Annotated in this window: 10 protein-coding genes and 3 pseudogenes (2 of these 13 running past the window's edge); 4 read left to right on the top strand and 9 right to left on the bottom strand. The window is 71.2% G+C overall.

The window, feature by feature from the left end:
- From ABH926_RS35735 to ABH926_RS35715, 5 genes and pseudogenes are all read right to left on the bottom strand, one after another.
- A protein-coding gene (locus ABH926_RS35735) for a hypothetical protein (RefSeq protein WP_370370381.1) crosses the window boundary here: on the bottom strand, nt 1–628 show its 5' portion. It extends 8 nt beyond the left edge of the window; only the first 628 of its 636 coding nucleotides appear in the window; it begins with the start codon at nt 626–628; the stop codon falls past the left edge of the window.
- An 87-nt stretch (nt 629–715) separates the two neighbouring features.
- Nucleotides 716–1000, bottom strand: a complete 285-nt coding sequence (locus ABH926_RS35730) for a hypothetical protein (RefSeq protein ID WP_370344817.1) — start codon at nt 998–1000, stop codon at nt 716–718.
- Nucleotides 988–2088, bottom strand: a complete 1101-nt coding sequence (locus ABH926_RS35725) for a nitric oxide synthase oxygenase (protein ID WP_370370380.1) — start codon at nt 2086–2088, stop codon at nt 988–990. The genes ABH926_RS35730 and ABH926_RS35725 overlap by 13 nt, the downstream gene beginning before the upstream one ends.
- A gap of 207 nt (nt 2089–2295) precedes the next feature.
- Nucleotides 2296–2697: a hypothetical protein gene (locus ABH926_RS35720; protein WP_370361008.1), complete on the bottom strand. Its 402-nt coding sequence runs from the start codon at nt 2695–2697 to the stop codon at nt 2296–2298.
- A gap of 389 nt (nt 2698–3086) precedes the next feature.
- Nucleotides 3087–7733, bottom strand: a pseudogene (locus tag ABH926_RS35715) (SDR family NAD(P)-dependent oxidoreductase); the annotation flags it as partial.
- Between the two features lie 299 nt (nt 7734–8032).
- Here ABH926_RS35715 and ABH926_RS35710 point away from each other — a divergent pair.
- The 4 genes and pseudogenes from ABH926_RS35710 (at nt 8033) to ABH926_RS35695 (ending at nt 39146) form a co-directional block, all read left to right on the top strand.
- Nucleotides 8033–14284 (top strand): type I polyketide synthase, encoded by a 6252-nt coding sequence (locus tag ABH926_RS35710; RefSeq protein WP_370370379.1) that lies wholly within the window; start codon nt 8033–8035, stop codon nt 14282–14284.
- 40 nt (nt 14285–14324) lie between these two features.
- Nucleotides 14325–19460 (top strand): annotated as a pseudogene (locus ABH926_RS35705) (type I polyketide synthase); the annotation flags it as partial.
- Between the two features lie 254 nt (nt 19461–19714).
- A pseudogene (locus ABH926_RS35700) lies at nt 19715–36703 on the top strand (SDR family NAD(P)-dependent oxidoreductase); the annotation flags it as partial.
- Between the two features lie 103 nt (nt 36704–36806).
- Nucleotides 36807–39146, top strand: a complete 2340-nt coding sequence (locus ABH926_RS35695) for an AAA family ATPase (protein ID WP_370370378.1) — start codon at nt 36807–36809, stop codon at nt 39144–39146.
- A gap of 61 nt (nt 39147–39207) precedes the next feature.
- Here the strand turns inward: ABH926_RS35695 and ABH926_RS35690 are convergent, their stop codons facing one another.
- The 4 genes in view from ABH926_RS35690 to ABH926_RS35675 are tightly spaced (at most 2 nt apart) and all read right to left on the bottom strand, a layout consistent with a single transcriptional unit that may run on beyond the window.
- Complete coding sequence (locus tag ABH926_RS35690) at nt 39208–54777, bottom strand: SDR family NAD(P)-dependent oxidoreductase (RefSeq protein WP_370370377.1); 15570 nt, start codon at nt 54775–54777, stop codon at nt 39208–39210.
- The gene (locus ABH926_RS35685; RefSeq protein ID WP_370370376.1) at nt 54774–56060 is read right to left on the bottom strand and encodes a methylaspartate mutase; all 1287 of its coding nucleotides are present in this window, start codon (nt 56058–56060) and stop codon (nt 54774–54776) included. The genes ABH926_RS35690 and ABH926_RS35685 overlap by 4 nt, the downstream gene beginning before the upstream one ends.
- Nucleotides 56047–56514 carry a cobalamin B12-binding domain-containing protein gene (locus ABH926_RS35680; protein ID WP_370370446.1) on the bottom strand — a complete coding sequence of 156 codons (468 nt, stop codon included), beginning with the start codon at nt 56512–56514 and terminating at the stop codon, nt 56047–56049. The genes ABH926_RS35685 and ABH926_RS35680 overlap by 14 nt, the downstream gene beginning before the upstream one ends.
- A gap of 2 nt (nt 56515–56516) precedes the next feature.
- A protein-coding gene (locus ABH926_RS35675) for a type III PLP-dependent enzyme (RefSeq protein WP_370370375.1) crosses the window boundary here: on the bottom strand, nt 56517–57671 show its 3' portion. 90 nt of this gene lie beyond the right edge of the window; 1155 of the gene's 1245 nt are visible here — the last part of the coding sequence; its start codon lies beyond the right edge, outside the window; it ends in the stop codon at nt 56517–56519.

The following is a 57671-nucleotide window of genomic DNA, read 5'->3' as shown; positions in this document are numbered from 1 at the left end:
GTACGGCCACCGCCGTGGTGACGTCCTCCTCGAGCGCCTCGGGTGACGACCAGCCGGGTGAGCGCCACAGCAGCAGGCGTCGGCCTTCGGCCCGCATGCTGAACGGTTCGGCGACCCCGGTGAGCAACGCCGGCGCGTCCGGGGCGAGGACCATGCGGTCGTCGGTGCGGTCCGGCGTGTAGGTCTCGAAGCGCTCGTCGAACGCCGGGGTGCCGGTGCGGATCCGGTGCTGCGGCGGTGCGTCGATGACCCAGGCCGTGGCGAACGCGGGCCCGTCGCGGACCTCGACGCGCTCGACGTCGTGGTCCAGGCTCACGAGCGCCACGCCGTAGCGGTGGGTCTCGCCGTTGTAGTGGCAGGTGTACGAGCCCGTGGACACCGGCATGTCGTGCACTGTGCCGATGAGGTCGTCCTCGAAGTTGTGCGCGGTCCCGTAGTGGAAGGGGGGAGCGTGTTCGGCGGCGATCTCGTGCTCGATGTCGGGCGAGGCGGTGAACCCCTCGGTCTGGACCAGATCGCGGGCCAGCGCGTGCGCCTGACGGCGGGCCCGCCAAGGGCCGATGCGCGGGGCCGTGACGATGAGGGTCGCCAGAGCGAGGAACAGGATGATCGGGAGGGCGTATCTCATGTCTCCTCCTGGGAGGATCTCTCCTGCAATAGTACGCGGTATGTCCGGAATCAACGGGTTCGCGCGGCGCTCGAATACTCGACGAGATTACGTGGAATTTCGCGAAATAGACCCGGGCCGATCTCGATCCGGCGCCCTTGAGCGCCCGACCCGGCCGTACAGCAGGCTGACCAGGGAGACGGCGCACCAGACGCCTTCGAGCATCGTGAACCCCCACTGGTGCTGCGCGACCGCGATCTCGCACAGCACCCCCGACCCGGCGGCGTTGAGCACCAGGTAGCCGAGGGACTTCTGGCCTGCCTTCCCGAGCTGGTTCAAGGTGAACGCCGCGAGGATGCACAGCGCCGCGCCGATCTGTATCAGCTCTCCCACGAGGCTTCTCCCACCGAGGGGGCTGCCTGCGGAAAGAAGTTCGGGCACACCAGCGTCGGCTCGTAGCGGCGGTCCCAGACCGGAGTGGCCGATCCGCCGATCGGTGGGACGATGAGCTCCCAGTGCGCCGCGGTGTCCCGGCCGGCAGCCTGCTCGCGCTGTTCGTGCCGGACGAACTGCCGGGTCGCGAAGTGGTGGTCGATGACTGACACACCGGCCTGCTCGAAGGAGTGGATGACGGCCGCGGTCAGCTCGACCAGGGCGCGGTCCTTCCACAGCGTGCGATCTGTCCTGGTGTCCAGGCCCATCCCCCGGGCCACTTCCGGGAGCATGTCGTAGCGGCCGGTGTCGGACAGGTTGCGGGCGCCGATCTCGGCGGCGGTGTACCAGGCGCTGAACGGCGCCGCGGTGTAGTCGACACCGCCGATGCGCAGGCACTGGTCGCTGATGCTGGGGAAGGCGTGCCACTTCAGGCCCAGGTCGGCGAACCAGTCGAGGGTCGGGTGGGTCAGCGGTATCTCGTGGACGACGTCGGCCGGCAGGTCGAACAGCCTCGGGGGTTCGCCGGGCATCTGGATGACGATCGGCAGGACGTCGAAGCGTCCGGGCTTGCCGCGGTCCCAGCCCATCGCCGTGAACCGCTCGGTGAGGTCGGCGGTCTCCGGGTCGCCGAGCACCGAGCCGTCGGCCTGGCGGTACCCGGCGTACCGGACCAGCTGCGAGTTCCAGATCCGGATGCCCTCGCGACCGGGCTCGCGAGGCGCGAAGACGGTCATCAGCAGGCGCACCCGGCCGCCGTCGAAGGCTTCGCGCAGCTGCTGGACCAGCGCGGCGAAGACCTCCTCGGCGGTGGTCAGATGACGCATGTCGCAGATCGCCAGCGCCTTCCAGTAGAACTTGCCGATACAGCGCGGGGTGTTGCGCCAGGCGATGCGGGCTCCCCAGCGCAGTTCCTCGACCGTGTGCCGGTAGCTGCCGGTGGCCTGGATCTCGGACCGGACCTGGTCGATGCGGTCCGGGGCAAGGCTGATTCCCTCGGAGCGCAGTTGCAGCAGGAAGTTCTCAGCCTCCGTGGTGATGTCGGGCATGGAACCGCGCTGGGGCTTGTGGCCCGCGGCGGGGCAGGACGGCGAAAGAACGTTGTCAGCACTCACGTCAACCTTGCCTTCTTACAGCGAGAGCATTCGGTAACCCGGAAGTTACAAGGAGTTCCGGCCTCGCGGAAGATCGCTCATAGCGATCGCATAGGTCGCATATGACAATCAAAACCCTGCGGGAGTGATAGTGAGGTCATCTCACGGCAGGGACCAGTACGTGCCGCCCGTTCCGTCGACGTGGACCACGTGCCGACCGACGCGGACGATCTGCGCGCTCGCGCTGAGCCACGCGCCGCCGGCGCAGCCGTCATCCGGCAACGGCCGCCAGACCTCGAAGAACGTACTGCCGTCAGGATTGGTGCCGGTCTCGATGAGGTGGTCTCCGGCCACAGCCAATCGCCCCACGTCCTCCCCCGGCGCGCCGACCTCGTGGCGGAAGCTCACGGCCTCGCCGTCGAAGGCGGTGGTCCCGGCGAAGCCGCGGCTGTCCGCGTAGAACTCGCCGATCTGAAGCCAGACCGCCGGCCCCTCGTCACGCAACGGACCGCCATTGCGGCCTATCCCGAGCCGCGTCCAGGCACCGCGTGCAGGAACGTTCATGTGAGTAAGCCTTATCCACGCATCGTCTTAACACCCTCGCGAACAAGAAAGCACGCGATCACGAGTGCCGCGACCGGGTTGCTCCACCACCACCCCCACCAGGATTGGGCCCCGGCGCCAGCCAGCGCGACGAGCGCCAATGCGGCCCCCGCAGCGCTGAGCACACCATCACCGCGCAACGCCGCGCTTCCCAGCTCACGCACGCGACCACGGCTCGACCCACCTCGGAGGTTCTCTCGGGTAGCGCAGCAGTCATGGCGGCCCAGCCCTGTACGGAACGATATGCGCCGGGAAGCCATGCCGTGTCCCACACGCCCAGCCCGATCGCAACGCGCGGCAGATCGTCTTCGCTCCCCTGAATTCGTTGATCCAGGCCCGGCGAACGTGGCTCACCGTGCCTCGAGTTCGTCGTCGAGGATGTCGAACAGTTCCTTCGCGGTGGCCTGGTGGAGGTCGCCGGTCCCGGCCGGCCGGTCCGCCGCCGCCCAGACCGCGGCCAGCGAGCGCAGGCGCGCCGCGATCCGGGTACGTTCGGCCTCGTCCGGTCGTGCCGAGGCCAGGGCGGACTCCAGCGCGGCGAGGTGTTCGTCCACGGACCTCGGTGCCGCCTGCGCCAGGAGCTCGGCTCGCAGGTGGTCGGTCAGGGCTCTGGCCGAGGGGTGGTCGAAGATCAGCGTCGCGGGCAGGGGGTGGCCGGTCGTGGCGCTGAGCCGGTTGCGGAGCTCGATCGCGGTCAGCGAGTCGAATCCGAGGTCCAGGAAGCCCTGGTCGGGGTCGATCGCCTCGGCCCGCTCGTGGCCGAGCACGAACGCCGCGGTGCTGCGGACCAGTTCCAGGATGGCTCCGTCCAGTTCCTTTCCGGACAGCCGGGTCAGACGGGACCACGCCGTATCCGGACCGCCTCCGCCGCTGCCGACAGTGCCGTCGTCAGCCTCGGCACGCCGCCCCGGGGCCCGGACGAGCCCGCGCAGCATCGCCGGGATCCCTTCCGGACCGGGTCGCACGGCTGAGGTATCCAGGTGCATCGGCACCGTCATCGGCCGGCCGCTCAGGAGAGCGCGGTCGAACAGTGCCAGCCCCTCCTCGACGGACAAGCCGAGCACGCCGGAACGCGCCATCCGGATGACGTCGGTCTTCGACAGCAGGGCCGCCATCCCGCCGGACGACCACATGCCCCACGCCAAGGACAGGGCTGGAAGATCCCGGGCGCTGCGATAGTGCGCGAGGGCGTCCACGAACACGCTCGCCGCCGCCCAGTTGGCCTGGCCCGGAGCGCCGAGCGTGCCGCCGCCGGAGCCGAAAAGCACGAACGCCGTGAGGTCGTAGTCGACAGTGAGCTCGTGCAGGTCCCACGCCACATCGGCCTTGGGCCGCAGCACGTCGTCCATGCGCTGCGGAGTCAGGGCCGTCAGGACGCCGTCGTCCACCACGCCCGCGGTGTGCACGACGCCGCGCAGTGGCGCGGCCGCCGGCACCGAGGCCAGCAACCGCTTCAGCGACTCACGATCGGTCATGTCGCAGGCGGCCACGGTGACGTGCGCGCCGAGTTCGGTCAGTTCCGCGTGCAGGGCGGCCGCGCCGGGGGCTGCGATCCCCCGGCGTCCAGCCAGCAGCAGGTGCCGCACGCCGTGCTCGGTCACCAAGTGCCGGGCGATGTGCCCGCCGAGTACGCCGGTGCCGCCGGTGACCAGGACCGTGCCGGCGTCGTCGAACCGGACCGGCAGCACCGCTTCGGCTTCCGAGGCCTCGCCCCGCGCCAACCGGGGAACAAGGATCCCGCCCTCGCGCACTGCCAGGCCCGGCTCCCCGGCGTGCACGGCGGCGAGCACCGCGGCCACGGGGACGTTCGCACCGTCGATGTCGAGCAGGGCCAGCCGCCCGGGATATTCGAGCTCTGCCGTACGGATGACGCCCCAGACCGGGGACTGGACGAGGTCGGCGATCCCCTCCCCCGGGACTGTCGCGATAGCTCCCTTAGTGACGAACACGAGCCGCGAGGAGGCGAAGCGCTCGGCGGTCACCCAGGACTGTGCCAGTGCCAGTGCCCGATTCGCTGCGGCGCGGGCGGTCGAGGCGACGTCAGGAGGCTGTGCCGGTGAAGTGACGCAGGGGACGAAAACGAACTCCGGCGCCGGTCCGGCTTCGGCGGCCGCGGTCAGCGACGGCCAGTCCGCATGCCGCCGCACGACACCGTTGACCGACTCGATCGCCGCGGCCAGCCCGAGGCCGTCCGTACCCAGGACCGCGCATCCCGGTACCACCGGAAGCGGGTCGCTCCCGGTCCACGGACTCCAGTCGACGTGAAACAGGTGGTCCTGGTTCGAGGTGGGCTCCAGGCTCTGCGGGCCGACGGACATCCCGACATCGGTCCAGTACCGCTGCCGCTGGAACGCATACGTGGGCAGTCCGACTCGACGCGCACCGCTGCCCGCGTAGAACTCCGACCACCGCACCTCGGCTCCATGGGCGTACGCGAGCGCGACGGCAGTGGTCACCTGCCCGGCATCCGCACGATCCCGGCGCAGCACCGGAACGAAGGCGGCGCCATGGGTATCGGCCGCGTCGGCCAGGCAGTCCCGCGCCAACGCGGAGAGCGACCCGTCCGGACCGAGCTCGACGAATCGAGCGACGCCCTCGGCTTCCAGGCTCCGGATGCCCTCGCTGAACCGGACGGTCTCGCGCACGTGCCGGACCCAGTAGTCGGGAGTGCACAGCTCGTCGGCTCCGGCCAGCCTCCCCGTCACATTCGACACGACGGGGGTGTCCGGCGCCGAGTAGGTCAGCTTCTCGGCCACGGCGCGGAAGGCGGCGAGCATCGGGTCCATCGAAGGTGAGTGAAAGGCGTGGGAGACCCGCAGTGGCCTGACCCGGTGCCCCTGCCGCACGAGTCGGGCCGTGACGACCTCGACCGCGTCCCGTTCGCCCGAGACGACCACCGACCGCGGGCCGTTCACCGCCGCCACGGCCACATCCGGCGGCAGCACGGCCCGGACCTCGTCCTCGGCGGCGGCGACCGCGCACATCACCCCGCCGGCCGGCAGCGCCTGCATCAGCCGGCCCCGGGCCGCGACGAGCGTGCAGGCGTCGGCAAGCGACCAGATGCCCGCGAGGTGCGCGGCGGCGAGTTCGCCGATCGAGTGCCCCGCGAGGAAGTCCGGCCTCATCCCCCACGATTCCAGCAGCCGGAACAAAGCCACCTGGATGGCGAACAACGCCGGCTGCGTGAAGCCCGTCGCATCGAGCGCGTCCGCATCGGTGTCGATCACTTCCCGGAGCGGGCGGTCCAGATGCCGGTCCAACTCGGCGCACACCTCGGCGTATGCCCGCGCGAACACGGGATACGTCCCGGCCAGTTCGGCACCCATACGCGGGTGCTGCGATCCCTGGCCGGAGAACAGGTACGCGGTCAGCCCGGCCGGGCGGGCAACGCCCCGAACCACGGCCGGGGAGTCCCCGTTCTCCGCGAGCGTGCGGAGCCCGACACGCAGTTCGTTCCCATCCGCTCCGAGGATCACGGCACGGTGTGGAAAGGCGGACCGCGTGGTCGTCAGGGAGACGCCGACGTCCATCGGCGACGACTCCTGCTCGTCGTCCAGGAACGACGCAAGCCGCGCCGCCTGTGCCCGGAGCGCTTCAGGGCTGTGCCCGGACAACAGCCACGGCACGGTTCCGCCGGGCAGCCCCGCGCGCTCCGCCACCATCGCTTCGGAAGCCGGCGTAGCCACGGCAGCCGGTGTGTGTTCGAGGATCACGTGGGCGTTGGTGCCGCTGATCCCGAACGACGACACTCCAGCGCGGCGCGGCTGCCCGGTCTCCGGCCACGCGACCGGTTCGGTGAGCAGTCGGACCGCCCCGGCCGACCAGTCCACTTCGGGCGAGGGCTCGTCCACGTGCAACGTCCTGGGCAGCACACCGTGCCGCATCGCGAGGACTGTCTTGATCACCCCACCGACACCGGCCGCGGCCTGTGCGTGCCCGATGTTCGACTTGACCGACCCCAGCCAGAGCGGACGTTCGCGCTCCCGGCCGTAGGCGGCGAGCAGCGCCTGGGCCTCGATCGGGTCGCCGAGCCGGGTGCCGGTGCCGTGCCCTTCCACCGCATCCACGTCCGCCGGCCGCAACCCCGCGCTCCGCAGAGCCTGCTCGATCACCCGCTGCTGCGACGGACCGTTCGGCACGGTCAGGCCGCTGCTGGCGCCGTCGGAGTTGACCGCCGAGCCCCGCACCACGGCCAGCACCTCGTGGCCGTTGCGGCGCGCGTCGGAGAGCCGCTCCAGCAGCAGGACACCGGCGCCTTCGGAACAGCCGACACCGTCGGCCGCCGCCGCGAACGCCTTGCACCGGCCGTCCGGGGCCAGACCACGCTGCTCGCTGAAGTACACGAACATGTCAGGTGCGGCCATCACCGTCACGCCGCCTGCCAACGCCAGAGAGCACTCGTCCCGGCGCAGCGCCTGCATCGCCAGATGGAGCGCTACCAGGGACGACGAGCACGCAGTGTCCACGCTCACCGCGGGGCCCTCCAGCCCCAGGGTGTAGGCGATCCGTCCGGACACCAGGCTGCCGTCGCTGGTCCCGGCGCCGTAGTCGTGGTACATGACGCCCGCGAACACCCCGGTGCGACTGCCCCGCAGTGAAGCGGGAACGATTCCGGCCCGCTCCACCGCCTCCCAGGAGGTCTCCAACAGCAGCCGTTGTTGGGGATCCATGGCAAGGGCCTCTCGCGGCGAGATCCCGAAGAACGCCGGGTCGAAGTCCGCCATCCCGTCGACGAATCCGCCGTGCCGGGAGTAGCTGGTACCTGGTGTACCCGCCTTCGGCTCGTACAGCGAGGCGAGATCCCAGCCTCGGTCGTCCGGGAACAGCGAGATGGCGTCCCCGCCGGCGCAGACCAGTCGCCACAGGTCCTCCGGCGACGCCACGCCGCCCGGATAGCGGCACGCCATCGCCACGATCGCGATGGGCTCGGTGAACCGATCGTTCTCCCCGCGCAGCCGTTCGTTCTCCAGCAGGCTCCGGCGAAGAGCCTCGACGACCTTGTCCGCGGCAGGGGTCTCACTCATGCTGACCTGTTTCGGAGGGCACATCTGATCGTCGGCCGAGGGCGGACGCCGGGACAACCCCTATCGCGGCTGACGGGTCGAGGCGCGATAGGGGCTCTGGAGTGCGGATAGGGGTTGGGGGCGGTACCGGGCATGCCTAGAGTTCGAAACTGATCTATGGGTTCGGCGAAGGCCGCCCGGCAGATGGTGCCTGGCATTCGATCGAGGTGGCTGTGGCGAACGACGCTGTGTCGGACATCGCTGTATCGAACGACGCTGTATCGAACGATGAAGTGAAGCTTCTGACCTACCTCCGTCGCGCGACGACCGATCTGCGCGAGACGCGGCAGCGGCTGCGCGAGGCCGAGGAGCGGGATCGGGAGCCGATCGCCATCGTCGGCATGGGCTGCCGTTACCCCGGCGGGGTCGACAGCCCGGAGGCGTTGTGGCAGCTGGTGGCCGAGGGCCGCGATGCCACCTCCGAGTTCCCCGCGGACCGGGGCTGGGACCTGGACGCGCTCTATCACCCCGATCCGAGCCGCAGGGGGACGAGCTACACCCGCCGCGGCGGGTTCCTGCTGAACGCCGCCGACTTCGACGCGGCCTTCTTCGGGATCAGCCCCAACGAGGCGATGGCCACGGACTCCCAGCAGCGTCTGATGCTGGAGACCTGCTGGGAGGCCGTGGAGACGGCCGGCATCGATCCGGGCTCGCTGCGCGGCAGCCGCACGGGCGTGTTCGCGGGCGTGGTCTACAACGACTACGAGCTGACCGCCCCCGAGGATCCGGGCGAGCTCGAGGGCTACCTGATCAACGGCAGCTCCCCCAACATCCTGAGCGGGCGGGTGGCCTACGCGCTCGGCTTGCAGGGCCCGGCGATCAGCGTCGACACCGCGTGCTCCTCCTCACTGGTGGCACTGCATCTGGCGGTACGTTCGCTGCGCGGCGGCGAGTGCTCGCTGGCGCTGGCCGGCGGCGTGACCGTCATGTCCACCCCGCAGATCTTCGTCGAGTTCAGCCGGCACCAGGGGCTCTCGCGCGACGGGCGGTGCAAGGCGTTCTCCGACGACGCGGACGGCACCGGCTGGGGCGAGGGCGTCGGGGTCCTGGTCCTGGAGCGGCTCTCCGACGCGCAACGCAACGGCCACCGGGTGCTGGCCCTCGTCCGGGGCACGGCGGTCAACTCGGACGGCGCGAGCAGCGGCCTGACCGCACCCAGCGGGCCCGCACAGCAACGGGTGATCCGCGATGCGCTGGGCGCCGCCGGACTCACCGCCGACGACGTGGACGCTGTGGAGGCGCACGGCACCGGCACCCGTCTGGGAGACCCGATCGAGGCTCAGGCGCTGCTGGCCGTCTACGGCCGCGGCCGAGCCGCGGACCGGCCCCTGTTCCTCGGCTCGCTGAAGTCGAACATCGGGCACGCGCAGGCCGCGGCGGGCGTCGGCGGGGTGATCAAGATGGTGCAGGCGATGCGGCACGGACTGCTGCCCCGCACCCTGTATGCCGAGACTCCGTCCACCGCCGTGGACTGGTCGGCAGGACGGGTCCAACTGCTCACGGAGGCGGTGGACTGGACGCGCTCGGCACGACCGCGGCGGGCAGGGGTTTCGAGCTTCGGCGTCAGCGGGACGAACACGCACGTCGTGCTGGAGGAGGCTCCGGCTTCCACGTCCGCCGACGACGCGCCCGAACCGCGCCGGCCGGGCCGACTTCGTTTCCCGCTGCCCGTCATCGTGTCGGCGGCGTCCGAAGCGGCGCTGCGCGACCAGGCCACCCGGCTGCGAGCCCAGCTTGATCAGGCTTCTGACACTCCCGACCACCCTGACACCGGCCTGCTGGACGTTGCTTTTTCGCTGGCGACCTCGCGGGCGGCGCTCGCGTACCAGGCCATTGTGATAGGTGAGGACCGGAACGGGATCCACGCCGGGCTGGACGCGCTGTCGAGCGGTGACGATAGTGGCACGGCCGTGGTCCGAGGCACAGTCCGGCCGGGTCTGACGGCGTTCCTCTTTCCCGGCCAAGGATCCCAGTATCCGGGCATGGGCCGTGACCTGGCCGAAGCGTTCCCCGCGTTCGCTGCGACGCTGGACACGGTCTGCGAGGCTTTCGGCCCGCACCTGGACCTCCCGCTTCGGGAAATCCTGGCCGCCGAGGACGGCTCGGAGCGTTCAGACCTGCTGGACCGGACCGAGTACACCCAGCCCGCGCTGTTCGCGGTGGAGGTGGCGTTGGCCCGGCTGCTGGAAAGCTGGGGCCTGGAGCCGGACCACCTCAGCGGCCACTCCATCGGCGAGATCGCCGCCGCGCAGGTGGCCGAGGTGTGGCCGCTGGAGGACGCCGCCGCGCTGGTCGCCGCTCGCGGACGGCTGATGCAGTCCGTGGTCGCGGACGGGGCGATGGCGGCGTTGCAGGCGAGCGAGTCCGAAGTCAGCGCCCTGCTGGACGACCGGGCGACGGGCCGGGTGGCGATCGCGGCGGTCAACGGGCCGTCCGCGGTAGTCGTCTCGGGCGACCGTGCGGAGGTGCTGGAGATCGCCGAGCTCTTGGCGTCACGGGGTCGACGCGTGCGACGGCTGCGGGTCGGCCACGCCTTCCACTCGCCGCACATGGACGCCATCGCCGGGGAGTTCCGCGAGGCGGCGACGAAACTGCGAGCCTCGGCACCCCGGATTCCGGTGGTGTCCACCCTGACGGGACGTCCGCTGTCCGCCGCCGAGCTGGCCGATCCCGACTACTGGGTTCGTCAGGCGCGGGAAGCTGTGCGTTTCCACGACAGCATGCTGTATCTGGCCGGTAAGGGAGTCGGCCGCTGGGTCGAGGTGGGACCAGGTGGTGCGCTCACCGGCATGGTGCACGAGAGTCTCGGGAACGGCAGTTCGCCTCCACTGGCGGTGGACCTGATGCGCTCGGACCGTTCCGAGGCCCGAACGGTGGTCACCGGCCTGGCCCGGTTGCACGTGTCGGGTCTGCGCACGAACTGGTCGGCGTTCTACGCGGGCTCCGGCGCCGAACGGGTATACGACCTGCCTACCTACGCGTTCCAGCGCAGCAGGTTCTGGATGGGCACCGATCGGCGCCGGGGTGGCGGGGCCGAGGCCGGGATCGGAGCCGAGGGGTTCTGGCGGGCCGTCGAGCAGGAGGACACGGCCGGGCTGGCCGAACTGCTGCGGATGGACAGGTCGCAGGGGCCTGCGTTGCTTGACGCCGTGCTTCCGGCGCTGACCCGCTGGCACCGAGAGCGGCAGGCGAACGCGGTGCTCGACGGTCAGCGGTACCACGTGGCATGGGAGAAGGTGCCGACCGGTGCCGGCGACGCGCAAGTGCTCGGCCCGGGCTGGTGTGTGCTCGTGCCGGAATCCGTGGTCGGATCCGCGGACGGTCTCATCGCCGGGTTGACCGGTGGCGGCGCCCGGCTGGTGCGGGTCCCAGGGGATGTCTGCGATCCGGTCCGGCTCAGGCAGCAGCTCCGCGAGGGAAACAGTGAGCTGCCATACGCTGTGCTCTCTCTCCTGGCTCTGGACGAGCGTCCCGCTTCCGACCAGCCCTGGCTCTCCGCGGGCTTCAAGGCTACGTGCGCATTGGTGGAAGCGCTGCGCGGCACTACGACCCGCGTCTGGTGCGCGACCTTCGGCGACGCACCCTCGCAGGCCACGCTGTGGGGATTGGGCACCGTACTGGCATCTGAGCAACCCGATCTGTGGGCCGGGTTGGTCGACCTGTCCCCCGAAGCCGACGCCGCGCAGTTGGCCGGGTTGGGCCGGCTCTTGGACGAAGGCACCGCGGAGAACGAGTTGGCGCTGCGGCCCACAGGGCTGTTCGCCCGGCGGCTGCACCGGGCACCGCTGGACTCCGGCGGCCCGCCGGATCGCGCTTGGACCCCGCGCGGGACCGTGCTCGTCACCGGCGGGACCGGAACGGTCGGCGGCCACGTGGCACGGTGGCTGGCCCGGAAAGGCGCCGCGCACATCGTGCTGGCCAGTCGGAGCGGTGACCTGGCGCCCGCTGCCGCGGCTCTGAAGGAGGAGATCACCGCGTCGGGCGCCGAGGTCACCTTTGCCCGGGTCGATGTGACAGACCGCGCGATGCTGAGTGAACTGCTGCGTACTCTGCCGTCGCAGCATCCGCTGACCGCCGTGGTCCACGCGGCGAGGTCACGCGCCGCCGCCAACGACGACGGCTCGGCGATGCGCGGTGCGGTGGTGCTGGACTCGCTCTTGGCGGACCGGGACCTTGACGCGTTCGTGCTCGTCACGGCGGCATCGGCGGTGTGGGGAGGTCCGGGTCGCGCGGCTGAGGCTGTCAGTGGTGCGTTTCTGTCCGCGGTGGCACGGCAGCGGCGGGAACGCGGCCTTCGGGCCTCGACGGTGGCCTGGGGCACTTGGGCGGCCGATGGCGTGCGAGCCGAGCCTGACGGAGCGGGTCTGTATCGGGTCGCCTGGGTGCCGACGTCGTCGGCCGCCTCCACCGCGTCTCCCGTCGGTCATTGCACTGTGCTGGGTTCGGGAAGCGGGGTCGCCGATGTCCTGCGCACTGCTGGCATCTCGGTTCAGGAAGTCGTAGATCTCGCTTCGCTGCCGACGGTGCCGGACCTCCTGATACTGCCAGCGCCGATGGCGGGCCACGGACTCGACACGGTGGCGCGCACGCGTAGGTCGGTCGGCACGCTCCTCGGCGTGCTGCGGCAGTGGCTGGATGACGAGCGGTTCGCCATGTCCAGGCTGGTCGTCGCCTTCCCCGATGACGGCGCCACCGGAGCGGCATCGGATGACGCGGTGGTCACCGGCGCCATGCGCGGCCTGTTGCGCTCAGCGCAGTCCGAGCACCCGGGCCGGATCACGCTGCTGGACTGGGAACGGGACACCACCGCTGCTCAGTGGCGGGCCGCGCTGGCCGACACGGAACCGGAGATCGCGGTACGGCGCGGCGCAGTATCCGTGCCCCGCCTGATACGCGCCGCGGCTGGTAGCGTCGGGAAGTTCTCATTCGCGGCGGGCGGCACGGTGTTGGTGACCGGCGGCACCGGCGACCTGGGCGCGTTGACAGCGCGTCATCTCGTGCGGCGGCACGGCGTACGGCATCTGCTGCTGGCCTCACGTCAAGGCCCTGATGCCGCCGGTGCCCGGGAGCTGAGAGCGGAGCTTGCCGCTCTTGGGGCGAACGCCGAGATCGTGGCCTGCGACGTGTCCGACCGTGCCCAGGTGGCCGCCGTGGTGGCAGCCGTCCCCGCCGAGCACCCGCTCACCGGCGTGGTGCACACGGCCGGCGTACTGGACGACGCCACGTTCACGTCCTTGGATCCCGCACGGGTGGAAACAGCGTTGGCGCCGAAGGCGTACGCCGCGTGGCATCTGCATGAGCTCACCCGGGACCTATCGCTGTCGGCGTTCGTCATGTTCTCTTCCATGGCCGGCACGCTGGGCAATCCCGGACAGGCCAACTACGCGGCGGCCAACGCGTTCCTGGACGGCCTGGCCCGGCACCGGCAAGCCCACGGACTCCCGGCGACCTCGCTCGCCTGGGGGGTGTGGGACGTCGACGGCGGCCTGAGCGGAAGGCTTTCGGTGGCCGACATCCAGCGGCTGAGTGCTTCCGGCCTGGTGCCGATGCCCGCCGACGACAACCTGGCGCTGCTGGACCTGGCGTTGACCGATTCCAGCTCCGCGGTCCTGCTGCCGCTGTGCCCGAACGCTGCGGCGCTATCAGCCCCCGGCGCCGGTCTGTCCCCGGTCATGTCCGGCTTGCTGTCCGCGGCGGCGATCGACAGACCTCTGGTTCCCGCGATCGCGGTCGAGGCGCTGGCCGCCGCATGTGTGGCGGATGACGGGACTCAGCTGGTGGTCGGCGATCTCGACCCGGCCGCGCTCGCGACGCGAGGCGGTTTCGGCGCGGGCCCGCTCTTCGCCGCGATCGTCGCCGAACATCACCGCTCGGCCGCGGGCGCCGCGGGATCTCCCGAGGGCCGATCCGCCGAATCCTCACTACGGGAGCGGCTGGCATCGCTGTCCGGGGACGGCGCGCGCGAGGGAGAACTGCTCAACGTCGTGCGCGGATGGACGGCCAAGGTACTCGGCCATGGGGACTCCGCGGCCGTGGATCCCGACCGCGCCTTCCACGACCTGGGATTCGACTCGCTCGCCGCGATCCAGTTCCGGAATCTGATCTCGGCGGAGACCGGGACAGCCTTTCCCGCATCCATCGTCTTCGACTACGCGACCCCGGCGGCCCTCGCCTCGCATGTGCTCGAGCGGCTGTTCCCGGAGTCGGCAGCGGCAGCGGCGGCAACAGAGGCCGGAGCGGTGCTGGCCGAGGTGGAGCGGCTGGAGGCGCTGGTGGCCAGCCTGCCGTCCGAGAAGTTGACCGGCATCGCCGCGGATCCCGCCCGGGTGGCGAGTCGGCTCTCGGCGCTCGCCTCCCGCCTGACGCCGGCCATGAGCGCCGCCCAGCCCACGGCCGCGAACGCCGCGAACCCGTCAGCGGGGCTCGAGGAAGCGGACGCCGACGCGGTCTTCGCGTTCGTCGACAGGCAACTCGGCCGGTCCTGATCCGGACCGGCGTCGATCGGAAATCAGCGAGATGGCGGAAGTGGACAACGAAGCGAAGCTCCTCGACTACCTGAAGCGGGTCAGCACCGAGCTGGACCAGACCCGCGACCGGCTCCGGCAGGCCGAGCAGCGGGCCCGTGAGCCGATCGCCATCATCGGTATGGCCTGCCGGTTCCCCGGCAGGGTCGACAGTCCCGAAGACCTGTGGCGACTCGTCGATCAGGGCACGGATGCGGTGTCGAGTTTCCCCACCGACCGCGGGTGGGATCTGGACGCGCTGTACGACCCGGACCCCGACCACGCGGGGACCAGCTATGTCCGGACCGGCGGATTCATCGACGCCGCCGCGTTCGACGCCGGCTTCTTCGACATCTCACCCCGTGAGGCGACGGCGATCGACCCGCAGCAGCGGCTGCTGTTGGAGACCGCGTGGGAGGCGATCGAGCGCGCCGGTATCCGACCGGAGACGTTGCGAGGCGGCCGTACCGGCGTGTACGTCGGGACGAGCGGTCAGGACTACTGGGACGAGGTGGTCGCCGACGTCCCGGCCGAGTATGAGGGATATCTGGGCTTGAGTACGGCCGCTTCGGTGCTGGCCGGCCGGATCGCGTACACCCTCGGGCTGGAAGGCCCGGCGGTCACGGTGGACACGGCGTGTTCGTCGTCGTTGGTCGCGCTGCACCTGGCAGGGCAGGCCCTGCGCCAGGACGAGTGCACCCTGGCCCTGGCCGCCGGGGTGAGCGTGCTGGCCACGCCGGGGGCGTTCGTCGCCTTCAGCCGCCAGCGCGGCCTGTCTTCCGACGGTCGCTGCCACGCGTTCTCCGACGACGCCGACGGCACCGGCTGGGCCGAAGGAGTCGGAGTCCTCGTCCTGGAACGGCTCTCCGATGCGCAGCGGAACGGTCATCCGGTCCTGGCCGTCATCCGCGGCAGCGCGGTGAACCAGGATGGCGCCAGCAACGGGCTGACCGCACCGAACGGGCCGTCGCAGCAGCGCGTCATCCGACAGGCCCTCACCAACGCCGGGCTCACAGCAGCCGACATCGACGCGGTCGAAGCCCACGGGACCGGCACCGCGCTGGGTGACCCCATCGAAGCCCAGGCCTTGATCAACACCTATGGACGGGGCAGGCCGGACGGCCGGCCGCTGTGGCTGGGCACTCTGAAATCCAACATCGGTCACACGCAGGCCGCCGCGGGCATCGCCGGCATCATGAAGATGACCGTGTCCATGCAGCACGGTGCGCTCCCCCGCACCCTCCACGTCACCCGGCCGACGACCAAGATCGACTGGACCGACGGCCACGTCAGGCTGCTGACCGAAGCCCAGCCTTGGCCGGTCGGAGACCGGCCCCGCCGGGCGGGTGTCTCCGCTTTCGGTGTCAGCGGCACGAATGCCCACGTCATCCTCGAGGAGCCGCCTGCTCCTCAACCTCAGCCGCGACCGACGCCAGTCCCGACACCGTTCGAGCCCTCTGCGGTGCCGTGGTTGTTGTCGGCCAAGACCGCTGAGGGTTTGCGGGAGCAGGCGGCACGGTTGGCCTCGCACGTCAGCGCCCGCCCGGAATCGACGCCCGCCGACGTCGCCTGGGCTCTGACCACCACTCGCACCCACTTCACTCATCGCGCCGTGGTGATCGGCCAGGACCGCGAAAGCCTACTCGACGCCACCACCGCCTTCGCGCAGGGGACGCCCACGCCATCGGCGGTCGCCGACGTCGCCCGCGCCGGTGGGAAGACCGTGTTCGTCTTCCCCGGTCAGGGTTCGCAGTGGGTTGGCATGGGACTGGATCTGCTCCAGTCCTCCCCGGTGTTCGCGGCCCGCATCGCCGCGTGCGATCAGGCTCTACGTCAGTACACCGACTGGTCGCTGCTCGACGTCCTGCGGGGGAACGCGGGAGCGCCGCCTCTTGAGCGGATCGACGTCCTGCAACCGACTCTGTTCGCCGTCATGGTCGCTCTCGCTGACCTCTGGCAGGCCTGCGGTATCCACCCCGACGCCGTCATCGGACACTCCCAAGGCGAGATCGCCGCCGCCCACATCGCCGGAGCACTCAGCCTCGATGACGCCACACGAGTCGTGGCCCTACGCGCTCAAGCACTCCAACAGCTCTCCGGCCACGGTGGCATGGCATCCATCTCCCTGTCCGCCGACGCAACCGGCGAACTCATCGCTGCCTGGAGCAATGATCTCTCCATCGCCGCGTTGAACGGCCCGGCCACCACCATCGTCTCCGGCGAAACCGAAGCGCTCGACCAGGTGCTCGCGCGCTGCGAAACCACCGGCGTTCACGCCCGACGAATCAACGTCGACTACGCCTCACACTCGTCGCACGTCGAAACCATCCAAGAACAGATACTCAAGACACTCGCACCGATCACTCCACGCAAAGCCGAGATCCCCTGGTACTCCACCCTGCACAGCGCATGGATGACCGGCACCGAAGCCGACGCCACCTACTGGTACGACAACCTCCGCCAGCCCGTCGCCTTCCACCCCGCCATACGTACCCTGATAGATACCAACCACCACTACTTCATCGAAGTCAGCCCACACCCCGTCCTGACCGCCTCCATCACTGACACCGACACCAACGCGGTCGCCATCGAAACCCTCCGCCGCGACCACGGCGACACCACCCAACTCACCACCGCACTGGCGCTGCTCCATATCCACGGCAGACCACTGGACTGGCAACCACTCCTCACGCCCGGACGATCCGCCGACCTCCCCACCTACGCTTTCCAACACCAGAACTACTGGCTCAAGTCCTCTCGCAACGCTCACAGCCTCTCGGCATCAGGGCTCGATCACAGCAGCCACCCGCTTCTGTCGGCGGCGCTGCCGCTGGCCGACTCCACCGGACTGGTCCTCACCGGCCGGATCTCCTCGGATTCCGCGCCCTGGACCGCCGACCACGTCGTGGGCGGCGCCGTGCTGTTTCCCGGCGCGGGCTTCGCCGAACTCGCCCTCCACGCCGCCGCCCTCACCGGCGATGAGCACACCGTGGAGGAATTGACACTGCTGGCACCACTTGCGCTGCCCGCCCACGGCGGGACTCGGCTGCAGGTCCTGGTCGGCGCCCCTGCCGACGCCGCCCGACGCTCTATCAGCATTCACACGCGCGCCGAGACAGCCGACGCGGAGTGGGAGTGCCACGCCACCGGCTTCCTCGTTCCAGCGACCGAGACGGCTGTTCCCGACGAGCTCAGCACCTGGCCGCCCGTCGGCGCCAAAGCTCTTGACGTGACAGGGCTCTACGACCGACTCGCCGCCCGCGGATACGCCTACGGCCCCGCGTTCCAGGCGCTGCACGCCGCCTGGCGACACGGAGAGAGCATCTACGCCGAGATCACGCTCGACGACCAAGCGGCTGATGAGGCCCGCGCCTTCACCATCCACCCCGCGCTCCTGGATGCGGCCCTTCACGCCGTCGCCCTCGACACCGAGACCGCGCACGACGACCCCGCCGGCACGATCCGGCTCCCCTTCGCCTGGAACGGCCTGCGTCTGCACACATCCGGTGCCACGGCTCTGCGCGTCCGCATGACCCCGACCGGCCCCGACGCGGTCACCCTCGAACTCGCCGATCTGGCGACCGGCGAACCGGTCGCCTCGATCGCCTCCCTGGTCACTCGGCCGACCGCCGCCACCACGGGTCCCTTCCGCTTCGACTGGTCTCCCGTGTCGGTCAGCACGACCGTCCCGTTCGACACCACCTCCGAGTGGTACGACGACCTGGACACGCTGCGCACCGCCACCGACCACGGCACCCCGGTTCCCGCATGGGTGATCGTGCCTACGCACCCCGCGTTGGACGAGGTTCTGGCCACAGCCCAGGCCTGGATCGCAGACCCCCGCTTTGCCGCCTCCCGGCTCGTCCTCGTCACGGAGAACGCCGTCGGGCCGCAGAGCGGTTCGTCGACGGACCCGGCGTCCGAACTCGCCGGGGCAGCGGTCTGGGGACTGATCCGCGCGGCCCAGTCCGAGCACCCCGACCGGTTCGTCCTGCTCGATGTCGAGGACCGGCAGTCCCTCCCGCTCGCCGACGTCCTCGCCGCAGCAGCCAACGACGAGCCGCAACTCGCCGTGCGCAACGGAATCGTCCTCGCGCCCCGTCTCGTCCCGGTCGATCAGGACCCGGTCTCCACGCCGCCGGCCTGGAATCCTGACGGCACCGTGCTGATCACCGGCGGGACCGGCACCCTCGGCCGCATCGTCGCCCGGCACCTCGTGGACCACCACGGCATCCGCCACCTGCTCCTGGTCAGCCGCAGCGGCCCCCAGGCGGCCGACATCGACACCTTCGCCACAGAGATGGCAGGGGCAGGCGCCCACGTGACCATCGAAGCCTGCGACGTCGCCGACAAGGAAGCACTGGCCCGATTGCTCGGTACTGTGCCCCAAGAGCACCCGCTCACCGGTGTGATCCACGCCGCCGGAGTCCTCGACGACGGCGTCCTGACCGCCCTCACCCCCGAACGACTCCGCACCGTCTTCCGCCCCAAAGCCGACGCGGCCCGGAACCTCCATGAGCTCACACAGCACATGGACCTCGCCGCATTCGTCCTGTTCTCCTCTGCCGCCGGCACCCTCGGCAACCCCGGCCAAGCCAACTACGCCGCCGCCAACGCCTACCTCGACGGCCTCGCCCGCCACCGACACACCCTCGGCCTGCCAGCCCTGTCCACCGCATGGGGCCTGTGGGAACAAACCAGCACCATGACCGCCCGCCTCACCGGCACCATCCAGGCCAGGACGAACACGAACGCACTTCCCGCACTGACGACCGAGCGTGCCCTTAGCCTGCTCGACACCGCGCTCGCGAGCACCGAGCCCACCCTCACCCTCGTCGACCGGGTCCCCGTCAGCCCGCGCCGCACCGCGCGCTCCGGTCGGGCCGTGCCTGCCGGGACCAGCATCGTCACCCGCCTGGCCGGTCAGACCACGGCCAAGCAGCACCAGCTCCTGCTCGACCTCGTCCGCACCCAAGCAGCCACCGTCCTCGGCCACACCACCACCGAGCACCTCCCACCCGACCGCCCCTTCAAAGACCTCGGCTTCGACTCCCTCACCGCCGTCGACCTCCGCAACAGACTCACCACCGCCACCGGACTACGACTGCCCGCGACACTCGTCTTCGACTATCCGAAACCGCGATCGCTCGCCGACCATCTCGCCAAGCTGCTGCGGGGTGACGAGCCTGCCCCCGCAAGCGATGTCCCCGAGGAAGCCGACCCCGACCGCTGGGGCCACATCGACGCCCTGGACGCCGAAAGCCTGATCAACCTGGCGTTGCACGGCGACACCGGCACCGGCACCAGCGCCGGTTTCGACGACGCCAGACGAGAGATGTGAGGCCTGCTCCCATGGCACCCTCCGACGACAACGCCACCAACGCCACCAACGCCCGACTGCTCGATGCGCTGCGCACCTCGGTGAAAGAGGCCGAGCGGCTGCGGGAGCGCAACGACCGGCTGACTGCGGCCCAGCGGGAACCGATCGCGATCATCGGCATGGCATGCCGGCTGCCCGGTGGCGTGGACTCGCCGGAGGACCTGTGGCGACTCATCGACGAGGCGGGCGACGCGATCGTCGCATTCCCCACCGACCGGGGCTGGGACATCGACGCCTTGTACGACCCGTCGGGCGAGCGGCCCGGTTCGACCTACGCGCGCCACGGCGGCTTCCTGCACGACGCGGCCGGGTTCGATCCGACGTTCTTCCATCTGACGCCCCGCGAGGCGGCCTCGATCGATCCGCAGCAACGGCTGCTGCTGGAGGTCTCCTGGGAGGCCATGGAGAACGCCGGAATCGACGCCGCCTCACTGAGCGGGTCCAAGACCGGGGTGTTCACCGGGCTGATGCACCACGACTACGCCGAATCAGCGAGCGTCGGCAGCCTGGCATCGGGCCGGGTCGCATACACCTTCGGGTTGGAGGGCCCGGCGGTCACCGTCGACACAGCGTGTTCGTCGTCGCTGGTCGCGCTGCACCTGGCCGCGCAATCGCTGCGCACCGGCGAGTCCACACTCGCCCTGGCCGGCGGCGTCACCGTCATCGCCACACCCGAGGGCTTCATCGAATTCAGCCGCCAACGCGCCCTGTCCCCCGACGGACGATGCCGCGCGTTCTCCGAAGACGCCGACGGCACCGGCTGGGCCGAAGGCATCGGCGTCCTCGTCCTGGAACGGCTGTCAGAAGCCCAGCGCAACCAGCATCCGATTCTGGCTGTCATCCGCGGCAGCGCCGTGAACCAAGACGGCGCCAGCAACGGATTGACCGCACCCAACGGACCGTCGCAGCAGCGCGTCATCCGACAGGCGCTCGCCAACGCCGGGCTCACCCCTAGCGACATCGATGCCGTAGAGGCGCACGGGACCGCGACCAGGCTGGGCGATCCGATCGAGGCCCAGGCGCTGCTGGCCGCCTACGGCCAGAACCGGCGGGACGGACAACCACTCTGGCTCGGCTCCCTGAAGTCGAACATCGGGCACACCCAGGCCGCGGCAGGCGTCGCCGGCGTCATCAAGATGGTGCAGGCCATGCGGCACGGCGCCCTGCCCAAGACCCTTTATGCAGACACGCCCAGCACACACATCGACTGGACCAGCGGACAGGTCCGGCTCCTCACCGAAGCCCAGCCCTGGCCCGCGACTGACCATCCCCGCCGGGCCGGAGTCTCCGCGTTCGGCGTCAGCGGCACCAACGCCCACGTCATCCTGGAGCAGGCGCCCGCCGCGCGACCTGATTCGGAACGCACGTCGGCGGAAGTCAGGCCGACCGCACTGCCGTGGGTGCTTTCCGCACACACTCCTCAGGCACTGCGAGCCCAAGCCGCCCGGTTGCTCGACCACTGCGAACACGCGGGCGCGGACCCGCTTGACGTGGCCTACTCCCTCGCGACCGCCCGCACCGCGCTTCCCCACCGCGCGGCCGTCGTCGGCACCACCCTCGACGAACTCACCGTCGGCCTGCGGGCCCTGGCCGACGGCGTCGACTCCGCCAACCTGCACATCGCCACCAGCAGGTCTCAGCCGACGATCGCTTTCCTGTTCTCCGGCCAAGGCAGCCAACGCCCCGGCGCGGGCCGCGAGCTCTACAGCACGTACCCGGTCTTCGCCCAGGCCATGGACGCCTGCCTGGCGCTCCTCGATCCTGACGGCAGCCAGTTCCTGCGCGAGACCGTCTTCGCCGAGCCCGGTACGTCCCAGGCCTCGCTCCTGGACCACACGCGATACGCGCAACCCGCCTTATTCGCCCTCCAGGTCGCGCTGTTCCGGCTCGCCGAATCCTGGGGAATCAGGCCCGACTATCTGGCCGGGCACTCCATCGGCGAACTCACCGCCGCTCACGTCGCCGGCGTCCTCTCGCTCGAAGACGCCTGCACCCTCGTCACCATGCGCGCGCGACTCATGGACGCGCTACCGCGAAGCGGCGCCATGTTCAGCCTCACCGCCGACGAAGCCGAGATCGAGCCGCTGCTGACCGCGTACGACGACCGCCGGGTCGGCATCGCCGCGATCAACAGTTCCCGATCCCTCGTCATCTCCGGCGACGAGGACGCCGTGACCGACCTCGCCGCGCGGTTCGAGGCCACCGGCGCTGGTCGTGCCCGCAGGCTCAAGACGTCCCACGCGTTCCACTCCGCGTTGATGGAGCCGATCCTCGAGGAATTCACGCACGCCGCTGAACGTCTCGACTACTCGGCACCCGAGATACCCGTCGTGTCGACCGTCACCGGTCGGCTGGTCGACCCGGACACGCTGACCGACCCCCGCTACTGGTCCGATCAGATACGCCGCACCGTCCGCTTCGCCGATGCCGTCCAAACCCTTGCCGCGGAACAGGTCACCGAGTTCTGGGAGCTCGGCCCGGATAGCACGCTCACCGCACTGGTTCAGCCGGAGCTGCCCGCCGGCGGAATCGCAGTACCCGCGCTTCGCCGAAACCAGTCGGAGCAGCACGCGCTCACCACCGCGATCGCCCGACTGCACGTGCACGGCACCTCACCGGACTGGACCGCCGTGTACCGCGGAACCGGCGCACGGCGCACGGACAGCCTCCCGACCTACGCCTTCCAGCACGAACGGTACTGGCTGACCGCACCCGCAGGCGGCGACGTGACCGCAGCGGGGCTCGAGCGAGTCGACCACGCGTTGCTCGGCGCCGGTTTGGAACTGCCGGGTACCGGGGGGTTTGTGTTCACCAGCAGGTTGTCGGAGCGTACGCATCCCTGGCTGGCGGGGCGCGGGGAAATGACAATGCTGCCGGAGACGGCGTTCGTCGAGCTCGCACTGAAGGCCGGCGAGGGCGCGGGGACTCCAGTGGTACGGGTGCTGACCGTGGAGGCGCCGCTGCTCTTCTTTCCGGCCGACATCCAGGTCGTCGTCGACGCGTCCGACGCGGCAGGGCACCGAGCGGTGCAGGTGTTCTCCCGGATGACCGGCGACCAGGACGCCGAGTGGGTACGCCACGCCAGCGGTGTGCTCGCCGAGAGCGCAGGCCGTGACGGCCTGAGCGAGGATCTCGCGGACAGCGGCTTCGACGCCACGATCTGGCCGCCGACCGATGCGGAGCCGGTGGAGCTGGACGGGCCCGCGTCCCATGGGCTCACGGCGGTCTGGCGGCGGGACGCGGAGGTGTTCGCCGAGGTCCAGCTGCCGGGCTCGCAACTGGACACCGCCGCACGCTCGCGACTGCACCCGGCGCTGCTCGACGCGGCCTTGCACGCAGCCGCCTTCTCTTCCGGTATCGGCAATGACGCTGTGCTGGCGCCGGTTTCCTGGGGCGACGTCACCTTGCACGCGGCCGGAGCCACCTCGCTGCGAGTGCGTCTACGTGCTCTGCGAACCGACACCGTGACTGTCGATGCCACCGATGGCTCCGGGCTGCCGGTGCTCTCCGTCGGATCCCTCACCATGCGCCCCCTGACGGCGCAGGCGGCGGTCGACAGTGACCGGTTCGCGCAGCGGTCGCTGTTCCGATTGGGGACGACGGCACTGGAACCGCCGAGCGACGACGCCGACGCACCGACGCCGGAGTTCGTCCTGTTCCCGGTCACCGCGCCGGAAGGCGTTGATATCGACGTACCGGACGCGGCACTCGATGCGGCCGGCCGGGTCCTGGCCGCGATCCAGGGCTGGCTGGCCGACGACGGTGTCACGGACACCCGACTCGTGTTCCAGCTCAGCGGCGCGGACGAATCCGGAATCGCCGTGGCCGCCGCGCTCGGACTGATCCGTTCGGCGCAGCAGGAACACCCCGGCCGGTTCGTCCTGGTCGCCTCCGATGCCGCGGAGGGCACGGAAGTCACGCCAGATCTGCTCGCGGCCGCCGTGGCGTCGGGTGAACCCGAGGTGCGTGTGCTCAACGGCGCGATCCACGGCGTCCGGCTCATGCCTCTGGACGTGACGGAACCGGCGGCGCCTGCAACATTCGACCCGGAAGGCACGGTCCTGCTGACCGGCGGCACCGGAGGGCTCGGCAGGCTGCTGGCACGGCACCTCGTGGATCATCACGGCGTGCGACACCTGCTCCTCGTCAGCCGCAGCGGCGGCCAGGCCGAAGGAGCACAGGCGTTGGCCGCGGAACTGGCCGCGGCTGGTGTCCACCTGACGATCGCGGCGTGCGACGTGGCCGACCGGAACGACCTGACGCGGCTGCTCGGCGAGATCCCGCCGGAGCATCCGCTGACGGGGGTCTTCCACACGGCCGGAATCCTGGACGACGGCACGGTCGAGGCCCTGACGCCGGAGCGGCTCGACACGGTGCTGCGGCCCAAGATCGGCGCCGCATGGCTGCTGCACGAGCTGACAGTGGACCGTGGCGATCTCGCCGCGTTCGTTGTCTTCTCCTCAGTCGCCGGCGTCCTGGGCTCCGCGGGCCAGGCGAACTACGCGGCCGCCAACACCGCCCTGGACGCGCTGGCCGAATACCGGCGGGCACGCGGGCTGCCCGGGCAGTCACTGGCCTGGGGCTCGTGGGCTCCGCAGGTGCGGGGGATGACCGCGTCGCTCGCGGACGCAGAGGTGCGACGGATGGAGCGCGGAGGTCTGCGTCCGCTGTCCGCAAAACGAGGACTGGCGCTGTTCGACGCCGCCTTGCGACGAACGGACGCCGTGCTGGTTCCGGTCGATCTCGACCTGTCCGCCGTCAGCACCGCGACCGCCGAAGTACCGCACGTACTGCGGGAACTGGTACGCCGGACGGCGCGTCGCCGAGGCACCGCCGGGAGCAGGCCCGCAGGCCTCGCCGCCCGCCTGGCCGACACCCCGGCCGCGGAACGCGGGCAGCTGGCGGTCGAGGTGGTGCGCGGCCATGCGGCCGTCGTCCTGGGAATGGCGGACGCTGCGGGAATCGACGTCCGGCAGGCGTTCCGCGATCTGGGATTCGATTCGCTGACCGCGGTGGAACTGCGCAATCGGCTGGCCGACGCGACCGGACTGCGCCTGCCCGCGACGCTGGTGTTCGACCACCCGAGTCCCGAGGCGTTGGGCGCCTATCTGCTGGACGAGTTGTCGGGTGCGGGAAGTGCGGCCGTCGAGCGGGTTGCCCGCACGACTGCGACTACTGCGCCGGGCACGGCCGAGGACCCGATCGTGATCGTCGGCATGGCCTGCCGCCTGCCTGGTGGCGTGAACTCGCCCGATGACCTGTGGCGGCTGGTCGATCAGGGCGGGGACGCGATCGGCGGGTTCCCCACCAGCCGTGGCTGGGACCTGGACGCGTTGTACGATCCGGACCCGGATCACGCCGGGACCAGCTACGTACGGACCGGCGGGTTCGTGCACGACGCCGCCGCCTTCGATCCGGCCTTCTTCACCATCTCCCCGCGCGAGGCCCAGGCCATGGACCCGCAGCAGCGCCTGCTGCTGGAAGTCACCTGGGAAGCCATCGAGCGTGCGGGGATCCAGCCCGACGCCTTGCGTGGCACTGAGGCCGGAGTGTTCATCGGCGCATACCAGCAGGGCTACGGCCACAACAGCCCTGATACGGGAGACGTCGAAGGCTACTTGAGCACCGGCAACGCCACCAGCGTCATGTCCGGACGGCTTTCCTACGCCTTCGGGCTGGAAGGCCCGGCGGTGACGGTGGACACGGCGTGTTCGTCGTCTCTGGTCGCGCTGCACCTGGCCGCGCAGTCGCTGCGCAGCGGCGAGTCGTCGCTGGCCCTGGCCGGTGGCGTCACCATCATGGCCACACCCGACAGCTTCATCGAGTTCAGCCGCCAGCGTGCTCTGTCCGCCGACGGGCGTTGCCGCGCGTTCTCCGACGGCGCTGATGGCACCGGCTGGGCCGAAGGCGTCGGAGTCCTCGTCCTGGAACGACTCTCCAATGCGCAGCGGAACGGTCATCCGGTCCTGGCTGTCATCCGCGGCAGCGCGGTGAACCAGGATGGCGCCAGCAACGGGCTGACCGCACCGAACGGGCCGTCGCAGCAGCGCGTCATCCGACAGGCACTGGCAAACGCGGGACTGGCCGCCGCCGACATCGACGCGGTGGAAGCCCACGGAACTGGTACGGCACTCGGCGATCCCATCGAAGCCCAGGCCCTCATCAGCACCTACGGCCAGGACCGCCCTGCCGGACAACCGCTGTGGCTGGGGTCGCTGAAATCGAACATCGGACACACCCAGGCCGCAGCAGGCGTCGCCGGCATCATCAAGATGGTGCAGGCGATGCGACACGGCACCCTGCCCAAGACACTGCACGCCGACACACCCAGCACGCACATCGACTGGACTGCCGGACACGTCGAACTCCTCACTGAAGCCCAGCCTTGGGCGGTCGGCGACCATCTCCGCCGAGCGGGTGTCTCGGCGTTCGGCGTCAGCGGGACGAATGCCCACGTCATCCTTGAGCAGCCGCCAGCACTGCTATCCATGCCACAACCGACGCCGGTCTCGGCGCCGTTCGAGCCGTCTGCGGTGCCGTGGTTGTTGTCCGCCAAGACTGCTGAGGGTTTGCGTGAGCAGGCAGTACGACTGGCCGCACACGCGACGCGTCATCCGGAGCTGGAGCCTGCGGACATCGCCTGGTCCCTGGCGACCACCCGCACTCACTTCACCCACCGCGCCGTGGTCATCGGCCACGACCGGGAGAGCCTGCTAGGCGCCACCGCCACCCTGGCGGAAGGTAACCCCGGACCGTCCATCGTCACCGGCATCGCGCGCAGCGGCGGGAAGACTGTGTTCGTCTTTCCCGGTCAGGGTTCGCAGTGGGTTGGTATGGGACAGGACTTGCTCCAGTCCTCCCCCGTGTTCGCCGACCGCATCAGCGAATGCGACCAGGTCCTCAGCAAGTACTGCGACTGGTCGCTGCTCGACGTCCTGCGGGGGAACCCGGGAGCGCCGCCTCTTGAGCGGATCGACGTCCTGCAACCGACTCTGTTCGCCGTCATGGTCGCTCTCGCTGACCTCTGGCAGGCCAGCGGTATCCACCCCGACGCCGTCGTCGGACACTCCCAAGGCGAGATCGCCGCCGCACACATCGCCGGAGCACTCAGCCTCGATGACGCCACACGCGTGGTCGCCCTGCGCGCCCAAGCACTCCAGCAACTCTCCGGCCACGGCGGCATGGCATCCATCTCCCTGTCCGCCGACGCCACACGCGAACTCATCGCGCCCTGGGACGGAAAGCTTTCCATCGCCGCACTCAACGGTCCGGCCACCACCGTCATTTCCGGGAACACCGAAGCGCTCGACCAGGTACTCGTGCACTGCGAAACCACCGGCGTCCACGCCCGACGAATCAACGTCGACTACGCCTCACACTCGTCGCACGTCGAGACCATCCAAGAACAGATACTCAAGACGCTCGCACCGATCACTCCGCGCAAGGCCGGGATCCCCTGGTACTCCACCCTGCACAGCGCATGGATGACCGGCACCGAAGCCGACGCCACCTACTGGTACGACAACCTCCGCCACCCCGTCGCCTTCCACCCCGCCATACGCACCCTGATAGACACCAACCACCACTACTTCATCGAAGTCAGCCCACACCCCGTCCTGACCACATCTATCACCGACGCCGACGCCGCAGCCGTCGAAACCCTCCGCCGCGACCACGGCGACACCACCCAACTCACCACCGCACTCGCCCAACTCCATATCCACGGCAGACCACTGGACTGGCAACCACTCCTCACGCCCGGACGATCCGCCGACCTCCCCACCTACGCTTTCCAACACCAGAACTACTGGCTCAAGCCCTCGCCGACCACCGGCGACCTCGCCGCCGCAGGACTCGACCAGGCCCACCATCCGCTGCTGTCCGCGGCCCTCGGCCTCGCCGACTCCACCGGCCTGGTGCTCACCGGCCGGCTGTCCACCGAGTCCGCCCCGTGGACCGTGGATCACACGATCGGCGGCGCCGTGCTCTTCCCCGGCACCGGCTTCGCCGAACTCGCCCTCCACGCCAGCACGATCAGCGCGGCCGTCGTCGACGAGCTGACCTTGCACAGACCGCTGATCCTGCCCTCCCACGGCGCGGTCCGTCTGCAAGTGGTGGTCGGCGAGCCGGACGCCGAGGACCGACGTGCCATCGGTATCCACTCCCAGCTCGAGACCGCCGACGCGGACTGGGTGTGCCACGCCTCCGGCCACCTCGCCCCCGCAAGCGACCTCGGCACTCCCGTCGACTTCACGAGCTGGCCGCCTGTCGGCGCCGAACCCCTTGACGTGACAGAGCTCTATGACCAGTTCGCCACCGACGGATACGCCTACGGGCCGACCTTCCGGGCGCTACGGTCCGCCTGGCGACTCGGCACGCAGATATACGCCGAGATCGCGCTGGACGATCAGGCCGTCGTGCAAGCCGACCAGTTCCACATCCACCCCGCCCTCCTGGACGCCGCGCTCCACACGATCGCCCTCGGCACCGAGACCGCAACCGACGACCGCGCCGACACGATCCGGCTCCCCTTCGCCTGGAACGGCCTGCGCCTCCATACCCGGGCCGCTACAGCCCTGCGCGTCCGCATGACCCCGACCGGTCCCGACACGGCCGCCCTCGAACTCACCGACACCGCCGGCCACCTCGTCGCCACCATCGCCGCCCTGACGACCCGGCCGATAGCAGCCGGGGAACTCAGCGTCCCGGCGTCGGAGCCGGGACCCTTCCGCCTCGACTGGTCTCCAGCACGAGTGGCGGGCTCGGCGGCGCTCGGTCCGGTCGCGATACTCGGCACCGATGACCCGCTGAGCACCGGTTCGGAACCGTATGCCGATCTGGACGGTTTGATCGACGGCATCGACCGCGGTGCTCCCGTACCCGCCTGGGTGGTCCTGGCTGCCCCGACCGGCCTGGATGATGTCCTGTCCATCGCTCAGGCCTGGATCGCGGAATCCCGGTTCGCCGCAGCTCGACTCGTCGTCGTCACCGAGAACGCCGTCGGGCCGCAGACCGGAGCGACCGATCCGGCGTCCGAACTCGCCGGGGCAGCGGTCTGGGGGCTGATCCGCGCGGCCCAGTCCGAGCACCCCGACCGGTTCGTCCTGCTCGACATCGACGACCAGCCCGTCCCGCTCATCGACGTGCTCGCCGTCGCAAGCGGTGACGAGCCGCAACTCGCCGTCCGTGAGACGACGATCTTCAGTCCGCGCCTCGTGCCGGAGAGCCCGATCTCCGAGCCTCCGGCCTGGAACCTCGACGGCACCGTGCTGATCACCGGCGGGACCGGCACCCTCGGCCGCATCGTCGCCCGACACCTCGTGGACCACCACGGCATCCGCCACCTGCTCCTGGCCAGCCGCAGCGGCCCCCAGGCGGCCGACATCGACACCTTCGCCACAGAAATGGCCGCAGCAGGCGCGCGCGTCACCATCGAAACCTGCGACGCCGCGGACAAAGACTCACTGGCCGACCTGCTCGACACCGTGCCGGCCGAACACTCGCTCACCGCAGTGATCCATGCCGCCGGGGTCCTCGACGACGGTGTCCTCACCGCCCTCACGCCGGAGCGACTGCACACCGTCCTGCGCGCCAAGGCCGACGCCGCGTGGAACCTCCACGAACTGACGCGGGAAATGAACCTCGCCGCATTCGTGCTCTTCTCTTCGGCCGCCGGTGTACTCGGCGCACCAGGCCAAGCCAACTACGCCGCTGCCAACGCCTACCTCGACGGCCTCGCCCGGCACCGACACACCCTCGGCCTACCGGCACTATCGGCCGCATGGGGCCTGTGGGAACAAACCAGCGCCATGACCGGGCACCTCACCGACGGCTCGCTCGACCGCATCTCCACCAGCCTCCCGACGCTCACCACCGAGCGCGCACTCGCTCTCCTCGACACCGCGTTCGCGAGCACCGAACCCGTCCTCATGCTCGCGGACCAGAACCCCCGCGCCGGACGTCGACCGCACGAGACACTCCCGCTCCTGCGCCCTCGCGCAGCACGCTCCCTTCCCCTCCAGCCCGCGCGTTCCCAGGCAACCCTGGTCACCCGCCTGACCGGTCAGACCACGGCCAGGCAGCACCAGATCCTGCTCGACCTCGTCCGCACCCAAGCAGCCACCGTCCTCGGCCACACCACCACCGAACACCTCCCACCCGACCGCCCCTTCAAAGACCTCGGCTTCGACTCCCTCACCGCCGTCGACCTCCGCAACAGACTCACCACCGCCACCGGACTACGGCTCCCCGCAACGCTCGTCTTCGACCACCCGAGCCCCGAGGCGTTGGGTGCCCACCTGTTCGACCAGTTGTCAGGTTCCGAAAGTGCGGCTGCCGAGCAGGCTGCCCGTGCAACCGCGGCGAGTGCGCCGGGCGCGGTCGACGACCCGATCGTGATCGTCGGCATGGCGTGCCGCTTCGCCGGCGACATCGCCACCCCGGAAGACCTGTGGCGGCTGGTGGATCAGGGCGGAGACGCGATCGGCACGTTCCCCGACGACCGTGGTTGGGACCTCGAAGGCCTCTACCACCCGGACCCGGAGAACAAGGGCACGACCTATGCCCGGAGCGGCGGTTTCCTCCGCGACGCCGCGGCTTTCGATCCGGACTTCTTCACCATCTCCCCACGCGAGGCCCTTGCCATGGACCCGCAGCAGCGCCTCCTCCTGGAGGTCGCTTGGGAAGCCGTCGAACGCGCCGGGATCGACCCCACCGCTCTGCGCGGCACCGAGAGCGGAGTGTTCATCGGCACGTACCACCAGGGCTACGGCACCAACAGCCCCGACGCCGAAGATCTCGAAGGCTACTTGAGTACGGGCACTGCCACCAGCGTGATGTCCGGCCGCCTGTCCTATACGTTCGGGCTGGAAGGCCCGGCGGTCACCATCGACACGGCGTGTTCGTCGTCGTTGGTCGCGCTGCATCTGGCCGCCCAATCGCTGAGGACCGGCGAGTCCTCGCTGGCCCTGGCCGGTGGCGTCACCGTCATGGCCACCCCCGACGGGTTCATCGAGTTCAGCCGCCAACGTGCCCTGTCCGCCGACGGACGCTGCCGCGCGTTCTCCGACGACGCCGACGGCACCGGCTGGGGTGAAGGTATCGGCATCCTGGTTCTCGAACGGCTCTCGGAAGCCCAGCGCAACCAACATCCGGTCCTGGCCGTCGTCCGAGGCAGCGCCGTGAACCAAGACGGCGCCAGCAACGGACTCACGGCACCTAACGGACCGTCACAGCAACGCGTCATCCGGCAGGCACTCGCGAACGCAGGCCTGTCCGCCTCCGACATCGACGCGGTGGAAGCTCACGGAACGGGGACCCGACTAGGCGACCCCATCGAGGCCCAGGCGCTGCTGGCCACCTACGGCCAGGAACGGCCGGACGGACAGCCGCTCTGGCTCGGCTCGCTGAAGTCGAACATCGGGCACACCCAAGCCGCGGCGGGCGTGGCAAGCGTGATCAAAATGGTGCAGGCCATGCGGCACGGCACCCTGCCCAAGACACTGCACGCCGAAATACCCAGCACCCACATCGACTGGACCCGCGGGCAGGTCGAACTCCTCACCGAATCGCGCAACTGGCCGGAGCTCGGGCGACCGCGCCGAGCCGGGGTCTCGGCCTTCGGGATCAGTGGCACCAACGCCCACGTCATCCTTGAGCAGCCGCCGATCGAGCTGCCTCGACCGCTGCCGACGCCGGCCGCGGCGCCGCTCGCACCGTCCGTGGTGCCGTGGTTGTTGTCGGCCAAGACCGCTGATGGTCTCCGCGAGCAGGCCGCACGCCTGGCCGCGCACGCCGGCGCGCGCCCTGAACTGGCGCCTGCGGACATCGCCTGGTCGCTGGCGACCACCCGTACCCACTTCGCGCACCGGGCCGTCATCCTGGGCCACGACCGTGAAAGCCTGCTCGACGCCACCGCCGCCCTGGCGGACGGGACGCCCGCACCGTCTGTGCTCACCGGCATCGCCCGCACCGGCGGGAAGACGGTGTTCGTCTTCCCCGGTCAGGGTTCGCAGTGGGTTGGCATGGGACTGGATCTGCTCCAGTCCTCCCCGGTGTTCGCGGCCCGCATCACCGAGTGCGACCAGGCCCTGTGCCAGTACACCGACTGGTCACTGCTCGACGTGCTCCGCGGCGCCGCTGACGCACCGCCTCTTGAGCGCGTCGATGTGCTGCAACCGACCTTGTTCGCGGTCATGGTCGCTCTCGCCGATCTCTGGCAGGCGTCCGGCGTCCACCCCGACGCCGTCGTCGGACACTCCCAAGGCGAGATCGCCGCCGCCCACATCGCCGGAGCACTCAGCCTCGATGACGCCACACGCATCGTCGCACTGCGCGCCCAAGCACTACGAACGCTGTCCGGACACGGCGCCATGGCATCCATCTCCCTGTCCGCCGACGCAACCCGCGAACTCATCGCGCCCTGGAGCAAGGACCTCTCCATCGCCGCGCTCAACGGCCCGGCCACCACGGTGATCTCCAGCAACACCGAAACGGTCGAGCACGTACTCGAACACTGCGAAACCACCGGCATCCACGCCCGACGGATCGACGTCGACTACGCCTCACACTCACCGCATGTCGAGACCATCCGAGAGCAGATACTTCAAAGCCTCGCACCCATTTCTCCGCGCAACGCCGAGATCCCCTGGTACTCGACCATGAACGGTACGTGGATGAAGGGCATTGAGGCCGACGCCGCCTACTGGTACGACAACCTCCGCCAGCCGGTCGCCTTCCACCCCGCCATACGCACCCTGATGAACACCAGCCACACGCACTACATCGAGACCAGCCCACACCCCATCCTGACGGCCTCCATCACTGACACCGATCCCGACGCCATCGCCATCGAAACCCTCCGGCGCGACCACGGCGACACCACCCAACTCACCACCGCACTCGCGCACCTCCACATCCACGGCACGCCCCTCGACTGGCGAACGCTCCTAACCCCCGGCCAACCCACCAACCTCCCCACCTACCCCTTCCAACACCAGAACTACTGGCTCGCTCCGCGCATCGGCACAGCCGTTCCCCGCGCCGTGTCCCAAGAGGCGCTGTTCGAGCTGACGAGCACGACGCTTCCGGTGGAACGCAGCGGGTACGCCGAAAGCGTCGTCCTGGTAGGTGGGCACGACAACCTGGGGGTACCGGCAGATCGTTGCTACCCCGGCCCTGAGGACCTCGACGCGGCACTCGAAGCGGGTGCCGCCGCACCGACGACCGTACTGCTGACCGTCCCGGCCGCAGACGGATCGAACGACCTAGAGGACCTCCCGGACGCGCTACGGGAAGCCGTGGCACGGGCCCGGCGCCTTCTGGACTGGTTCGCTGCTCATCCTGCACTAACCAGAGCGCGGGCCGTATTGGTGACGCGGGACGACACAGGCACAGGGATCATCCAAGCGGCACTCGCAGGACTCGTACGTTCCGCGGATCCCGACCGGTTCGCTCTGGTGAGTTTCGACGGCACGCCAGCATCTGTCGGAGTCCTGCCGGCTGCCCTGGCCTCCGGAGAGCCCGAGGTGCACATTCGGGAGGGCGTGGCACAGGCCGTGCGACTCACCAGGGTCGCGGAGGATGACGGCCGGAACCACAAGGACGCGCTCGGCCTGGCCCGTGCCCCGCACGGCACGATCCTCGTGACGGGCGGCACCGGCGGCGCCGGAGCCGCCGTAGCCCGGCACCTGGCCGACATCGGCGCGCGCCACCTCCTCCTGACCCGACGGCCCGCCGAGCGGAACACGGACCCGGCGGAACTGATCCACGAGCTGTCTTTGCTGGGCGCGACCGTGACGGTGGTGGCCGACGAGCTCACCGACGCCGAGTCGGTGGCCGCGCTGCTGGCGTCGGTGCCGCCCGAGTATCCGCTGACGGCCGTGATCCACACGCTCGGCATGCCCGACGGCACACGCCCGGAGCCAGGTGACAGCGATGAGATGTCGTGGTCCGCAGTGAACACGACATGGCACCTGCACCGGCAGACTTGTGGTCTCGACCTGTCGGCCTTCGTGGTGTTCTCCGCGGCGGCAGGCCTGCTCGGCGATGCCGGCGACACTGGTGCAGCCGTCGCCGGGTCGCTCGACGCCATCGCACAGCACCGCCGCGATGCCGGTCTTCCCGGCCAATCCCTCGTCTGGGGCCGCTGGGCGCCCGAAGCAGACGTCACCGGCGGACCGGCAGCGAACCGCTCGTCGTACCTCGTCGGCTGGCGGCCGACGGACGTCCCGCCGAGCGCCGAGCTCACCGGCCGATGGCTGCTCGCCGCACCGGGCCAGGGCCATGAGGGAGCCGAGGAGCTGTCCGCGTCTGTCGCGGTGGCGCTGACCCGGGCGGGAGCCCAGGTCGAGCTGTTCACGATCGAAGCGGGCGAGGCGGCGGACCGGCAGTCGCTGGCCGCCCGTCTGCGCATCGCGACGGCAGGCGTGATCGGGATCGTTTCCGTGCTCGCACCGGATGAACGGCCACACCCGGAGTACCCGGTGGTGTCGGTCGGCATGGCCTCCACGGTGGCACTCACCCAGGCGCTGCACGATGTGGACACGGCTGTTCCACTGTGGTGTGTGACGCAGGGGGCTGTGGCCGTATCGGACGGCGACCGGCCAGCCCGGTCGGCTCAGGCCCAGGTCTGGGGTTACGGAGGAGTCGTCGCTTTGGAATGGCCGCGGGGTTGGGGCGGCCTCGTCGACCTGCCGAGCAGAGGAGACAGCCCGTGGACCGGCCCTGCTCTGGCCGCTGTGCTCGCCGGTAGACACGGTGAGGACCAGATCGCGCTGCGCGCCGATGGCACCTACGCACGTCGCCTGGTTCGTGGCCTGCCACCCGGCGGAACACCGCACGTGGCGGACCCGTGGCGGCCTCGTGGCACGGTTCTGGTCACCGGCGGCACCACGGGCGTCGGCAAGCACGTGGCCCGCCGCCTCGCTGCCGAGGGCGCGACCCGCCTGGTGCTGCTGAGCGACCGCGATGCGGACGCGTCCGAGGCGGCCGGTCTGGTCGCCGACTTGGAGGCGTCTGGGACCGCGGTGACGTCGACCGCGTGCGACCTGTCGGACCGGGAAGCCGTCGCGGCCGTGCTCGCGGCGGTCCCGGCGGATCAGCCGGTCACCGCGGTGGTACACGCCGCCGGGTCGCTCCAACCGGTCCCGTTCGCGGAGATCGACCTCGCCGGTTTCGCGGACGCGTTGTCCGGGAGGGCGGACGGCGCGGCGGTGCTGGACGAGTTGCTGGGCGACCAGCCGCTCGACGCGTTCGTGCTTTTGTCGTCCGACTCCGGTGTCTGGGGCCACCTGGGGCACGGTGCGCACGCCGCCGCCGACGCCCGGTTGGCAGCGCTCGCCGAGCAGCGGCTGGCGAGCGGACGGGTCTCCACCTCGGTGGCTTTGGGCGCTTGGGCCGGCAGCGGCATAGCGGGTGACGAGGCGGCGGAGAGGGTTCTGCGTCGCGTGGGCCTGATCCCCATGTCCGGCGACGGGGCGCTGGACGCGCTGCTGGCCGCTATCGGGCGGAAGGACGGCCGTGTCGGCCAGGTCGTCCTCGTCGCCGACATCGACTGGGACCGCTTTGCGCCCGTCCTCACCTCCGAACGGCCCAGCCCGCTGATCGGGAACCTCCCCGAGGTGCAGCAGGCGCTGGCGCGTTCCGGTGCCCGACCCACGGCGGCCGACGCATGGCGGGAGCTGAGCACGAATCAGGCCCTCGGCCTGTTCGACGCCGCACTCCGAAACGGCGCGGCGCGGCTCATGGCCGCCTCGTTCGATGAGGCGACGGTGGTCGCCTCCGGCGAAGTGCCCGCGCTGCTGCGACGGCTGGTCACAACACGGCGCGCCGACAACGGGCGGCCCGCCGCCGAAGCACAGGCGAGCCTCGTGGAACGCCTCGCCGGCCTGGACGACGCGGCTCGCCGGCGAGCCGTGCTGGAGGTGGTACGCGGTCAGGTGGCCGTGACCCTCGGCCACAGCGGCACCACGCTGGTCGAGGGCGCCCGCACCTTCCCGGAACTGGGCTTCGACTCGCTCGCGGCCGTCGATCTGCGCAACCGGCTGAACCGGCTGACGCAGCTGAGCCTGCCGTCCACGGTGGTCTTCGACCATCCGACGCCGGTTGATCTCGCGAACCACGTCGCCGACCGGCTGTCCGGCGACATCCCGACCGGTCCGGAACCGGCCGGGAAATCAGAGACTTTCGACCTCATCAGTGAGCTGTATTTCACGGCGGTCAAGGAGAACAAGGCCGACACGGGTACGCAGCTACTGCTGAATGTCGCCCGGCTGCGGCAGATGTTCGCCGACGAGTCGCAGATCCCTGATCCGCCGGCGGCGCTGCCGTTGGCCACCGGGTCCGGTGATCTCCGGCTGGTGTGCGTGAACCCGATATCCCCGGCCACCGGAGCCCACATCTATTACCAGTTCGCCGCGCTGTGGCCGGGCACGGAGCGGGTCTCGGCGCTGCCCGCGCCGGGCTTCGCCGCAGGTGAGCCGCTGCCCGCCGACGCGGCGGCGCTCATCTCGCTGCAGGCGCGCACGGTGCTCGATCACGTCGGCGACGCTCCGTTCGTCCTGCTGGGCACGTCCTCAGGCGGAATGCTCGCCCATGAGATCGCCCGGCACCTGTGCGGGCTCGGACGCCCGCCACGCGCTGTGGCAATGCTGGACACCTACACGCTGCGCCACGCCTATCTGGAGATCGGTCGCGAGGAATTCCTGGAGATCATCTACGATCGCTCATACAGCGTGGTGCCGGTCGACAGCACCCGGCTGTCCGCCTATATGTGGCTCACGGAGTTCTTCGCGGACTGGAGCCCGGAGCCGCTGCCGATTCCGACTTTGTTGGCGAGGGCGACCGAGCCGCTCCGGCCGGAACTGGGCACGGGAACCTGGCAGACGCGGTTGGGCACGGTGTCCGCTGTGGTCGACGTACCCGGCAATCATTTCTCGATGATGGACGAGCACGCCGCGACCACGGCCCGTTCCGTCCATGACTGGTTGGGGATGCTTGATTCCCGTAGGCCGGATGCGTGATTCGCGCGCGGTCGATGACGGCGGGGATCCGGACGCTTGACACCTCATCACAGGGCTCGACAACAATGCCATGCGTGGGAACCTCCCTTCGCTCGGTGATCTGATGTCCTTGACTCACAGCAACCTCCTGACATTCCTCCAGGGCCAGCTCGCCGCGAGCGGCACCGAATCCGGCCGGACGATCGTGGTCAGCGGCGACCCCGGCAGCGGGAAGACCACCGTGCTGCGGGCGTTCGTCGACCACGCGGAGAACGCCGGAACCCTCACACTCAGCAGTTCCGGAACCCCAGATGAACAATCGCTGCGGGCCGGAATCCTGGAACAGCTGGTCAGCAATACAATGGTTCCGGAAAAGACACGCCGGAGAATCACACGTCTCGTTTCGTCGATCGACGGCGACGATATCCATTCCATCCACCAGGCAGGCGCGGCACTGCTCGATCTGTGTCGTGCGCAACCCGTGGTGATCGCCGTGGACGACGTGCATTTCGCCGATCACTGGTCGATCCGGCTGCTGTGCCACCTGCACCGTCGCGTCCGGTCCGCCCGGCTGCTCGTTGTGCTGACCCGATGGAGTCGCATGGAGACCGGGCCGTCGCCGCAGGCCGACCTGACCGCCCTGGCGTGCCGACAGGTGGAGCTCGCCCCGCCGCCCCCCGCCGTGGTGGCTGTGGCCGACCGGGAGTCGCCGATCGACGCGCTGCACGAGGCGCTGCGCCGGTGGGGCCCGCCGATGGCGGAGGTGAGCCGCGCGATGGCGGTCCTCGGCGAGCAGGCCGACGCCGAGTCGATCGCCCGGTTCGTCAGCGGTCCGATGGGTGTCGCCGAGGAGATGATCGGCATTCTGGAACGGACCGGTCTGGCGACGGACGGCCGGTACCGGCAGCCGCCCCTCGGCGGCGCGGTACTCGCCGTTCTCCCCGCCGACGAACTGGTTCGGCTGCATCAGCAGGCCGCAGCGGTGACCTACCGGCGGGGACGCGGCGCGCGGATCGTCGCCGGGCACCTTCTGGCCGCGGGACTGGCCGAGCCGGGCTGGCCGGTCGCGACGCTGCGGGCGGCGGCCGAGCAGGCCGCCTCGTCCGACGACGTCGGCTTCGCCACCCGGTGTCTCGAACTGGCGCTGGCCACGGTCACCGAGGCGCGGGACCAGATCCAGATCCGCGCGGCCGTGGCCCGCATCACTTGGCGCCGCGCCCCGGAGATCGCCTCGCGCAACGTGCCGCCGCTGCGCGACGCCGTCCGGTCGGGCTTGCTGGTGGACGCCTCGGCACTGGTCCGCGACGCCCTGTGGCGTGGTGACCGGGAGCCCCTGCCCGACGCTCTGCACCGGTTGCGGTCCGCCGATCCCCAGACCCGGGCCGAGATCCGGCTCGCCGCTCTGTGGCACTTCGGCCCGAACGACCTCGCGCCCGCCCCCGCGGACCCGACCGACTCGCCCTGGCTGCGCGTGACCGAGACTCTGGCGGACGGCTGGCTGAACGGGGCCGACGACACCGCCGTGGCCGGTGCCGAGCTGGTGCTGCGCAACTGCCGGCTCGCCGACCTGTCGTTGGAGGCGCTGGCGATCGCCCTGTGCGTACTGCCGAACGGCGAACAGGCCGAACGATGGTGCACGCGGCTGCTCGACGAAGCAACCGAGCGCGGGGCGGACACCTGGCGAGCGCTGCTGGGCTCGGTCCGGGCCTGGCTCCGGCTGCGGACCGGTGATGAGGCCGCGGCGGCGGAGCAGGCCGCTGCCGCACTGCGGATGATAGGCGTCGAGGGTTGGGGCGCCGCAGTCGGCTTTCCATTGGCCGTCCAGGTCCTGGCACACACCAGGGCCGGCAGGCACGACGAGGCGGCCGAAGCGCTGCGCGTGCCGGTCCCAGCCGCGATGTTCGGCACACTCAACGGATTGCGCTACCTCCACGCCCGAGGACACCACCACCTGGCCACCGGTCGCGTCCTGGCCGCCGTCGGCGACTTCCAGCGCTGCCGCCGGCTGGCCAAGGAGTCAGGGCTGCGGCAGTCCGCGCTCGTGCCCTGGCGGCGGGACCTCGCCAACGCCATGAAGCGTCTGTCCACCCAGCTCGGCGACGCCGACCTGAGCCGAGTGAACAAAGACCCCGGCAAAGACAGCCGGACCACGCAGACGACGAAATCCCCGGCCAGCCGACTGACATTGCCGGCCGCCGCCACGTTCGACCACGCCGCGTCCCCGCTGACCTATCGGGTGCGCGAGAACACCGCTGAGCGCTTGGACGCCCTCGCGGTCGAACTGAGCGAGGCCGAGCGCAAAGTGGCCGAAATGGCCGCGGTCGGCATGTCCAACCGGCAGATCAGCGGAGACCTCTACGTCACGGTCAGCACGGTGGAACAGCATCTGACCCGGGTCTACAAGAAGCTCGGCGTCACCGGACGCAGGGCTCTGGCGGCGCGGCTCGGCGTGGCCGCCGGGTAGTTCGCGCCTCGCCGAGCCGCCGGGCTGAGGGATCAGCACCGGCGGCTCGGGGCCTGGGGGATCACGCGGAGCCGTCGGTCGGCGCCTCGCCCGCGAACGCGGTGCGCACCAGCGCGTCGACGTCCATGTCCTCGATCGCCGAACGCTCCTCCGGCTCCGACTGCTGCTCGGGGAACAGCTCGGTCAGCAGATGGTCGGCCAGGCGCGCCGGATCGGCGTGGTCGAAGATGAGGGTGGCGGACAGGCGCAGGCCGGTGGCTGGGGCGAGGCTGTTGCGCAGTTGGAGCGCGGCCAGGGAGTCGAGCCCCAGGTCGGTGAATCCGGTCGCGGTATGGATCTGCGCGGGATCCTCGTAGCCGAGTACGGCGGCGGTGTGGGCACGGACCAGGTCAAGCAGAGCCCGCCGCCGTTCCTTGGGAGACAGCGGCGCAAGGCGTGCCGCAAGGTTCTCCGGCGCGGGTTCGGTTATCTGCTGCGCCCGGGCCGTCGTCGTCCGTACAGCGAACCCGCGCAGCAGCGCGGGCAGCTCAGGCCGTTCCCGCAGCGCGGCCTCGTTCAGGCGCACCGGGACGAGCACGCTCTCCCCGGCGTCCAGGGCGGCGTCGAACAGGGTGAGCCCTTCGGCCGGGGTCAGGGCCTCGATGCCTTCGCGGGCGAGCCGGTCGAGGTCGACGGCGTCGTCACTGCCCTGCCACGGCCCCCAGGCCAGGGAAATGGCGCTCAGTCCTCGGGCACGCCGGTGTTCGGCCAGCGCGTCGAGGAAGCGGTTCGCGGCGGCATAGTTCGCCTGACCGGCCGTGAGCACCAGGCCTCCGACCGAGGAGTAGAGCACGAACGCGGCCAGGTCCAGATCGGCGGTGAGTTCGTGGAGGTGCCAGGCCGCGTCCGCCTTGGCCCGCAGGACGCGGTCGAACTGAGCGGAGCTCAGCTTCTGGAGCACCGCGCCGTCCATCACCCCGGCCGCGTGCACGACGGCGGTGAGCGGGTGCTGCCCGGGGATCTGCCCGAGCATTCCGCGCAGCGCTTCGCGGTCGGCCACATCACACGCGGCGAAGGTGACGTGGGCTCCGAGCCCGCGGAGTTCGGCGTCCAGTTCCTGCGCGCCGGGGGCCTGCGCTCCCCGTCGGCCGACGAGCAGCAGGTGCCGGACCCCGTGGACCGTCACCAGGTGCCGGGCCAGCGTCGCGCCGAGCAGTCCGGTGCCTCCGGTGATCAGGACAGTACCCTGCGGATCCCAAGTGGGGACCTTGCCACCGGATGCGATGCGTCGCAGCCTCGGCACGCGAACCTCGCCGGCGCAGATGGCGGCCTCGGGTTCGCCGGTGGCGACGGCGGCGGTGAGGCTGTGCCGGGAGGCTTCCGTCCCGTCTGTGTCTATCAGCTGGATCCGGTCCGGGTGCTCGGCTTGTGCGGCGCGGACAAGTCCCCACAGCGGTGCGTGGACCAGATCAGGACTCTGCCCCGGCTGCGTGGCGACCGCGCCATGGGTCAGGATCACGAGTCGGTCGTCCGCGTCCCGTGGTCCGGCCAGCCATGATCGCAGTGATTCCAGGTTGTCCAGCAGGGCGTGGCGCACGGCCCCGGGAACGTCGTCAGTCGGTCCGAGAGCCGCGCCGCAGTCGAGCAGGGTGACGCCTTCCGGGAGTTCCGCGGTGACAGCGTCCGCGATGGGCAGGGGATTCCACGCGATCTGATAGAGGTGCCGGGCCCCACTCGCGCCATCGGCCGGAACCGGTCGGGTCACCAACTCCGCAACGTGTGCCACCGGCGTGCCCGAGGAATCGGCGATCCAGAGTTCAGCAGCGTTGTCGCGCGCTGGCGTCTTACGTGCGCGCACTCGCAACGCCGTCGGGCCCCTGCCGTAGAGGGTGACGCCCTTCCACGCAAACGGGATCGTGGCTTCGGTCAGCGCCGCGGGGCCTCCGGCCAGGAAGTCCATGGCGCCGAGTGCCGAGTCGAGCAGGGCGGGGTGTATGCCGTACGACGCAGCATCGCCGACCGAGTCCGTCGGCGGGGCGATCTCGGCGAAGACCTCATCTCCACGGCGCCACACCGCCCGCAGTCCCTGGAGCGCCGGGCCGTACCCGAAGCCGAGGGCGGCCAGGTCGTCGTAGACCCCTGACAGGTCGAGGCGATCGGCGCCAGCCGGCGGCCAGGCACCCAGGTCGGAGAGAGCAGAGGAACCGCCGACCGCCAGAGTGCCGCTCGCGTGCAGGACCCATTCGGCACTGGTTCGAGACGGTTCATCAGGACGCCCGTACACCGAGATCCCGCGGCGCCCATCCTGGTCCGGGCCGCCGAGCACGATCCGGACCGTGACCGCGCCCTCCTCGGGAAGGGACATCGGGACGTGCTGCACCAACTCCTCGATCACGGCGCACCCGACCTCCGCGCCGGCGCGCAGCGCGAGTTCCACGAAGGCGGTCCCCGGCAGCAGCGTGCGGCCGAGCAGCACATGGTCGGCGAGCCAGGGCCGGCGCTCGGCCGACAGACTCCCGGTGAACAGCACCTCGTCGCTGCCGGGCAGGTCGACGACGGCGCCGAGCAACGGGTGCTCGGCCGAGACCAGGCCGGCCACGCCGACGTCGCCCTGCGCGGGAGTGGCCCGGAGCCAGTACTCCTTGCGCTGGAAGGCGTAGGTGGGCAGGTCGATCAGGGTCCCGCCGGAGCAGAACGGGGCGAAGTCCACCGGAACGCCGTGGACGTGCAGCGTCGCGGCGGCCCGGGTCAACGCGCCGGTCCCGGTCTCGTCGCGATGCAGGGTGCCGGTGACCACCGCCGGGTGGTCGAGCTCGTCCAGGGTTTCCCGCACACTCGCGGTCAGCACCGGGTGCGCGCTGATCTCGACGAAAGCACCGAATCCGGCCTGGGCCAGAGTACGGACGGCGACGGCGAAGCGGCCGGACTCGGACTCGGGCTCGCGCAGGTTGGCCTGCCAGTACCGGCCGTCCACCTCGGGACCGTCCAGCCAGGCGCCGGTGAGGGTGGAGAGCATCGGGACGGCGCGCTCCGTCGGGGTGACGGGTACGTCGTCGGCAGGCTCCACGCCGACCGCCCGGCTGTACGCCGCGATGATCCGCGCTCCGTCCGCCAGGGAGAGGATTCCGGCGACGCATGCGGCGGCCACCTCGCCGCACGAGTCGCCCACGACCGCGTCGGGACGCACGCCGCGCTCCTCCCACAGCGCCGCAAGGGCGACCATGACAGCCCACTGCACCGGCTGGACCACCTCTGGCCGGTCCAGCGGCGGCGCCCCGTCGATGCCGCGCAGCACGTCGGCGACCGACCACCCCACGTGGGCGGCGAGCGTCGCGTCGCACTCTGCCAGCCGCGCGGCGAACGGTGCGGACGTGTCGAGCAGGCCGGCCGCCGTGCCGGTCCACTGGCCGCTCTGTCCGGGGAAGATGAATACCGTGCCGCCGGTCACGTCCACGGCTCCGGTCACGCACTGCGCGCTGGTGCCGCCGTCAGCCAGGGCTCGAAGGCCCGCGGTCAGTTGTTTCCGGTCGGAGCCGAGCACGACGGCACGGTGCTCGAAGGACGACCGGCTGACGGCGAGGGTGAACGCGACGTCGGCGGGACGGGCGTCGGGATGGCCGGCGAGATGCGCGGCCAGGCGCCCGGCCTGGGCCCGCAGCGCGGCCTCCGAGCGGGCCGAGACGAGCCAGGGCACTGGGTCCGTACCCTGATCACGCCGACCGCCCTCATCGCCCACGCCGCCTACGCCGCCTACGATCTCCGGCGCGGAGGGCGCCGCCTCCAGGGCGCCACCCTCTTCCAGGATCACGTGGGCGTTGGTGCCGCTGATCCCGAAGGAGGACACCCCCGCCCGGCGCGGACGTCCGGTGGCCGGCCACGCCCGGCGCCCGGTCAGCAGCGACACCGCGCCGGCCAACCAGTCCACGTGCGGTGACGGCGCGTCCGCGTGCAGGCTGCGCGGCAGCACGCCGTGCCGTAGTGCCTGCACCATCTTGATCACTCCGGCGACGCCGCTGGCCGCCTGCGTGTGGCCGATGTTGGTCTTCACCGAGCCGAGCCACAGCGGACGTCCCGGCTCGCGCCCCTGACCATAGGCGGCCAGCAGCGCCCGCGCCTCGATCGGGTCGCCGAGCCGGGTGCCGGAGCCGTGTGCCTCGACGGCGTCCACCTCCCAGGGCTCCAGCCCCGCCGCGGCCAACGCGGCCCCGATCACCCGTTCCTGGGCCGGGCCGTTGGGGGCGGTCAGGCCGTTGGAGGCGCCGTCCTGGTTGACCGCGCTGCCGCGCACGACGGCCAGGACCGGATGGCCGTTGCGCCGTGCGTCCGAGAGCCGTTCGAGCAGGACCACTCCGGCGCCCTCGGCCCAGCCCACGCCGTCGGCGGAGGAGGAGAAGGACTTGGAGCGGCCGTCCGGTGCGAGCATCTGCTGCCGGCTGGAGTCGACGAACAGGTCGGGCGTCGAGAGCACGGTGACGCCGCCGGCCAGCGCCAGGCCGCACTCCCCCGCGCGCAGCGCCTGGGCGGCCAGGTGGATGGTCACCAGGGACGAGGAGCACGCGGTGTCCACGGTGATCGACGGGCCCTGCAGTCCCAGCAGGTAGGAGATACGTCCGGACACGATCGAGCCGGAGCTGCCGTTGGCCAGGTATGGGAGCACGTCCGGTGAGGGCTGCTTGACCCGGCTGCCGTAGTCGTCGTACATGGCGCCCGCGAAGACGCCGGTCAGCGTGGACCGCAGCGATCGCGGGTCGATGCGGGCCCGCTCGATCGCCTCCCAGGACACTTCGAGCAGGAGCCGCTGCTGCGGGTCCATCGCCAGTGCCTCGCGCGGGCCGAGGCCGAAGAAGGCCGGGTCGAACTCGGCGGCACGGTGCAGGAATCCGCCTTCGCGGGTGTAGGTCTTGCCCGGGCGGCTGGGTTCGGGGTCGTAGATGCCCCCGACGTCCCAGCCGCGGTTGACGGGGAATCCGGACACGGCGTCGCTCTCGTCCATCAGCAGCCGCCAGAGCGCTTCCGGCGTCTCGATGTCTCCGGGATAGCGGCAGGCCATGCCGATGACGGCGATCGGCTCGTCTCGGGTGGTCAGGGCCGCGGCGGTACTCGTGGCCGGAGTCGCAGTCCCGACCGGCTCGGGGGCGCCGAACAGCGAGTGCTTGATGAAGTCGGCGACCGAGCGCGTGGTCGGATGGTCGAACACGAGCGTGGCCGGGAGGGTGGCCCCGGTCGCCGCGCTGAGCGCGTTGCGCAGTTCGATCGCCGTCAGCGAGTCGATGCCGAGTTCCCGGAACGCGCGGTCGGCGTCGATCGCGCCGGAGGTGTGGCCGAGGGTCGCGGCGACGTGCGTGCGGACCAGGTCCAGCAGGTGCCGGTGGCCGTCGGACTCGCTCAGCCGGGCCAGCCGGCTCCTCAGGTCGGCGGCGGGACGCGAAGTGGCGGCCGCAGGTCGCGGGGGCGCGGTGAGGAAGCCGCGCAGCAGCGCCGGAACCCGGTCGGTGCGGGCGCGCAGGGCGGCCGTGTCGATCGGCAGCGGTACGAGCACGGGCTCACGGCTCCCGAGCGCGGCATCCAGGGACCTCAGACCCTGGCGGACGGCTATCGCAGGCATGCCGAGGCGGGCCATGCGGTGCAGGTCGTCCTCGCGCAGCGCGCCGCCGAGACCGGTGTCGTGGGCCCACAGGCCCCAGCCGAGCGCGGTGGCCGGCAGGCCGAGGCTGTGCCGCCGCGCCGCCAAGCCGTCGAGGAAGGCGTTGGCGGCGGCGTAGTCCCCCTGCCCGGCGGCCAGGACCGTACCGCCGGCCGAGGAGAAGAGCACGAACGCGGCGAGGTCGAGGCCGCGGGTCAGCTCGTGCAGATGCCAGGCGGCGTCGGCCTTCGGCCCGAACACCTCCGCGAGCCGGGCGGCGTCCAGCGAGCCGGTCAGTCCGCCCCCGGCCACCCCCGCGGCGTGCAGGACGGCGGTCAGCGGGTGTCCGCCGGGGACGGAGGCGAGCACGCCGGCCAGGGCCGCGCGGTCGGCGACATCGCACGCGGCGATCGTCACGCGCGCGCCGAGGGCTTCGAGGTCGCGGCGCAGTCCGTCGGCGCCGGGGGCGTCCGGGCCTCGCCTGCTCAGCAGCAGAAGGTGCCGGACGGCGTGTTCGGTCACCAGGTGGCGTGCCGTCAAGGCACCGAGGCCACCGGTGCCTCCGGTGATCAGGACGGTCCCGTCGGGATTCCATGGCTTGGCCGGAGACGGAGTCGTGCTCGACACACGCACGAGCCTCGGTACGCGCACCGTGTCCTCGCCGATGGCGGCCTCGGGCTCGTCCGAGGCCAGCACCGCGGGCAGCAGTTGCGGCCAGGTGTCGTCGGAGCGGTCCACGAGGACGAACCGGTCCGGATTCTCCGCCTGGGCGGCGCGGACCAGGCCCCAGACGGCAGCGTGATCGGGGCGGATGTCGTCGCCGATCGCGGTGGCGCCATGGGTGAGCACGACGAGAGGGGTCGCGGCGAAGCGTTCGCCGGCGAGCCAGGCTTGCAGCGCGGCGAGCACCGTCCCGGTCACGGCGTGCGCGGCGGCCGGAACCCCAGTGCCGCCATCGGGGCAGATCAGTACAGCCGCTTCGGGTGGAGCCGATTCGGCATCGAAGGCTGCGATGAGCTCGGCGACATCGGCGCCGGACACGAACCGGCTCGAGTTCGCGGCGTTATCAATATCCTGATGGACGGCCACCTCGTGCCACGCCACGTGAAGCAGCGGAACATCCCCGTCCCCGGCGGGACGGGAGACGAGCGAGTCCACGGACGCGACCGCCCGGCCCGCTGCGTCGGCGACCTGGATCAGGCTGACCTCGTCGCCGGACAGCCGCACGATCCTGACGCGGAGCTCGCGGGCGCCGGCCGCGTACAGCGTCACACCGTTCCAGGCGAACGGGAGAAGCGTCGGCCCGTCGGGGGCCGTGAGCAGGTCGGCGTGCATCGCGGCGTCGAGCAGCGCCGGGTGCAGGCCGAATTCGGCGCTGCCGGCCGCCTCGGGCAAGGTGACTTCGGCGAACACCTCCTCGCCGCGCCGCCATGCCGCACGCAGGCCCTGGAATGCAGGCCCGTAACCGTAGCCACGCGCCGCGAGCTGTCCGTAGGCGTCGGTGACGTCGACCGGTTCGGCGCCGGCCGGGGGCCACTGCACGAACTCGAAGCCCGCGGCCCGAGGCGCGGCGCTGAGTACCGCGGTGGCATGACGGGTCCATTCGGCCGCCGCGTCGTTGTCCGGGCGGGAGTGGATGGTCAGCGTGCGCCGTCCGCCCTCCACCGGACCCGCGACGAGTTGCAGGGCCAGACCGTCGTGCTCGGGCAGCGCGAGCGGATCGGTGATGGTGAGCTCGTCGACGCGCGTACAGCCGGCTTGCTCCGCGGCCCACAGCGCGAGGTCGACGAAGCCGGTACCGGGCAGCAGGACCGATCCACGGACCACGTGGTCGGCCAGCCACGGCTGCGTGCTGGCCGAGACTCGGCCGGTGAACACCAGCTCTCCTGTTCCGGCGAGCTGGACCACCGCACCGAGCAGGGGATGCGCGGCCTGCTGCAGGCCGACCGCGGACGCGTCGAGCGCGGGCTCGGCGTCGATCCAGTAGCGGGTGTGCTCGAAGGCGTAGGTCGGCAGGTCGAGCGCCGCGGTGCCGCCGCCGAGCACAGCGCGCCAGTCCACGACGGCTCCGTGGACGTGCAGCGTGCCCAACGCCGAGACCGCCTCGCGAACCTCGTCGCGGCCGCGGCGCATGAGCGAGACGTACACGGCGTGCCGGATACCGGGGTCCTGATTCGGCCGACCGCGTTCGGCCAGGGCGGTCAGGACCCGGTCGGGACCGATTTCGAGGAAGGTGTCGGCGCCCTGCTCGGCCAGGGCCGCGACCGCGTCGGCGAAGCGGACGGTCCGGCGGACATGGCCGACCCAGTAGGCGGGATCACAGAGTTCTGCGGAGGTCGCGAGGCGGCCGGTCACGGTGGAGACGATCGGGATGCGCGGCGCGTGATATTCCAGGCCGGCCGCGACCTTCGCGAAGTCGGCCAGCATCGGTTCCATCAGCGGCGAGTGGAAGGCGTGGCTGACCACGAGGCGGTGCGGCTCGGCGCCGCGGGTCCGGACGGATTCGGCGATCGCCAGGACGGTCTTCTCCTCGCCGGAGACGACGACCAGTTCCGGCCCGTTGACGGCGGCGATGTCGGCCAGCTGCTCGCGTCCGGCGAGCAGCCCCCTGACCTCCTGCTCGGTACCGGCCACGACGACCATGGCACCGCCGTCGGGCAGGTCGTCCATGAGCGCTCCGCGCGCGGCGACCAGCCGGGCCGCGTCGGCGAGCGAGAGCACGCCCGCCACGTGCGCCGCGGAGATCTCGCCGACGGAGTGGCCGGCCAGCGCAGCGGGCCGCAGGCCCCAGGATTCGGCCAGGCGGAACAGCGCCACCTCGATCGCGAACAGCGCGGGCTGGGCCAGCCGGGTGCGGTTCAGCCGCGCGGGATCGTCGTCCTCGAACACGACCTCACGCAGCGATCGGGCGAGCAGCGGGTCCAAGACCTGGGCCACCTCGTCGAAGGCCTGCGCGAAGACGGGGAACGCCTGGTACAGCCCGCTTCCCATGCCCGCGTGCTGGGCGCCTTGGCCGGAAAAGAGGAACGCGGTCTTGCCGCGCTCGTGCGCCGTACCGCGCACGACGACGGACGAGGGTTCGCCGTCGCGGAGCGCGTCCAAGCCGCGCAGAAGTTCGTCGGGCCCGGTCGCGACGATCACGGCGCGTTGCTCGAACGCAGAGCGCGTGTTCGCCAGCGATCCGGCCACCGCGCGCAGCGGAATGTCGGCCCGCCGTTCGAGACCGGCGTGCAGCCGCGTGGCCTGCGCCACGAGAGCGGTCGGGGTCCGAGCCGAGATCAGGAACGGCAGCGGCGTGGACGGTATGGACGGCGCGGGATCGGCATCGGCTTCAGGCTCCGGTGCGGTAGGCGCCTCTTCGACGATGACGTGCGCGTTGGTGCCGCTGATCCCGAAGGACGAGACACCAGCCCGACGAGGTCGCTCCCCGCGCGGCCAGGGCCGCGATGTGGTGAGCAGCTCCACCGAGCCGGCCGACCAGTCCGCCTGCGGCGTCGGTTCGTCCACGTGCAGGGTCGCCGGCAGCCGCTCGGCGATCAGGGCCTGCACGGTCTTGATGACCCCGGCGACCCCGGCGGCGGCCTGCGGGTGGCCCAGGTTGGACTTGACCGAGCCGAGCCACAGCGGTCGGCCGGATTCGCGGTCGGCCCCGTAGACCGCTTGCAGGGCGCCGATTTCGATCGGGTCGCCGAGCGTCGTGCCGGTACCGTGGCCCTCCACGGCATCCACGTCGGCGGGGCGCAGACCGGCGGCGGCCAGCGCCTGGCGGATCACCCGCTGCTGGGCCAGGCCGTTGGGCGCGGTCAGCCCGTTGCTGGCGCCGTCGTGGTTGACAGCCGAGCCGGAGACCACGGCGAGCACCCGGTGCCCACGGCGCCGAGCCTCGGAAAGCGTCTCGACGGCCAGGACGCCGACGCCTTCGCCCCAGCCGGTGCCGTCCGCCGCGGCGGCGAAGGACTTGCACCGACCGTCGGCGGCCAAGCCGCGCTGCCGGCTGAAGTCGACGAACGTGTCCGGGGTCGCCATCACCGTCACGCCGCCGACCAGCGCGAGCGTGCATTCCCCGGCGCGCAGCGCCTGGAGTGCCCAGTGCAGCGCGACCAGCGAGGAGGAGCACGCTGTGTCGATGGTCACGGTCGGCCCCTCCAGGCCGAGCGCGTAGGCCACACGGCCGGAGACGACGCTAGCGAGGCTGCCGTTGCCCAGGTGCCCGGCCAGTTCCTCAGGCACCTGCCGGCCGAGCCGGGTCGCCCAGTCGTGGTACATCACCCCGGCGAACACGCCGGTCCGGCTGCCGCGCAGCGTGTGCGGATCGATGCCCGCGCGTTCGAGGGCTTCCCAGGACGCTTCGAGCAGAAGCCTTTGCTGCGGGTCCATGGCCCGGGCCTCGCGCGGGCTGATGTCGAAGAAGCCAGCGTCGAACTCGGCGGCGTCGTACAGGAAGCCGCCTTCGTTCGCGTAGCTGGTGCCCGGCACCACACGGTCGGGGTCGTGGAGCGCGGCGAGATCCCAGCCGCGATCGGTCGGGAACGGGCCGACGGCGTCGACGCCGTCGGCGAGCAGAGTCCACAGGTCCTCGGGCGAGGCGACGCCGCCGGGGAAGCGGCAGGCCATGCCGACGATCGCGATCGGCTCGTCGGTGCGGGCGGGAGCCGTGGGCGCGGTTTCCGCGACCGGCGCGGCCGACAACTGCTGCCCGAGGTAGTCAGCGAGAGAGCGCGGGTTCGGGTAGTCGAACACGAGCGTGGACGGAAGCGTCAACCCGAGCCGCTTCTGCAGAACGTTGCGCAGATCGACGGCGGCGAGGGAGTCGAAGCCGAGGTCGGTGAACGGCCGTCCTGGACTGATCGCCGCCGCGTCGTCGTGCCCAAGGACGCCGGCGATCAGCGATCGCACCAGGTCGATCAGATCGGGCAGTGCGGGCACCGCAGTCGAGGACGTTGCCTGGGCCGGAACGAGTTCGCGCAGCAGCGCGGGCACGCCGTCGGCGCGGGCCCGCAGCGCGGCGCGATCGACGGTGAGCGGAACGACCGAACTCAGCCCGCTGACGAGCGCCGCGTCCAAGGCCGCGAGACCCGCCTCAGGGGACAGCGGTGTCAGGCCCTGCCGGGCCACGCGGTGGCGGGTGACGGCGTCCAGCCGGGCGGCCATGCCCTGCTCGCCCGACCAGGCGCCCCACGCGATCGAGGTGGCGGGCAAGCCCGCCGCAGCGCGTTCGGCGGCGAGACCGTCCAGGTAAGCGTTGGCCGCGGCGTAGTTGCCCTGGCCTGCGCCGTCCACCAGGGAGGCCGCGGACGAGAAGAGTATGAACGCGCGAAGGTCGAGATGGCGGGTCAGTTCGTGCAGGTTCCGGGCGCCGACGGCCTTGGGGCGGCAGACGGCGTCGAACTTCTCCCGGGTCAGGTCGGCGAGCAGGGCGTCGTCAAGGACGCCCGCCGTGTGGACGACGGCGGTGAGCGGATGTTCCGCGGGGATCTCGCGCAGCGTCTCGGCCAGCGCGGCACGGTCGCCGACGTCGCACGACGCGATCCGGACCCGTGCTCCCAGCTCGCGAAGCTCCGCTGCGAGCGCGGAAGCACCGGGCGCGTCCGGGCCGCTCCGGCTCAGGAGCAGCAGGTTGCGCACCCCGTGGACGGCCACGAAGTGACGGGCAGCCAGGGAGCCGAGGCCGCCGGTACCGCCGGTGATCAGGACCGTGCCGTGTTCGGGCCAGGACGACGGCGTCTGCGCCACGGCAACGCTGCGGACCAGCCGAGGAGCTGAGAACTCGCCACCGCGCACCCGCAGTTCCGGCTCGCCGCAAGCAGCCGCCCGGGCAGCAAGATCCGGGGTCGGCTCGTCGGTGTCGGTGTCGGTGTCGGTGCGGGTGTCGGTGTCCAGAAGCACGAAACGGCCCGGGTGTTCGGCCTGGACCGCCCGGACCAGGCCGCGCACGGCCGCCGCGTTCGCTCCACCGGAAATCGCCAGGACGAGCGGAGACCTCGCGTCGCCGCCCTCGGCGAGCCGACCGCAGAGAAGGTCCGTGACGTGGCAGAGCGCGTCCGTCAACTCGCCTGGCGTCTCAATATTCACGAACGCCGCATCCGAGATCGAGCCGCGCGATACGACAGACCGCCACGCGATCTCGTAGAGCGGTTCGGCGCGCGGGCCGCCGAACGTGCCGTTCGGAACCGGCCGGCTACGGAACCCCGCGATCGAGGCGACCGGAGTTCCGGACTCGTCGGCCAGATCCAGGGCGACGCCGCCGTCGTCCGGATGCGAAGTGATGCGCGCGCGCAGCACGGAGGCGCCTGGGGCATACGCGGTCACGCCCCGCCAGGCGAACGGAAGCCGGATCTCGCCCGGCTCGCGGGCCTCACCCTCGGCGAAGTCGGTGGCGTGCAGCACCGCGTCCAGCAATGCCGGGTGCAGCAGGTGGGCGCTCGCTTCGACCGCTTCCGGCAGGGCGACTTCGGCGAAGACCTCGCCGCCGCGCTTCCAGACGGCGCGCAGACAACGGAACGTCGGACCGTAGCGGTAGCCCTCATCGGCCAGACTCTCGTACAGATCAGCGATGTCGACCGGCTCCGCACCCGTCGGCGGCCACTCGGCCAGGCCGACGTACGACGGTCCGGCCTGCGTGGTCAGGACGGCTGTGGCGTAGCGCGTCCACGGCGCACCCTCTTGCTCGCTACGCGCGTGGAACTCGACATTCGCGCGACCGTCCGGTCCGGGCGGTGCCACGACGGCCTGCAAGGCGAGACCGCCCGTCGCCGGGAGCACCAGCGGCGCGAGCAGCGTCAGCTCCTCCACCGCCGCACGACCGACGAGCTTCGCCGTGTGCAGCGCCAGGTCCACGAAGGCCGTGCCCGGCAGCACGCAGGAGCCTGCGATGACGTGCTCGCCGAGCCAGGGCGCGGAATCCGCCGAGAGCCGTCCGGTCAGCACGGTCGCACCGCTGTCCGCGAGCCCGACGGCGGCCGTCAGCAGCGGATGCCGGGAAACGCTCTGCCCGAACAGTGCCGCGTCCACGCGGGCCGAGGCCGAAGGGGCGAGCCAGTAGCGCCGCCGCTGGAACGGGTAGGTGGGCAGCTCGACGCGGCGCGCGCCGGTTCCAGCGTAGAACGCGCCGCGATCGACCGGCGTGCCGCGTACGTACGCGGTGGCCACGGCGGTGAGAACGGTCTCCGGCTCCGGGCGATCGCGACGCAGCATCGGCAGGAACTCGATGCCCGCATCCTCGACGCAGTCACGGGCCATCGCTGACAGGACCGCGTCCGGGCCGAGTTCGAGCACTGTGCGTGCCCCGGCGGCGGCCAGCGCGCCCACGCCTTCGGCGAACCGCACGGTCTCGCGCACATGCCGCACCCAGTATTCGGGAGTGCACAGCTCATCGCCGGTCGCCGGGCCACCGGTCAGGTTGGAGATGACCGGGATGCGCGGCGGGTGGTACTCAACGATGCTCAGGATCCTGCGGAAGTCGTCGAGCATCGGTTCCATCAGCGCCGAGTGGAACGCATGCGACACGCGTAGCCGGGTTGTCTTGCGCCCCTCGGTGGCCAAACACCTCAAGACCATGTCGAGGTCGGCGTCGGGGCCGGACAGGACGACCGACTCGGGACCGTTGACCGCGGCGATGCCCACGCCGCCCGTCAGAAGAGGCCTGGCATAGTCCTCGGTCGCAGTGACAGCTGCCATCGCGCCGCCCTCGGGCAGCGCCTGCATCAGCCGCCCGCGCGCGGCGACCACGGCGCACGCGTCCGGGACCGACCACACGCCCGCGACGTGCGCGGCGGCGAGTTCGCCGATCGAGTGGCCGAGCAGGACATCCGGGCGCACGCCCCAGGACTCGACCAGCCGGTAGAGAGCGACTTCGAGGGCGAACAGGGCGCACTGCGCGTAGCCGGTGAGCTGAAGCGTCGCGGCGTCCGCACCGTGCAGCACCTCGTGCAGCGGCCGGTCGATCTGCAGATCGAGGTGGCCGACGATCTCGTCGAAGGCGTCGGCGAACACCGGGAAGGCCTCGTGCAGTGCGCCACCCATGCCGAGACGCTGCGAGCCCTGCCCGGTGAAGAGCATGCCGAGCCCGCCGGGCGCGGCGACGCCTTGGACCAGCCCGGTTTCGGCACCACCGGCCGCCAGTGCGTCCAGCCCGCGCAGAGCGTCCGCGCGGTCTGCGGCGAGGATGACGGCCCGGTGCGGAAGCGAGGCGCGCGTGGTCGCGAGCGAGTATCCGACGTCCGCCAGCGCGTTGGCCTCCTCGCCCAGGACGGATGCCAGGGAGCGGGCCTGTGCGCGCAGGGCCGAGTCGCTTCGTGCGGAAAGCATGATGGGCAACGGAGATACCGGCACGCCGGAGTCGGTCTCCGCGTCCCCGTCGGTGTCCACCGCTGCGGGCGCCTGCTCGACGATGACGTGCGCGTTGGTGCCGCTGATCCCGAAGGAGGAGACGGCGGCGCGGCGGGGCCGGTCCACGGTCGGCCACGGACGCTGCCCGGTCAACAGCCGTACTCCCCCGGCCGACCAGTCCACGTGCGGGGTGGGTTCGTCCACATGCAGGGTCGCCGGCAGCGCCGCGTTCCGCAGAGCCATGATCATCTTGGTCAGGCCCGCCGCGCCCGCGGCGGCTTGGGCGTGGCCGATGTTGGACTTGACCGACCCGAGCCACAGCGGGGCTTCCGGGTCGCGGTCCCGGCCGTACGTCGCCAGCAGCGCCTGGGCCTCGATCGGGTCGCCGAGCGTGGTCCCCGTGCCGTGTGCCTCGACGGCGTCCACGTCGGCGGCCGAGAGCCCGGCGTCGGCCAACGCGGCCCGGATGAGCTTGCGCTGCGCCAGGCCGTTCGGCGCCGTCAGCCCGTTCGACGCGCCGTCCTGGTTCACCGCGCTCCCCCGGATCACGGCGAGGACCGGATGTCCGGCCCTGCGCGCGTCGGAGAGGCGTTCGAGGACGAAGATGCCGACGCCCTCGGCGAACCCGGTGCCGTCCGCCGCGGCGGCGAACGCCTTCACCCGCCCGTCGGCCGCCAGACCGCGCTGCCGGGAGAAGGCGGTGAAGGTGCCGGGACCGCCCATCACGGCGACCCCGCCGGCGAGCGCGAGCGTGCACTCGCCGCGCCGCAGCGACTGGACGGCCAGGTGCAGGGCGACCAGGGAGCCGGAGCAGGCGGTGTCCACGGTCAGCGCCGGGCCTTCGAGCCCGAAGGCGTAGGCGACCCGGCCGGAGACGACGCTGGGCGCCGCACCCGCCAGCAGGTAGCCGTCCAGGCCGTCCGCCGCCTCGTGGAGCCGCGGGCCGTATTCCTGGGGCTCAGCGCCGATGAACACGCCCGTGGCCGAACCGCGCAGCACACCCGGATCGATGCCGGCGCGCTCCAGCGCCTCCCAGGACGTCTCCAGCACCACGCGCTGCTGCGGATCCATCGCGGCGGCCTCGCGCGGGGAGATGCCGAAGAAGTCGGCGTCGAACTCCGCGGCGTCGGCCAGGAACCCGCCGGTGCGCACGTACGCGCTTCCCGGGGTGTCCGGGTCCGGATCGTAGAGCCCTTCGAGGTCCCAGCCGCGGTCGGTGGGGAAGTCATTGCTGACGTGCCGTCCGTCGGCCACCAGCTGCCACAGGGCTTCCGGCGAGTCCGCCCCGCCCGGGAAGCGGCAGCCGATGCCGACGACGGCCACCGGTTCGTCGGACGCGGACCGGCCCGAAGCGGGGATACCCGTCTGCTCCGCGTCCACCTCCGTCTCCGTGCCGAAGAGCAGCGCGAGCAGATGCCGGGCCAGATCGGCCGGGGTCGGGTGGTCGAAGGCGACGGCGACCGGGAGTGCCAGACCGGTGTCGGCGCTGAGCCGGCCGTGCAGGGCGACCGCGCCCAGGGAGTCCAGACCGAGGCTTTGGAAGCTGCGGTCCGGCTCCGCCGCCTCGGTGGCGCCCGGCCTGATCTCACGCACCACCGCGGTGACGCGGTCCTGGACGAGGCGGACAAGGTACCGTTCGCGCTCGGCGGCGGGGAGGGCGGCCAGTGCGGCGGTCAGGTGAACGGGATCCGGTGTGCTCATCGCCGAAGTGCTCCGCGGTAGTGGTGTGCGACGGGGACTGGACCGGCGGTCAACGCCGCCGCGTCGAAGGTCTGCTGGACGTGGGAGAGCGAGGCCAGGAAATCGGCTGCGGTCCACGGGCCGTCGTCCGAGCGGGCGACGAGACCGCCGAGCGGCAGCGCGCCGATCTCGGCCCACCCGAGCCGCCCGTCCGGACCGATCCGGCCGCGCGCCCGCCCGGCGTTGTCGGGGTGGATGCAGTAGGGGACGTCGAGCAGCCCACGTGCGAAAGCGCGCAGGAGCGCATCGCCCAGATCGGCCGCCTGGTCCACAACGGCGTCGATGAGGACCCGCGCCTCCCGGTAGACCGGGCCGCCGTCGTGCGCGAAGTCCGGCGCCTGGGCCCCGGCCGCCCGGCGGGCCGCCGCGTCGGCGTATTCGAGGGCTGCCACGTTCTCCGCGATGGTCGGGATCCGGACGGCCTCGGCGACGGTCTTGACGATCAGGCGTTGCGCCCCGCCGGCCACGGCAAGCCCCGCGGCGCCGGCGAGCAGCGCCCTGGCCCCTTCCGGGGTGCTGGCATAGCGGCCCATGTAGGCGTAGACGACGACGTGCCAGTCGCCGGTCAGCAGCTCGGCGCACAGCCGCCGCAGCGCCGCGAGGGCCTCCAGATCCTGGCCGGGGTGGGTCTGCTGGGCATAGCTGACCGAGACGTCGGCGACACCGTGCTGCTGGAAGAACATCGCCTCCAGCACGCTGAGCGCGACCAGCTCGCTCGGCGGGCACAGCTGGCCGAGCATGCAGCCGCCGAACGTCTCCAGATGCGGCCGTTCGTCGGCGCCCGCCATCAGCTCGCAGACCTCCCGCCAGTTGCGGACGGACTCCGCGAGCGGGGTGCGCCCGTAGGGCAGACAGTAGGAGACCGGACCGCCCTCGGTGGCGTGCAGCCCGGCCTCGATCAGCGCTTTGATGATCCGCCGGGGCCGTGCGGAGCCGTGCCGTACCTGGACCGGGAACCCCTCATCTCGGACCCCGTCGAGCATGGCGCGGGTGGTGGCGGCCGGGTGGCTCGCGATCGGGTATCCGTTGAGGGCGGCTCGGCTGCGCAGTGCCTCGGCGAGCGCCGCCATGTCGTCCAGCCGCGTATAGCTGTCGACCGTGATCGTGCCGACCGTGGCGGCGTCCGCGTACCGGGTGGCGGCCAAGCCGGCCCGCATGACCTCCGGCGATCCGAAACCCATACGCGGCTGCACGACCAGCCGCCCGGCCGCGTAAGCGCGGCGGACGGCCTCACCGAAGCTCACGCGAGGCCCCCGTGGTGAGTTCGTGCACGAACCGGCGCAGCAGCACCGGGCCGTCCGACGCGTCGTCGAAGACCGCGTCGAACCCGGCGGCGGCCAGGTCGGCGCCGATCCGCGGATCGGCGCCGCCGACACCGAGCTTGCCGCCGATCACCACCGGCAAGGTGCGCAGCGCGCCGTCCGCGCGCAGCTTGCGGATGAGCCGCAGCCCGTCCTGCCCGCCATGTCCGTTGATGCTGCTGAGCACCACGAAGATCGGCTGGAGCCGCAGACAGGTCGAGATGAGCAGTTCGTCGGGTACGCAGGACCCGAGATTGACGACCCGGTAGCCGAGTTCCTCGACGAGCAGCTGCAGGTAGACGAGGTTCCAGGTGTGCGCGTCCGAGGACGTGCCGCTGACGATCACGGGACGTTCCCGCTCCCGGTTGCGCTCCGCAGCGTCGAGCGTGAGCGCCATGTTCACCGCCGGGCCTGCTCGACGTTGGTGCGGCGCTGTTCCAGGCGCGTGGCCGAGACGACCTCGCCGCCGCGCAGCGTCACCTCGACGGGAGCGGGCCGGCTCAGGAAGTGCACCAGACTCGCGGACAGGCCGTAGGCGCCGACGTTCGGGATCGTCACCAGATCTCCGGGCGCCAGCGACGGCAGCTCGACGTTCCGGCCGAGGCTGTCGCCCGGTGTGCAAAGCGGCCCGACCAGGCTGCCGCGTTCGGCCGCCGGCTCCTGGCCCGGTTCGAACTGGACGGCGGCCGGCAGCAGGCGGCCGATCCCGGACAGGCCGCCCAGGACGTTGATGCCCGCGTCGAGCACGACGAACGGACCGCCGCGGCCCCGCTTGACGTTGACCACCCGGGCCACCAGGCACCCGCTCCCGGCCACGAGGTAACGTCCTGATTCGCACACCGGCCGCGGCCGGCCGGCACGCCAGTCCGGCAGATGCAGGTCGAGCAGGCGGACGAGTTCGGCGCGCAGCTTCGGATACGGCGTGCGGCGGCCCGGCACCGCGTACGGGGCGGCGAATCCCCCGCCGAGGTCCAGCAGCTCCAGCGGAAGGCCATGATCGCGGCCGAGGGCGGCAGCCGTCGCGATGACGTGCTCGTACTCGGCGAGCAGGCTGTCGGCGTCGGCGGCGTTGCTCATGGTGAAGAAGTGCGCGCCGACCACCCGGGTGCCCGGCGTGCGCAGGAGCGCGGGCAGGGTCTCGGCTATGGTCTCGCCGTCGATGCCGAACTGGGAGGGCCGCCCGGTCATCCGGATGCCGGTGGCCGCACCGGCCGAAGCGATGTTCAGCCGGAGCAGGCAGCGCGCGGTGACGCCCTGCCGCAGCGCGCCGGCGCCGATGTGCCGCAGGTCCGACGGGGACTCGGCGGAGAAGGTGCGCACGCCGAGGCTGATAGCCCGGTCGAGTTCGGCGTCGGTCTTGCCGGGCCCGGTGTACAGGCAGTTCCCGGCCGGGTGGCCGCCGGCGAGCGCCGCGTCCAGTTCGCCGGTCGAGCTGACCTCGGCCCGGCACATCCGCTCCGCGCCCTCGCGCGCCGCTCGGACGAGGTCGACATGCGGGTTGGCCTTCAGCGCGTAGTAGAGCTCGAATCCTTCGGGCAACGACGCGACCAGCTC

It is taken from the genome of Catenulispora sp. GP43, from assembly GCF_041260665.1.
Lineage (GTDB): Bacteria > Actinomycetota > Actinomycetes > Streptomycetales > Catenulisporaceae > Catenulispora.
This window is presented reverse-complemented; position numbering and strand designations above follow the sequence as displayed.

Coding starts and splice junctions, on each gene's coding strand:
- ABH926_RS35725 (WP_370370380.1), bottom strand. CDS start 2,088: ATGCCCGACATCACCACGGAGGCTGAGAACTTCCTGCTGCAACTGCGC.
- ABH926_RS35720 (WP_370361008.1), bottom strand. CDS start 2,697: ATGAACGTTCCTGCACGCGGTGCCTGGACGCGGCTCGGGATAGGCCGC.
- ABH926_RS35695 (WP_370370378.1), top strand. CDS start 36,807: ATGTCCTTGACTCACAGCAACCTCCTGACATTCCTCCAGGGCCAGCTC.
- ABH926_RS35690 (WP_370370377.1), bottom strand. CDS start 54,777: ATGAGCACACCGGATCCCGTTCACCTGACCGCCGCACTGGCCGCCCTC.
- ABH926_RS35680 (WP_370370446.1), bottom strand. CDS start 56,514: ATGGCGCTCACGCTCGACGCTGCGGAGCGCAACCGGGAGCGGGAACGT.